Origin of the sequence: Falsiroseomonas sp. (assembly GCF_041690465.1) — a bacterium.
Lineage (GTDB): Bacteria > Pseudomonadota > Alphaproteobacteria > Acetobacterales > Acetobacteraceae > Falsiroseomonas.
This window is the reverse complement of record NZ_JAWLHG010000011.1, coordinates 1-56,070: the sequence shown is the minus strand read 5'-3', so window position 1 is coordinate 56,070 and position 56,070 is coordinate 1. Positions and strand designations below refer to the sequence as shown.

Genomic DNA, 56,070 nt, shown 5'->3' with positions numbered 1-56,070 from the left:
CTCGCGTGCAGTGTTCTTCAGCACGCTGCCGAGCTCCGGCTCGCCGAACATCGAGGAGATCAGCGCCTTCGCCTGGCTAAGCGTGATGTGCGGCGGCAAGGGCGGCACGTTCGGGTCAGTGTAGAACTCCACCACCGTCGGCCGGTCCGCCGCGAAGGCCTGGTCCCATGCGGCAGCGACATTCTCCGGCTTGTCCACGAAAATGCCGCGCAGGCCGACCATCTCGGCGAAGCGGTGATAGGGGAAGTCGGGCACCGCCTGGCTGCCGACGAACTTGGGGTCGCCCGCCATGGCGCGCTGCTCCCAGGTCACCTGGTTCAGGTCGCGGTTGTTCAGCACCAGCACCACCAGGCGCGGATCCGCCCAGCGCTGCCAGTACTTGGCCACGGTGATCAGCACGTTCAGGCCGTTCATCTGCATCGCGCCGTCGCCGCAGATCGCCAGCACCGGCCGGTCGGGATGCGCGAACTTCGCCGCCACGGCATAGGGCATGCCCGAACCCATGGTCGCCAGTCCGCCGGAGAGCGAGGCCATCATGCCGCGCCGCATCTTCACGTCCCGTGCATACCAGTTGGTGTGCGATCCGGAATCGCCCGCGATGATGCAGCGGTCGGGCAGCCGCGGCGACAGCTCCCAGAACACGCGCTGCGGGTTGAGCGGATCGGCGTCGTGCATGGCGCGGCCTTCCAGCACCTGCCACCATTCGGCGACATTCTTCTCGATCCGCTCGCGCCAACCGCGGTCGGCCTTGGGCTTGAGCAGGGGCAGCAGCGCCTCGAGCGTCGCACGGCTGTCGCCGACGAGGTTCACCTCCATCGGGTAGCGCAGGCTCAGCATGCCGGGCTCGATGTCGATCTGCACGCCGCGCGCCTGGCCTTCCTTCGGCAGGAACTCCGAATAGGGGAAGCCGCTGCCGACCATCAGCAGCGTGTCGCATTCCGTCATCATCTCCCAGCTCGGCCGCGTGCCGAGCAGGCCGATCGAGCCGGTGACGAAGGGCAGGCCATCCGGTACCGCCGCCTTGCCGAGCAGCGCCTTGGCGACGCCCGCGCCGAGCCGCTCGGCGACCGCGATCACCTCGTCGGTCGCCTGCAGCGCGCCGGCACCGACCAGCATCGCCACCTTCGACCCGGCGTTGAGTACCTCCGCCGCGCGCTCGATCTCCGACTGCACCGGGATAACCAGCGGGCGGCGGTAGCCGATGCCGGAATGGATCGTGCCATGCGAGCGCGGCGGCTGCTCGACCGCGTCCAGTTCCTGCAGGTCGTTCGGCATGATGATGCAGCCGACCTTGCGCTCCGCCATGCAGATGCGCATGCCGCGATCCACCAGATGGCGGATCTGCGCCGGCACGCTGGCCTGCTGCACGAAGGCGCCGGCCACGTCCTTGAACAAGGAGAGCAGGTCCACCTCCTGCTGGTAATGGCCGCCGAGGGCTGCGCGCGCCTGCTGACCGACGATCGCCAGCACCGGCATATGGTCCAGCCGCGCATCGTAGAGGCCGTTCAGCAGGTGGATCGCGCCAGGGCCGCTGGTGGCAAGGCATACGCCGACCTCGCCGGTATACTTGGCGTGCGCGGAGGCCATGAAGGCCGCCATCTCCTCGTGCCGGACCTGCACGAAGTCGATCCGCTCGCTGGCACGGTCCAGCGCGCCGATCAGGCCGTTGATGCCATCGCCGGGATAGCCGAAGACCCGCCGCACGCCCCAGTCATGCAGCCTCTCCCACATGAAGTCGCTGACCGTCTTTGCCATGCTGCTCGATTCCTTCGCTGCCACCGCACGCCGGCGCGGCGCATCGGGCCGATGACAGGCCAACGTGGCAGGCGCGGTCCCGTTGCGCGACGCGGAACCGCGCGGGGCGCGGCTTCGTTGCACAGCAGTCGGCATCGCCGGCGCGCAACCGCAGGGTGGGAGGTTCGGCATGCAGGCGAGAATGATACATGAGGCGCACGGCCAGCGGATTTTCGCCGTCGTGCTGGAGCGCGGCGACGAGATTCGAGACTGCCTCGGCCGCTTCGCCGAGGAGCAGCGGCTCTCGGCTGCCCAGGTCACCGCGATCGGCGCCTTCGAGCGCGCGACGGTGCGCTTCTTCGACTGGGAGACGAAGGACTACCAGCCGATCCCCGTCGAGGAGCAGGTGGAGGTAGTCTCGCTGAACGGCGACATCGCGCTGGACCCGGAGGGCAAGCCGAAGCTGCACCTGCATGCGGTGCTCGGCCGGCGCGACGGCAGCCTGGTCGGCGGCGACCTCGGCGAGGCGCGGGTGCGGCCGACGCTGGAGGTGATGATCGCGGAATCCCCGGCGCATCTGCGCCGCGTCCATGATCCGGTCTCCGGCCTGGCGCTGATCCGGCCTTAGCGATTCGGTCAGCCCTTGCCGGCGACCTCCGCCACGTAGCGCGCCACCGCCTCGATCTCCGCCTCGTTGAGCGAGTCATAGGCCGGCATGCTGCCGGGCCCGCTGGTCACCGCCCGGCGGACGCGGCCACTGTCGGGCTTCAGCTGGTCGAGGTTCGGGCCGATCTCGCCCTCGGTCCCGGCTGCCGCCAGGGTGTGGCAGACGCCGCAGGGCGGCGCCGCTCCGGCGGTGAAGATACGCCGGCCATCCGGCGCGTCATCGCCACGCGCGGCGGCAGCCACCATCACGACCAGCAGAAGCACGACGGCTCGCATCCGCGTCAGCCGACCGTCACCTCCACCGCATGGTCGCGCCAGCCATTATGCGCATAGCCGCGCTCGTTCGGCGGGAATGTCTCGGGCTGGGTGTTCCCCTCCGCATCGGTGGCGCGGCTGGCGACCAGGTGGCTGCCAGCCGGGAGTTCGGCCTGCAGCGCGAAGGGCCGCCAGGCGAAGCGGCCGAGATCGGGGCCCAGCAGCCGCGCCTCCCGCCAATTCGTCCCGCCATCGGTCGAGACCTCGACGCGCCGCAGCGCCTTGTCGCCCCCGAAGGCGACGCCGAGGATCTGCACCGGCCCGTTCTCCGTCTCGCGCAGCGGATGCGTCACCCAGGACTTCACCGCCATCTCCCACATCGAGGGCTGGTCCGGAGCGCCGCGCTGGCCGACCGGGCGGACCCGGTAGCCGGTGCGCTGGATCGCCGCCTCGCTCTCCTGCTCGGTGAAGGCCAGGCGCTTCACGTATTTCACGTTGTTGATGCCGTAGTAGCCGGGCAGCACCAGCCGCAGCGGCCCGCCATGGGCGAGCGGCACCGGGCTGCCGTTCATCTCCCAGGCCAGCAGCGCGCGGTCCAGCGCCGCCAGCGGCACGGAGCGTTCCACCATCACCGTGTTCGGATCGATGCCGTCGGGCAGCGCCTCGCCGCCGCGGGCGGTGATGAAGCGCCTTCCATCGGCCACGCCGCCGAGCGCCTCCGCCACCCTGCGCAGCGGAACGCCGCTCCAGAACAGGTTGCCGGCGGCGCCGACTGTCCACTGCGTGCCGCTCGCCTGATGGTCGAAGAAGGCGCGGCCATTGCCGGAGCATTGCAGCACCGCCGCCACGCTCTCCACGCCGAGTTGCCGCAACTCCCCGAGGGTCATGCTGCGCGGGTTGCGCACGCCTTCGAAGGAGACCTCCCAGGCATCCCGGTCCTGCACGATGCGCGCATCGGGCGCCGGCAGGTTGTTGCGGATATAGAGTTGGTCGGCGGGGGTGACGCCGCTGCTGCCGAAAGCGTCACGCTTCATCTCCAGCGTGCGCGGGCTGTGCACGATCAGCGTCTCCGGATCCTTCCAGGAGACGTAATCGGGCAGTCGGGTAGCGCCCTCCGCGGCGCCGGTCGCGCGGCCACCGAGGCCGGCAAGCGTGCCGGCGCCCGCCGCGCCCAGGATGAAGTGGCGTCGTGCGACGAAAGGTGTGCCGGACATGGTCGCCTCCCTTGTCCGCCGATCTGCGCAGCACCCGGACGGACCTGCTTTCTCTTGGAAGGCACTTGGCACGGCGCGCGGCAGCGCCCACTGCGTACGACTACCTATGCGGCGGCCGCCGGGCTAGGCGGCGCGGCAGGCGAGGATCGCCGCGGCCAGGTCCTCGCCCGCCCAGCCGACCGACTTGAAGACGGTCACCTCCCGCGCATCCTGCCTCCCGGGATGCTGCCCGCGACATAGCTGCGCGAGATCGGCAGCAACATGCGCCTCGGTGATCGCGCCCTCGGCGATCGCCTGCACCACGTCGCCGGCCTCCGCCAGCCCGCCCGCGCGGGTGTCCACGACCAGCGTGGCGCGTGCCAGCAAGGCCGAATCGCTCTCCCGCATGGTCGGGCGGAAGGTGCCGACTAGGTCCACATGGGTGCCCGGATCCACCTCCGCCCCCCGCACCAGCGGCACCTCCGAGAGGGTGGCGGTGGAGACGATGTCGAAGCCGCGCGGGTCCGGCGTGGCCGCGGCGCGCGCCGGCAGGCCGTGCGAGGCCAGCCGTGCCGCGAGGGCGGCCGCGGGCTCCGCCCGGCGAGACCATATGGCGACCTCGGCGATCGGGAAGCGGGCGCACCAGGCCTCGGCGAGGGCGGCACCGACCCGGCCGGCGCCGAGCACCAGCAGCCGCCGGCTGTCGGGCCGGGCCAGGAAGCGCCCGGCCAGCGTGCTGGCGGCGGCGGTGCGCCGGTCGGTCAACTCACCGCCATCCAGCAGCGCCAGCGCCTCCCCCGTGCCGGCATCCGAGAGCAGGTAGGAGGCCTGCACCGCCGGCAGGCCGCGTGCCCCGTTCCCGGGCAGGACATGCACGATCTTTACGCCGCTGTGCCGGCGGCCGGGCGTGCCGGGCAGTTCCCAGGCGGGCATCAGCAGCAGCATCCCCTCCGGCGCGTCGGGCTGCGGCAGCGGGTGGCGATGGCGCAGCGGCGCCTCGCAGCCTTCCCGGAACATCCGCTCCAGTCCCGCCTCAAGCGCGTCCCACGGCAGGCCGCGCCGCACTTCCTCGGCTTCGATGATCCGCATGGGTCCCCTCCGTCGGTCCGGCCCGATCCTCTCGCACCCCGGCAGCGGCGCCGTGAAGGGGGGGTGAGTTGACGTGAAGGGGGCGGCACCGCGAAAGAATAACGCGTTGATCCCGGTGGCGCGCTGGCGCAGCATCGGTGCGCAAACGGGAGAGCAGCCGGGCCGCAATGGCGGCACCGGTCACGAAAGGGAGCATTCTCGATGCAGGCATTGCGCCGAAGCATGGTGCGCGCCGTCGGGGGCATTGCCCTCGCGGCTGCAGTCGCCGTCCCCGCCCTGGCACAGCAGGCGCCGGCGGCCAACAACCCGGCGGCCAACAACAACGCCGCGACGCTCGAGGCGATCCGCAACCGCGGAACGCTGGTCTGCGGCGTGACCACCGGCCTCGCCGGCTTCGCCCAGCCCGACAGCCAGGGCGTCTGGCGCGGCTTCGACGTGGACTACTGCCGCGCCGTCGCCATTGCCTTGTTCGGCGATGCGAGCAAGGTACGCTACGTCCCGACCACGGCGCAGGCGCGCTTCACCGCGCTGCAGTCGGGCGAGGTGGACATGCTGGCGCGCAACACGACGCACACCCTGTCGCGTGACACCAGCCTGGGCTTCGACTTCCCTGCCATCAACTTCTATGACGGCCAGGGCTTCATGGTGCGGGCGAGCGCAGGCGTGCGGAGCGCGCGCGAACTCGACGGCGCCACGATCTGCGTGCAGCCCGGCACGACGACGGAGCAGAACCTGACCGACTGGTCCCGCGCCAGCAACATCCGCTTTTCACCGGTGGTGATCGAGCGGCTGGAGGAGGTGGTGCAGGCCTATGTCTCCGGCCGCTGCGACGTCTACACGACCGACGTCTCCGGCCTGGCCTCCACCCGCGCCGTGCAGCCGAACCCGCGCGAGCACGTCATCCTGCCCGAAGTGATCTCGAAGGAGCCGCTCGGGCCGCTGGTGCGCCATGGGGACCAGCGCTTCGCCGACCTCGTCCGCTGGGTCCACAACGGCCTGGTGAACGCCGAGGAACTCGGCATCACCTCCTCCAACGTGCAGCAGGCGGCGCAGAACGACCCGCGACCGGAGGTGCAGCGGATGCTCGGCCGCAGCGGCGACCTCGGCCAGATGCTCGGCGTGAACAACAACTTCATGGCGAACATCATCAAGGAGCTGGGCAACTACGGCGAGATGTTCGCCCGCCACCTGGAGCCGATCGGCGTCCAGCGCGGTCCGAACGCCCTGTGGACGCAGGGCGGCTTGCAGTACTCGCCGCCCTTCAGGTGAGGTATCCGGGGGCCATGGACATGGGCCGTGGCCCCCTTCTTGCTCCGCGCTCCGGGCTCCGGCCCGGAGCACCGCCCCGCCGGGCGTAGCCTGTGCCATGACGGGATAGACGCATGTCCTCCTCCGCCGCACATCCCCGTCTCGCCACGGCCGGGCCGCCCAGACGCAGGCTGCGCCTGTCCTGGGGCGACGAGCGCCTGCGCGGCATCGTCTGGCAGGTGCTGGTGGTCGGGGTCGTGGTCTCGGTGTTCTGGTGGCTGTGGCAGAACACGGTCCACAACCTGGAAGTGCGGCGGATCGCCACCGGGTTCGGCTTCCTTGAGCGCGAGGCGGGCCTGCCGATCGGCGAGAGCCTGATCCCCTACAACCCGACCAATTCCTATCTCCGCGCGCTGACGGTCGGCGTGCTGAACACGCTGAAGGTGGCGATCATCGGGGTCGTGCTGGCCACGCTGCTCGGCACGCTGGTCGGCATCGCGAGGCTGTCGAACAACTGGCTGCTGTCGAAGCTGGCCGGCTTCTACGTGGAGGTGATCCGCGACCTGCCGCTGCTGCTGCAGCTGCTGTTCTGGTACACCATCCTGCAGGGGCTTCCCGGGCCACGCCAGGCGCTGACCCCGGTCGAAGGGGTCTATCTGTCGAACCGCGGGATGCTGCTGCCTTTCATCGAATGGAACGCGGCGCATTGGTGGTCGCTGGCCGCGATGGTCCTCGGCATCGTGCTGACCCGGCTCTACGCGCGGGAGATGCGGCGGCGGCAATACGCGGATGGCCGGCCACGCAAGGTATGGCCGGCGGGCCTGGCGCTGATCCTCGGCCTGCCGCTGGCGGTCTGGGCGGCCTTCGGTGCGCCCTTCACGCCGGACATCCCGGCGCTGCGCGGCTTCAACTTCCGCGGCGGCATCACGGTGAGCCCGGAATTCTTCGCCCTGCTGATCGGCCTGGTCACCTACACCGCCGGCTTCATCGCCGAGATCGTTCGCGCCGGCATCCTGGCGGTGAACACCGGCCAGTGGGAGGCGGCGGAGGCGCTCGGCCTCCGCCGCGGCGAGATCCTGAAGCGCATCGTGCTGCCGCAGGCGCTGCGCGTGATCGTGCCGCCGATGACCTCGCAATACCTGAACCTGACGAAGAACAGCTCGCTGGCGGTGGCGATCGGCTACCAGGACATCGTCAGCATCGCCAACACCACGCTGAACCAGACCGGCCAGGCGATCGAGGGCATTGCCATCATCATGCTGGTCTATCTGACGATCAGCCTCTCCATCTCGCTGTTCATGAACTGGTACAATGCGCGCATCGCGCTGGTGGAGCGCTGAGGCGATGAGCGACATCACGCTGACCACCGCCGCCGCCCGCGTCCCCGGCGAGGCGTCCGCGCCGCGCCTGCCGCCGACCCATGTCGTCGGCCCGATCGCCTGGGCGAAGGCGAACCTCTTCAACAGCTGGATCTCCACCGCGGTCACGCTGGTGCTGGCGTATCTCATCGTGCGCTGGACCATCGGCTTCGTCGAATGGGCCTTCATCAATGCGATCTGGTCGGTGCCAGTGGTCAACGGCCAGGCGCAGACCCAGGCCTGCCGCGAGATCAAGGGCGTCGGCGCCTGCTGGGCGGTGATCCACGAGAAGCACCGCTTCATCCTGTTCGGCACCTACCCCTACGAGGAGCATTGGCGGCCGCTGCTGGTCTGCCTGCTGTTCGTCGGGCTCTACATCGTCTCGGCGATGCGGCGATTCTGGAACTGGACGCTGGTGCCGATCTGGGCGGTAACGCTGACGGCGATCGGCATCCTGATGTGGGGCGGCGTGTTCGGCCTGGAATACGTCCCGCAGGAGCGCTGGGGCGGGCTGCCGATCACGCTGATCCTCTCCACCTTCGGGCTGGCCTTCGCCTTCCCGCTGGCGATCCTGGTGGCGTTGGGGCGGCGGTCGAAGTTGCCGGCGATCAAGATGCTCTGCGTGCTCTACGTGGAACTCATCCGCGGCGTGCCGCTGATCTCGCTGCTGTTCATGGCCAGCGTGATGTTCCCGCTCTTCCTGCCGGAGGACATGAACATCGACAAGCTGCTGCGCGCGCAGGTGGCGATCACGCTGTTTGCCGGCGCCTATCTCGCGGAGGTGGTGCGCGCCGGCCTGCAGGCGCTGCCGCGCGGCCAGTACGAGGCGGCGGATGCACTTGGCCTGACCTACTGGCAGAAGACCGGGTTCATCATCCTGCCGCAGGCGCTGCGGCTGGTGATCCCGCCGCTGGTCAACACCTTCATCGGCTTCTTCAAGGACACCTCGCTGGTGCTGATCATCGGCATCTTCGACCTGCTGACCGCCGGCAAGACCGCGATCGTGGAGCCCGCCTGGCAGGGCTTCGGCATCGAGGTCTACATCACCGTCGGCGTGATCTACCTCGTCTTCTGCTTCGCGATGAGCAAATACAGCCAGGACCTGGAACGCGACCTGAACCGGCACCGGCGCCGTTGAACGCGGCCGGCCGGGTTGCAGCCCGGCCGCCCGCGGCGCATCTAGAACGATCGGCCGGAAGGCCGGAACGCAGGGGGTTTGGAATGGGCGAGACGATCACCGAGGCACAAATCGCCTCCGCCATGCGGGCCGATGCACCGCCCGCCATCGTGCTGGAGGGCGTGAACAAATGGTTCGGCGCGCTGCATGTGCTGCGCGACATCAACCTCACCGTCGCCACCGGCGAGCGCGTGGTGGTCTGCGGCCCTTCGGGCTCCGGCAAGTCCACCATGATCCGCTGCATCAACCGCCTGGAACAGCACCAGGAAGGCCGGATCGTGGTGGACAACATCGAGCTCACCGACGACCTGCGCAGCCTCGACGCCATCCGCCGCGAAGTCGGCATGGTGTTCCAGAGCTTCAACCTGTTCCCGCACCTGACCGTGCTGGAGAACTGCACCCTCGCCCCCATCTGGGTCCGCCGCATGCCGAAGCGGGAGGCGGAGGACCTGGCGATGGAGTACCTCGAGCGCGTGCGCATCCCAGAGCAGGCGAAGAAGTATCCGGGCCAGCTTTCCGGCGGCCAGCAGCAGCGCGTGGCGATCGCGCGCGCGCTCTGCATGAAGCCGAAGATCATGCTGTTCGACGAGCCGACCTCGGCGCTCGACCCGGAGATGATCAAGGAGGTGCTGGACACCATGGTGATGCTGGCCGGCACCGGCATGACCATGATCGTCGTGACGCACGAGATGGGCTTCGCCCGCCAGGTGGCCGACCGGGTGGTGTTCATGGACCAGGGCGAGATCGTCGAGAGCGGCGAGCCGGAGGCGATCTTCAGCAACCCGCAGACCGACCGCCTCCAGCTGTTCCTGTCGCAGATCCTGCGGGGGCACTAAGGCAGATCGCCGGAGGGCGGAACCGCCCGAAGGGGTGGATCCGCTCTGCGACCAAAAAGCCGGAGCGTTGCGCGTGATCCGAATCAGGCGCGCGGCGCTCCAGCTGCATGCTCCCGGCATCCACGAAGTGCAGCCGTGCTGGAGCGCCTCCCAGCCTGCGCTGCCGCTGGAGCAGCAGAGGTCGGCAGTCGAGGATCGGCATCCGGAGACATGCCGCGACCTTTCGGATCCGCGCCCGGGATGTCCGCCTGCACCGGGGGGGGGCGGCAGGGCCTTGTCAGCCCTTGGCAAGCAGGTCGATGGTCAGCGGGTCCGGCTCACCTCCAAAATACTGCCGCAGCACCTCGGCGAACACCGGGGTCTCCGGGCAGGCAGCTGCGAAGATCGTCATCGACGAGCGGAGCTTCAGATCGTCCGGACTGCCGAAGACCTCACGCGCGGATCGGCCCTGTATGGCGCGGACCAGTTCACTGCACTCGATGAGCCGCGAGCCCAGGAGGGGATGCGCCACGTAGGCCTGTGCTTCGGCAAGGGAGGCGAGAGCGTAATACTGTGCAGTCGGACTGCTCGACAATCCGCGGAGCTGCGGGAACACGAACCACATCCAGTGGGTGCGCTTCCGCCCCGCCCGCAATTCGCGGCGGACATCCTCGATCACCGCATCCTGCGCCTGGACAAAGCGCTCGAGGTGGAATGGGTCTGCCATCACGAAGCCGAGCATATCAGCAGCAAGGCTGCTCTGAAGAGATCGTGCCGCCGCGCGAACACCGCCCCGCCGATTGCCGGGCACGTCGATCTCGATGAGTGGGACGGATGCAGTGCTGCTGGTCGTGCGATGCCCGGCGGCGACACGCACGAGCCTCGCAGTCAAGGGCGACAGCCGACCAACTCTCTGGCGGGAACCTCGAACGAGCCCAGGCCGGTGCGTCATGGAGACCGCCCACCGGCGCGTTGCCGCCGAACCCGGGTCAGCCCCCTGCGATACCTTTGATAACCTTGCCGGAGCCGCCGCAGGTTGCGCAGTCCTGGTCCCGGATGCGGCCGGTGCCTCCGCACTCCGGGCAGATATCCTCGCCCGTGCCAGCCGTGCCCGGAGGTGCATCGTCGCCTGGATACGTGCCGGCCACGTCCGGAAGCTTCGGGTCGGTCGTGCCCTGGCGCTTCTGCTCTGCCATCCCCGTCTCCTCTGGGCCCTGTGCCCCACCAACGCATGCGCGAGGTGCCCCGTTGCCGCGAGCGGCAGAAACCTGCCCCCCGGCACCGACGACAGCGGCCGGGACGCGGGACGACGAGGTGTGGACCAGGTCTTGCAGACGCCGCCGGGAGGACCGGGCATGCTGTTCAGCAGCGCTGAACCCGACAGGCTGCTGGTGTCCCATCCCCTCCGTTCGGCGGCTCTACCGACGAACGGAAGGGCCAAGCAGGCCACTGGAAAAAGAGGCTATTGGCCTGGGAACGAAAGCCGAAGGACTTCGGAATCGGGACACTATGCCCGGCGGCAGAGTGCGAGGAATGCGGCGGCGCGCACCGCCCAGCTCGCCTCGCGCGCCGCTTCCAGCCCGCCAGCAGCGAGACGGGCGGCAAGCGCGGCGTCATCGAGCAGCCGCAGCGCAGCGGCGGCAATGGCCGGGACGTCCTCGCCCTCCACCAGAAGGCCGTTGCGGCCATCCTGCACCGCCTCCGCCGTGCCGCCGGCGCGGCCGCCGATGACCGGGCGGCCGCAGGCATTGGCCTCCAGGAAGACCAGCGGCGTGCCGTCGCTCTCGCCGGGCTCGGCGCGGTTCGGCAGGGCGACGAACTCGGCCAGCGCATAGAGCGCCGGCATTTCCGCTGCCGGGATGGCGCCGGCGAAGCGTACCGCCATGGCGCCGCCGGCCGCCTCGGCCAGGGCTTCGAGGTCCGCGCGCTGCGGCCCGTCGCCGGCGACCACCAGGATCGCCCGCGGATGGCGCGCGCGGATGGCTGGCATCGCCGTGATCAGCCGGTCCACCCCCTTGCGCGGCACCAGCCGCGTCGGTGCCAGGATCACGCGCCGGCCTTCCACACCCAGCGCGGCGCAACGCGCGGGATCGGGCAGCAGCGGACGGAAGCGGTCGAGATCCACACCGTTCGGCAGCACCGCGATACGCGCTTGCGGCACGCCATAGAGCGCAGCGAGTTGCGCCGCCGGGAAGCCGCCGGCGGCCACCACCAGATCGGCCTCGGCGAACCATCGGGCGCGGACGCGGCGCGCTGCGGGATCGGTCTGCACCAGATCGTCGCCATGGCAGTAGATCAGCGCCCGGCGCCGCAGCACACGGCGGACGAAGGGCACCAGCCAGCCCACCGTCTCGTCGTCGCAGACGCAGACGGCATCGGCGCGATGTCGCCGTGCCTCGGCCGCGACAGCGAGCGCCAGGCGCAGCGCGCGCAGACCCCATGCGGCGTGGCGGAGCAGCCTGTTGCGGAAGGCGCCGCCCGGCAGCGGCGGCCGCACCAGGCCGATGCGCCGAAGCGGGTGACCGACAGCCGCATCGGCCTCACGCCAGCCCGGTCGCTCACGCCCGGTCGCAGGATCGAGCCGAGAGGTCAGCACCGCGATCGCGCCCCTCGCCTCCCGGGCCAGCGCGGCATAGACGCCGGCCGAGCCGCCGATCAACGGCGGGAAGGTGTGGCAGACCATCAGGCAGCGCGGCACCGGCGCGTGCGATGCGTCGGCACGACGCTGGGGTGCACCCAACACCACCGCGGCCGCCGCCGGGCGATCCGTCATGCCGATGCGCCTTCCATCCGCCTTCGCCCTGGCGCCGCCACGCCGGTGATGCCCCCGCTCCGCCGCCCGACGCTGCAGCAGGTCAGGCAGCGCGGGCTGCCGAGGGACATACTCGCCGCGCCGTCGCCAGACGGCAATTGCGCGCTTGATGCCGAAAGGCATCGGCCTTCACGTCGCCGCCGATGACGCTGTCGCCCACCAGGCCATGGTCGGATGGCCGGTAGAAGGCCTCTGTGAAGGCTCCGCCCGGTGCGATGCTCGCCCGTGCGGTGCTGTTGATGGAAAGGTTCGTCACCTCCGACCGTCCCGTGCTGCCACTCTCGTTGCCCGAGATGCTGACAGCGAAGAAGCCGAAGCCGGCGTGGTTCGCCATCGCCGACGCAGCCAAGCGAATCCGGTGGCGCCCCCAGCGCAGCCGCGCGCCGATCTCGGCCGCGAAGCCGGTAGCGGCAACCGGCTGGACCGGCGCGGCGAATGCCGCCTCGGCAGTTCCCAGGGCCAGCACAGGGCTGGTCATCAGCCCCATTCGCAACACGGTGCAACTCGCGACCGCGCGCTGGCGCGTCCCGTTCGGTGCCCAGACCCACCCGGACGCGGCGTGGCGCCTCAGCGGCGGCGCGCGTATCCGGACGGCGGCAGACACGCCGTCATCGCGCCCGCCTCCAGCATCGCGACTGGCGGGCCTTCGCCAGCCAGCATCGCATCGAGCCCGCGCAGCGCCGCGTTCCAGTCATGCCCCGCCGCAACGGCCGCCCGTGCGGCGACGCCGAGGCCGGGGTGCCGGCCCTCCAGCACCTCCCGCACCCGCGCCGCCATCTCCGCCGCGCCGTCCGCCACCAGCAGGTCGCGGCCGGGCGTCGCGCGCACGCCCTCGAAGGCCTGCGGCGAGGCGACCACGGGGCGCGCCAGCGCCATCGCCTCCAGCACCTTGTTCTGGATGCCGCGCGCGATGCGCAGCGGCGCCACCGACACACCGGCATGGATCACGTAGGGCCGCACATCGGGCACGCCGCCCGTGACATGCACGCCCGGGCGCTGCGCCAGCGCCTGCACCGCGGCCGAGGGGTTGGCGCCGACGATGTGGAACTCGGGCAGCGCGCCGCCGGCCAGAGGCGTCGCGCGCAGCAGCGGCAGCACGTGGTCTGTGAACCAGACCACCGCATCCACATTCGGCCGGTAGCCCATGGTGCCGACGAAGACGATCGCCGGCGCACCGCCGGGATAGGGGTTCGGATAGTCCACTGCCGGGTCGAGCCGCGCCAGGTCCACGCCGTTGTCCACGAAGCCCAGCCGGTCGGCGCAATCCGGCGCCAGCGCGGCGAAGTGCCTGGCCTCCTCCGCCGAGACGAAGATCGTGCGCTCGAATTCCTTCGCCGCACGGCGCTCCAGGTCGAGCAGCGTGCGCGCCTCCCGCGCCCAGACCTGGCGCATCGGCGGCTTGGCGCTGGCGGCGTAGGCGCGCCATTTCTCGGAGTCGACATCCACCATGTCGAGCACCCGCACCGGCCGGTGGCGCTGCGCGGCGGGTCCCATCGCATAGGGCGCCATGGCGGAGGAATAGACGAAGACCGCATCGTAGCGTCCCTCCCCCAGCCCGCGCTGCGCCCAGCGGAACAGCGAGGGCTCGTGGAACCAGCCGAGGGTCAGCGGCCTGCCGGGCCGGGTGCGCAGCAGCGCGCGCGCCGCCTTGCCCCAGCGGGACAGCACCGGCCGCCACTCCACCGCCGCGCAGCTGCGTTCGAGCACAGGCAGATGCGCGAGATCGGCGCGGTCATCCACCAGGAAGCCGGCCTCCACCTGCCAGCTTCGCGCCAGGTGTTCCAGGATGTGCCAGGCGCGGATCTTCTCACCCTTGTCGGGCGGATAGGGGATGCGGTGCGCGAGGAAGAGAAGGCGGCGCGTCATCCGCCGTCCCGCGGCCCGGCGAATGCGCCGATCAGCGCCTCGGCAGCCCGGATGAACGCCGCGGTCGGCAGGCGGCGGCCGGCCGGCATCTCCAGCCGTCGTCGCCGGCGGGCGCCGAGGTAGTCGGCGCCCTCGGCGCGCCGGAATGCCGTCATGTTTGCTGCCGCCACTGCAACGGCGGCCGGCCGACGCGTCGCATCAGCCCAACCCCCTGACCAGCGGTGGCCCGAGCAGGTTCGCCACCGGCAGCGGCAGGCGCTTCCAGGCGGCGATGAACAGCCGGTACTTCGGGTTGTTCGGGTTGTTCTCCGGGATGCGCGCGCCCGCGGCCAGGCGGTAGCAGTAGTGCAGTTCCTCCGCCTCGAAGCCCCAGTTCCGCTTGTAGTCGAAGGCGCCGGTGCCGGCCTTGCTGCGGCCGAAATCGAACAGCGTGGCACCACGCTCGCGATGCGCGCGGCGCATCACCTCCCAGTACATCACGTCATTCGCCGAAAGCCCGCGCGCCTCCCGCGTGCCGCCGCCGTAATAGGGCAGCACCTCCTCGCGGAAGTGGAAGTTCAGCACCGCGGCGACCGGCCGGTCCTCCTGCAGCACCGTGGTCACGTCGTGCTCGCGCGGGAAGGCCTCGGCCAGCGCGCGGAAGTAGCGGCGCGGGAAGACCGGGCTGCCAAGGTTGCGCACGCTCTCGGCATAGAGCGCGTGCAGCCCGTCGGTGTTGCTGTCGGAGACCGAGCGCAGTCCGAAGCGGTTCAGCCCCTTGCGCACCTCCGCGCGCTGCTTGCGCGGGATGTTCTTCTCCATCCCCTTGGTGTCGTCACTGAAGGCCACGATCGGCTTGCGGAAGGTGAAGTAGAGCGGTGGGCGCCCGGTCCAACCGGCATCCGCGGCCTCGCGGCGGCGGAACTCCAGCGCCGGGCTGCCGAGCTTCTCGCGCAGCGCCATCGCATGCGCTTCCAGCGCGGCGCGTGCCTCCTCCTCCACCGCGACCGTGCCGCCATAGACGCAGAAGGGCGTGGAGGCGAGCAGGTCGCCGAACAGCAGGGTCTTCATCCGCGCCAGCGGCAGTACGCCGAGGATGGCGCCGTCGCGCTCGGCGAAGACGTAGTGCGTTGGGTGGCCGAAGGAGCGCCGGATCACCTCGGCCCAGGCCGAGAGGTGGAAGAAGGTTGCCGCCGGCGTTGCGCGGACGAAGGCGTCCCAGGCGGGGGCCGAGGCAGCGTCGAACTCGCGGATCCTCACCGGCATGACCGCGCTCCAGGCCTCAGGCCGCCTGGCGGCGGGGCGCCGGCTCCGCCTTCCCGCCGATCGCCGCAGCGAAGACCTCGTCCATGCAGCCCCAGCGGAAGTCGCGCAGCAGATGCCCAAGCCGCTGCGCCATGCTGCCGAGCCCGGTGCGGTGCCGGAAGCGCGACAGCCGCCCGGCTTCCGGCACATGCGGCTGCGCCGGATCCACCTCCCAGGGGTGGAAGTAGAAGATGCCGGGCTGCCGCTCGACCTCGTTCACGCGGCGCAGGCCGGTGCGGAACACCGGATAAGGCACCAGGCGGAACCAGCCGCCGCCCGAGCAGGGCAGGTTGCGCCCCAGCGCGCGCACCGTGGTCATCGGCAGTTCCGCCACGCCGTCCGGATGCGGGCGGTAGGGGCCGCGCGGCGCCTCGGCGTCGCCGTAGAGATCGTGGCGGATCGGGAACAGCGACGAGCTGTACGCGTGCCCTTCCTCCGCCAGGACGGTGTGCGCCCAGGGCGTCAGCCGCGGCCCGATCGAGAAGGTGGGCGCGCGGTAGCCGCGCACCGCGACGCCGCCGGCATCCTCCAGCACGCGCTTGGCGCGGCGGATATCGGCGCGGAAGCCGGCCTCGCCGATCTGGTGCACCAGCTCATGGCCATGGCCATGGCTGGCCAGCTCGTGGCCGGCGGCCACGATACGGCGGACCAGCCCCGGATGCCGCTCCGCCACCCAGCCGAGGGTGAAGAAGGTGGCGCGCACGCCGGCCTCCGCGAACAGCGCCAGCACGCGCTCGGTATTCGCCTCGACGCGGCGGTCGAGACCCTCCCAGGCGTCGCGGCGGATCGCCCCGGCATAGGCCTGGACCTGGAACCAGTCCTCGACATCCACGCTCATCGCGTTGACGGTCGGCCCAGTGATGATTGACCCCGTGATCGTTGGTGACTTGCTCATCGGCGCGCCCCGCTGAGCTCGGAGAGGAACTCCATCAGCCGGTTGAACACCCGCTCACGGCGCGCGATCGTGCGTTCCAGCGTCTCGATGCGATGGGTCAGGGCATCGAGCTGCGCCTCGATCTCCGGCGTGATCCGCGGCTGGGCGAAGATCGCGTCGCGCACCGAGATGCCGCCGAGATCCTCCTCCAGCTCCAGCGCCGTCGACTCCACCAGGTCGGCGGTCAGGTGCGGCGACTTCTCCAGCGCGCCCGCCAGAAGCACGCGGGAGCAGAGCCGGTTGATCCGGCGCGGGATGCCGCCGGTATGGCGGAAGATCACCTCGAAGGCGTCATCGTCCCAGCTCGGGTTGCCGGTCCATCCCACCGCACGCAGCCGGTGTTCGACGTAGGAGCGCGTCTCCTCGCGCGACAGCCCGCCGAGATGGAAGGAGGCGAGGATGCGCTGGCGAAGCTGGTCGAGATCTGGACTGGCGATCACGCGGCGCAGCTCCGGCTGGCCGAGCAGGATCGTCTGCAGCAGTGCCCGCCCGCCATCGGTGATGTTGGAGAGCATGCGCAGCTCCTCGAGCCCCGCGGGGGTGAGGGCCTGCGCTTCGTCCACGATCAGCACGTGGCGCCGCTCCGCCTTGCGCAGCGCGGCGATGATGCCGCGCAGCACGGTGGCCTTGTCGCCCTCGGCCTGCACGCCGAAGGCATCCGCCACCAGGCGCAGCAGATCGTCGCCGGCGACCTGTGTTGTCATGATGCGCGCGACGACGAAGGTCTCGGGGTCGAGCTCCGAGCAGAAGCGCTCCACCAGCGTGGTCTTGCCGGCGCCAACCTCGCCGGTCACCACCACGAAGCCCTCGCCCTGTGCCAGGCCGTACATCAGATGCGCATGGGCGCGGCTGTGCACCGAGCTCGGGAAGAACAGCCGGGCATCCGGCGTCATCAGGAACGGATGATCGCGGAAGCCGTAGGCGTCGATGTGCATCCGCGCGGGACCTGTTCAGAAGAGCTGGCGCAGCGTGACGATGATGGTGTTCTGCACCGCGCTGCCACCCTGGAAGTAGTTCTCGCGCTGCGAGAACTGATACTGCACGGAGCCCGACAGGCGCGGCGAGATCACCTTGGAGAGACCGGCCTGGAAGACGTAGCTCATATTCTCGTCCTGCCCCTCGCGTTCGGTGATGCCGACGCGGCCCGAAGTGGTGAGCGCCAGGCCGGGCTCAAGCTCACGCGTCCAGACCAGGGTGACGGAGCTGGTGTCTTCGGCGAAGGCGGTGGTGCCCTGCGCGACCGCGACCGGATCGCGCTCCTCGTGCGACAGCGCCGCGGTGAAGGTGTCCCGCGGCCAGGCCTGGCTGAGGCCGATAGTAGCGCGGCGGGTGCGGAAGACATTGCTCTGCGTGCTGCGCAGCCGGTCGTCGAGCAGCGAGACGGGGACGCCGGTGGCAGCGTCCACAATGTTGCCGAAGGCGTCCACCCGCAGGCCCGGGGCGAGGCCGAAGCCGCTGCTCTCGCCGGGCCGCCGAAACGGCGCACCCAGCTGCTCATTGTAGCTCACGAACAGGCGGGTCCGCACGCCGACATTCAGGCTGCCATCCACCGCTGCGGATTCGAAGCCGTCGCGCTGGCCGTAGCGCACGCTGAGGAAGCCGTCGTCGTTCGGCGTGTAGCGCACGCCGACGCTCCAGACCGGTTCCTGGATCTCGAACGGGCGCACACCGGCGTAGCGCTCGTCCTGCCAGCCGCCCTCGGCGGTCAGCGCGAAGCGCCGATCCAGCTGATAGCGCAGAGCGAGGATGTGCAGGTGGCGATGCGCGCCGTCATAGACGCCGGAGCCCTCGAAGGTGGTCCAGGAGGTCTGCGCATCCCAGCCAAGGCGTCCCCAATCCTCGCCCGAGGCCAGCTGTGCAAAGCCCTCGTGAGAGATGAAGTCCTGGCTGGTGAAGAAGGGTGTGTTCGAGCCGGGAAGGAAGGCGTCGCGCCCGCTCTGGAAGGATTGGCGGAAGGCGTAGCCCACCCGTGCCGTCGCCAGGCCGCCGAAGCGCTGCATGACGTAGGGCGAGATGCGGTAGGTCGTGGTCTGGACACGATCCTGCCGGTCGAAATTGTCGTCGCCGAGCTCGCCGGTCTCACCGAAGCCGCCGAACGCCGACCGCGCATCGCCGCTGCCGCTCACGTCGAGGAACAGCAGGTCCTCGACCAGCGTCGCCGTCCCCTGCCCGGCCAGAAGATGGTCCAGGCGGTTCTGGTCACTGTTGTTCATGTAGAGGCGCAGGCTCGGCCGATAGGTGAAGGCGCCGACCAGCTGGCGGGAATCCGCCGCGAGGGTGATCTGCGGCCTGATGATGCCGTAGAGGTCCGCCTCGCGATCGCGCACCGACCCGCGCAGGTTGTCTGTGGCGGCAACGCTGACTTCGATGCTCGGCCGGATGCTCCAGACCTGCGGCGGCGCACCGGCCGGCGGTGCCCCGCCGACGGGCAGGTCGGGGTAGAGCTGCGGCAGCCAAAAGCGCGTGGAATCGACACCGCCCGGCGCGGCCGGCGTGCCGAACGGGCCCGGCGGCGGCGCCGAGGGCCCGAACAGCCCGAGAGGGCTGCTGCCCGGCGCGGCCTGTTGGGCCTGGGCAGGCAGGCCGGCGACCAGCGCCGGTGCGCCGATGAGCACGCACAGGGCGGCGCTCAGCCGGCGGCGGCACCGCGGCGTGCGGCGTTCAGCCACGGTAGTAGCCGTACCCGTAGTAGCCATAGGCGCCGAAGGTGTTGCTTGTTGCCATGCGGGTCTGGTTAAGGACCAGCTGCAGGGTCGGACAACTCTCGACCATGTCGAGGGCGGCTTCCACCTCCTCGCGTTGCGTGCTTTCCGCCCGCACCACGATCAGCACCTGCCCGGCGACGGAGGCGAGGGCGCTGGGCTCGCTGGTGTAGAGGCAGGGCGGCGCGTCGAAGATGAAGATCCGGTTCGGCAGCGCCGCCGCCATCCGCGCGACGGCCGCGGCCAGCATGGCGCCCGATGGCAGTTCGGAGACCCCCGGCAGGCCGGGCCCGTAAGGCAGAAAGCTGAGCCGCTCGATCGCCGTGCTGAGCAACAGCGGCTCCGGTCGCAGTGCCGCGTCGGTGGCCAGCATCCGCAGCCCGGGCTTGGTTTCCTGGCCGAGCAGGTTGGTCAGCGACCCCTGCTGCTTGCCGTCGCCATCCACCAGCACGACGAGTTCGGGCGCGCTCAGCGCCAGACGCGCCGCGACGTTCATGGAGCAGAAGGTCTTGCCCTCGCCAGGCTTGGCGCTGGTGACGAGCACCAACTGGGCGATCCGGCCCTCGGCGCTGCTGGTCGCCTGCACGGTGCGCCGCACCTGGTGCTGCACCACGCTGAATTCCTCGGTCACCCGGCTGCGCGCTGCGCCGGCGCCGGTGACCACGAAGCCGGCGTTGCGCAGCGTATCGAGGTCGATGGCCGGCGCGGTGGCATCCGCGGGCGCCGCGTCGGCCGTCGCCGTCGCGGGCGCGGCGGTCTCCGCCGGGCCGGCGGGCGGCGCCGGGCGGACCGCATCAAGGCTGGCGGCCCCGCCCTCGGCGCGGCCACTGCGCGGGCGAAGGTCGCTGGCCATGCTGCCCTGCATGGCCTCCATCGCGCGTTCGACGAGGTGGCGGGATGGTGTCGGGACTGTCACGCCAGGAACCTCGCGACGAGGGAGGGTAGGCGGGCGATCAGCGCCGGACCCGCGGCGGTGACGGCACCGAAGGCCAGCAGCAGCACCGCCAGGCCGAAGGAGAAGGCAGCCGCCGGCAGCACCTGGCTGCGCCGCGGCGCCGTCGAGGAGATGCTGCCGATCACCGGCAGGCCGAGCTTGCGAAGGTCGTGCAGCGTGTAGAAGCTGCGATCCAGCTGCACCAGCAGGAAGGCCAGCAGCACGCCGGCGCCGAGCCCGCCGAGCAGCACGCCGGAGGCAAGCAGCACGCGGTTCGGCCCGACCGGTTCGTTGGGGACGATCGGCGGGTCCACGATCTCGAGCCGCACACGGTCCGCACCGGAGCGCGCGGCACCCGCGATCTGCACCGATTCCCGTCGCTGCAGCAATTCCTCATAGGCGCGGCGCAACACGTCGTAGTCGCGGTCGAGCGCGGCGAATTGCGCCTGGAGTTGCGGCACGGTGCGCGCCAGCGCCTCCAGCCGGGCGACCTGCGCTTCCGCCTCGCGGCCGCGCCGCTCGAGCGAGGCGATCGTCGATTCCGTATCGAGCAGGCGGACACGCAGCTGCTCATAGACCGGGTTGGCCACCGGCGGGCCGACCGCGGCACCGCCACCGCTCGGTGCGACGCGGCCCGAGCGCAGGTCCGCCAGCGCGCTGCGCGCCGCGACCACCGCGGGGTGCTGTTCGGTGTACTGCAACAGAAGCTCGCGCAGCTGGCGCTCGCCTTCGAGAATCCGAGGGTCGCCGGCGCCGCCGAGCTGGGCGCGCAGCGTCTGTGGCGTCGCCTCGAGCTGCTGGCGCAGCACATCGCGGCGCTGGGCGGCATCCTGCAACTCGCCACGCAGGGCGGTCAGCCGGCCCCGCGCCTGTTCCAGGCCGGACCCGCCGCCCTCCCCGGGCAGCAGATCCGTGTAGCGGGCGCGGAACTCGGCGCGGCGCTGCTCGGCCTCGCGCAGCTGCGCCTCATAGGCGGCGAGCTGCTGGCCGATGAAGGCTCGCGCATTCTCCATCTGCAGCCGATCGTTGGCGGTCGCCTGCTCCATGAACAGGGTCAGAAGGGCCTGCACCACCGCATGCGTCATGCGCGGGTCGTTGTCGGTGAAGGTAATGGTGAACAGGTTGCGGGTCTGCGCCTGGATGCGAACGTTGCCCTCCATGCCGGTCAGAAGCCGCTCGCGCGCCGAGGCGCTGTCGGCACGCAGGTCCAGACCGGTGCGGCTGGCCACGCGCTCCAGGTTGGGGCGGCTGAGCAGGGTGCGCTGCAGCAGCTCCACCTGGCTCTGCGGCCGACTATCCACCGCGATGCCGCTGAGCAGTTGGCTGAGGATGACGTCGGCATCGGCATAGATGCGCGTCGAGGCGCGGTACTCGTTGGGCAGCGTATAGACGTACATCCAGCCGCCCAGGCAAACCACCCAGGCCAGCCCCAACGCCTTCCAGCGATGGCGCCAGCCGGATGCGGCATACTGCCGGATCTGGACGAGGAGCTGGTTCATCGCGTCAGAACCAGCCCTGCGGGATCACCATCGTGTCGCCAGCGCGAAGCGGCATGTCCTGCGAGATATCGCCGTCGCGCAGCAGGTCGTTCAGGCGCAGCGACAGCACCTGCTGCGCCTCGCCCTCGCGGCGGATCAGCCGCGCCCGGTTGCCGGCTGCGTAGCGGGTCAGGCCGCCGCTTTCGATCAGCGCGTCGAGCACCGTCATGCCCTCGCGGAAGGGAATGCTGCGCGGCTGCGCCGCCTCGCCCACGATGCGGATCTGCCGGCTGGTCGGCCCGACGAAGGAGCGCACGATGACGGTCACGTTCGGCTCGCGCACGAACTCGCGCAGCCGCCCTTCGAGCTGGCGCGAGAGTTCCACCGGGGTGAGTCCCGCGGCGGCGATATCCGCCACCAGCGGCAGCGAGATGCGGCCATCCGGCCGCACCGGCACTTCCATGCTCAACTCGGGCGAGCGATAGACGAAGACCGACAGCGAATCGCCCGGACCGATCACATAGTCCGGGGCCGAACCCGGGGCAGTCGCGGCCACAACGGGCCCGGTGCTCCCGGCCCCGTCCGCGCAGCCGACTGCGGCCAAGGGCAGCACGAGGACGATGGCACGGAGTAAGCGGAACGGACACAACCTCATGCCCTGCCTCCTGTATTCAGATACCGGCAACCCTGAAGGCGATGCGGACACGCCCAGGGGTTGCTCACGGTACGACCTTTAGCGCATCTGCCGACCTATTGGTAGTTGTCCGAAACGCAACGGATCCGGCCAGCAGGGCCTGCCGCACACCACCGCAGACCATGCCCGGAACCATGTCGCGCCCCGCCAATGCGGCCGCGAAACCAAGCCCCGGCAAGCGCTGCCGCGGCCCGCGGGCCATGCAGGCCTCTACCGCGGGGCGGGTTAACGGCAGGTGCACCACGCTCCGAGCGCGAGAAATCATGACAAAAAATGGACAGCGTGACGCAGGGTAGGCCGCCTGCGCCAAGCTTCCAGCCCGACGCTGCCGCGCGAAGTCTGCCTGGTCAGCGCGGCCGGCGCAGGTTGCAGCGCTGCATTGTCCGCCGCGGCAAGCTCAGGCGGGAGATGATGCGTCGGTGTCGGCCATGGACCTAGCAAGCGCGATCAGCGCGCTGCGCCGTTCCGGCTGGCCGATCCTGTTGAAGGCCCGCAGGAGCAGGTCCACCTCCGTCCCGCCGCCGACCTTGCGCTGGGGCGAGGCGTCGCCACGGCTGGTCAGAGCCTCCACCGAGACGCCGAGCGCCTCCGATATCGCGATCAGGCGACTGGCTGCCACTCGGGTGAGGCCGGACTCGTAGCGATAGAGCTGTGGCTGCGAGACGCCGACCCGGCTGCTCAGCTCGGCGAGGGCCATGCCGACCGCCACCCGGTAATCGCGGATGCGACGTCCGACTGCGGCATCCGCATGGGTTGGCGCCCGCTTGTTGACGGCGCGCGGGCCCACCGCGGGTCGTGCCAGCGTCGTAGCCCCGCTGACCTCGCCCATGTCGATGTCAACCTGGAACGCCGAGGAGACGTCGTCCGGCATGCTCATCCTCCCAGCTCCGACGCTCTCGTCAGACGGCCGCGCTGCGTCGATTGGCGCAGCCATCTCGGCAGCCGAGCCTTGGCGCGCCGCCACAGAGGCGGCGCAGCGGGGCAGGCTGCCGGGACGAGTCACGGATTGGCAAAATTGGTGCCACCAGCACGCCTCGCGCAAAATCAAGCAGTTGTGACCGAGACCCGCCGCCGCTGTTCAAAATTGTAAGGTTCAGCGACACACTCCCGACGCAATTGACACGCTTCGTTACATTTCTCCGACCGCCGCGTTGCTTGGCCGTGCGAGCGGCGCTGCCGTTGGCTGTATGATTTCAACGACCAGGGGTATAGCCTTCGCCCGCCCTTCGAAGCGCGAACCGGCGCCGCGTCGGCGGCCGGAAAGCCGCGCCGCGTCGTGGCGCGGCCTGGGGAGTCAGAAAACCTTACACCGCTTGGCTCCAGCGGCGGCGCAGCCGGCCGGCAAGCCCCCGCAGCCGACCCAGCACGGCCGCCGCGGAGCCGGCAGGCGCCAGTTCCACCCAGAAGAGCCGTTCCTCGCGGTCGGCCAGGCTCAGCTTGTAGCGCTGGTCGCCGGCCAGAAAGTCATAGACTTGGTCGCCCCGCGCGAGCGCCATCTCGACCGCGAGGCTATGGCAGGTCAGGCCGGGCCGCGCGTGCGGCTCGCCCGCGGCGTCGGCAAGCCCGGTCTGGTAGGCATAGACCCGCCCGCGGAACCGCACATTGTAAAGCAGGCCGACACGTCGCGGCCCGGCGGTGATCCGCAGCAGGTCGAGTTCGCCGCGTTCCATCGCCCGCGCCGTCAGGCTGCGATGGAACCGGAGCAAGAAAGCCGTGGCGAAGGCGCCGGGCTGGCCACGGCGCCGCCAGCTGGCGTCGTGCAGCGCGATGAGCTCCTCCAGCCAGGCCTCGCGCACGGCCGGCGTTTCGGCACGCGCCAGGGTGAGCGGCCCCGATGCCTCATAGAGTCGGTTCGAGCGGCGGATCTGGTAGCGCGCATTGGCACTGCGCCCGGCCAGGTAGTCGCCGCCGGCGGCCCTGAGAGCATCGAGATCGAGGAATGGCGCTGGCCGCGGTTGCGACCGCAGCGTCACGCCGCCGGCCGCGGTGGCGAGCGCCGCCGTCACGCCGCCGAGGACTAGGCGGCGGGCGCCCGGAACCTCCCAGGCGGCCCGGAGCAGCGCGGCGGCAGCTTCGGCGTCGGTGGCGAGTGGGCCGTTATGCTCGGTGAAGGGCCAATCGAGCTCTGGATCGCCACTTTCGGCGAGGTGCAGGCGACCGCCGCGGCGGTTGAAGAGGGCAAGCCCGACCAGCCTGCCGCCGCGCTCGGCCCGGAGCAGGACGGGGTTCGGGTAGCGTTCCTCGAACAGGCAGCCGATCCAGGTCCAAGATTGGAAAAAGCTGCACGGTGCCACGTGTTCGAGCGATCGCCAGGTTTCACCAAGGGCGGTCACGCTCGAGAGGGTCGTCTGCGTCACGTCGAGAGGCATCGGCCGCCATGTCCTGGCCGGGCCGGACACTGGCGGACCGGACGCTGAGAGTTGCCGAACTTTAGCCCGGCTTCGCGCTGCGCACGAGCCATCGCGCCTTTTGGCAGGTTGCATGCGTCGGTTAACTTTACAGTGCGTGACCAAAACGTACCCGCCCGGCGACGATCGCGAGCAAAATCATACGTCTATTACAATGGCATGCGGCTTGCTTCCATTTGCGCACACAGGGTGACGAGCCCTCATGAGACGCCCGACGGGCGCGGAAACAGGAGTGGTGACTATGCACATCCGTAAGCTTGTTGCCGGGGCGGCCGTGGCGTTGGGGATGGCGTGCGGCAGCGCTATAGCTGCGCCGATCACCGGCTCGGTTTCCATCGACTTCGGGGAGGTGAATGATGGTGGCGGACCGCTTGCCGGCGGGTCAACGCTGAACATCTCGGAGATCAGCTACTTCGCATCCCCCGGTGCGGGAAACCTGGCGCTCCTCGCGGGCTCCACGGTCGAAGACTTCTCGATCACGCTCACCCTGGGCTCCGCTGTCGTTTTCACGGGCCCAGGCGGCACCTACGAGGGCGCGGTGAGCGAGCTGTTCATCCCGCCTTCGGGCTCCTTCGCCGGCGTGGTTTCCGTGGACGGCCTGTTCACGCCCGACTCGACCTTCGAGAAGCCCTCTGGCTTCTACCCCTTCGATGACCTGGACCCGAACCCGGCAACCGAGGTGAGCCTTACCTTCACCTTTACCGTTGGTGCGGACGGTGCGCCCGGCAGCTACGCTGGCGGTGCCGTGATGTTCGCTGCGGAGCCGACCACACCGGACAACATCCCCGAGCCGATGACACTCAGCCTGTTCGGCCTCGGTCTCGCCGGTCTTGGCATGGCAATGCGGCGCCGCCCAGCAGCCTAACCTGCCGCCGCGCCGACATCACCTTATTCGCCCTGCGGAGCCGGCGGCCTCGAAAGAGGCCGCCGGGTCTGCGTTTTTGGGCCTCGCGCGGGCCGACGAGTCCACGCAGACACGCTATGCCCTTACACGGAAAGCGTGGGGTCAGCATCGGGTGGCAGCCTGCCGGGCGACCTTACTTTCCGCCTCCGGAGTGGCCCGCAACGAAGCCGGGATCCGTCGTCTTTCTTTACACACGGCTCGGCCGACCTATCCGGCCCACCGCAAAAACCCCTGAAGTCAAGACCTTGGTGATCTGGCACGGCTTTTGCTAACTCAAATGTGAGGCGTAACGGCCTGCCAACCATCCAGAGGGGCACGAACATGAAGATCTCCAAGTTGCTTGCCAGCACGGCGCTGGCGCTCACGCTGGCCTCAGGCGCAGCGATCGCTGCACCGATCGTGGGCTCCTCCGCCCTCGACTTCGGCACGGTGTCCGGCACGCAGGGCGCCGGCAACATCCTCAGCATGACCGGCATTGAGTACAGCACTCCCCTCTCCGGCGCCTTCGTCGGCACCCAGGGCACGGCGGTCAGCGACTTCTCTGTGACGCAGACCATCCTGACGCCTGTCGCCTTCACCAGCGCGATCGGCAACTTCTCCGGCACCGTCCTTTCGGTTGACATTGGTGGTCCCTTCACGAACATCACCGCGGAGGGCACCTTCACCCCGCTGGGCGCACTGGCGCTTGCGGGTAATGAGCCGAACGCCATGCAGTTCAACCTGACCTTCACCTTCAATCCTGATTCGGTATCTGGCGGTGGAGTAATTAACTCCTCGTTCACCCCAGTCCGCGTCCCCGAGCCGATGAGCCTGGCGCTGTTCGGCCTCGGCCTGGCCGGCCTCGGCGTGGCGATGCGCCGCAAGGCCTGAGCGTCAGAAAAGCTTACACCCCGCCCCACCGATCGGGAGCGGGTTAGGACTTGTCAGAGCCCGGTGGCCGAATGGCCGCCGGGCTCATTTTCATGTGAGAATGACCCCGAAGCCCTGCACAAAAGTAAACAACTCTCTCAGCAGGCGACCGCAAGCGGCTGCAAACCCTCGAAATTGCACTTTGCGCAAGGCGCAGACTTGATCTCGTTTTGATACTTTGTTAAACCAAAACAGGAGGCTAACGTCTCAGTGGCGGTGCGCAGAAGGCGCGAGATTTCTCAGCCTGCGGTTGTGGGGAGGCCGAGTGATGACCAGCCTGTTCGGCCATAGCGTCCGCTCGGACGTGCTCGCATTGTACGTCGCCGATGCCCTGCTCTGCTTCTTGGCCATCTATGCCCTGCTCAGCTGGCAGGTCGGCCTGCCGTTCGGACAGGGCTTCATGGTCGCCGTCACCGTCGCCGCCGCCTGCGGCATCATCTCCGGCGCCAGCGGCCTCTACCAGCCCGAAGCCTTCAGCCGCGCACGCAAGCTGATCGCCGCGGTCAGCGTGGCCGGCCTGCTTCTCCTTGTCCTGTTGCCCGTGCTGAGCATGATGAGCCCTGCCGCGCGCGCCAGCCTGGACGACCATCTGTTCGGGGTGACGCTCGCCTTCGTCAGCGCGGTCGTCACCACCCGGCTCGGCTTCGCCCTGGCGCTGCGCAGCGGCCGACTGGCGCAGGAGGTGGCGCTGCTCCGCTGCCCCGAGCGCACCGCCGATGAGGCTGGAAAGCTCTACGCCGCCGCGGGGCACAGCGGACGCTTCCGCATCGCGCTCGAGGTGCCGCCGGGCACGCCGCTCGAGGTGGTGCTGGCGCCCGAGCGGCTGCGCGCCCGGCGCATCCGCGCCGTCATCGCCACCGACCCGGCGGCCGTGCCGCAACCGCTTCGCCGCGACCTGGCCGCGGCCGGCATCGAGGTCCTGCGCGAGACGGAGTTCCTCGAACACCAGCTCGCCCGCGTGGACATCGAACGCCTGCCGGATGGCTGGCTCGCCCGCACCAACGGCATGCGGGAGGGCCGGATGGAAGCGGCCATGCGCCGCGCCTTCGATATCCTCCTCAGCTCGATGCTGCTGCTCGGAACCCTGCCGCTGCTGGTGGGGACGGCCATCGCCATCAAGCTCGACACCCCCGGCCCCATCTTCTACCGGCAGGAGCGTGTCGGCCGCGGCGGGCGCATCTTCACCCTGTTCAAGTTCCGCAGCATGGTGGTGGACGCGGAGGCGAGCGGGGCGCCGGTCTGGGCCAGCCGGCAGGATGACCGCATCACCCGCGTCGGCCGCTTCATCCGGCTGACCCGGATCGACGAGATCCCGCAGGTGTTCAACGTGCTGCTCGGCGACATGGCCTTCGTCGGCCCGCGCCCGGAACGCCCGGCCTTCGTGGAGAAGCTCGGCCAGGTCATCCCGCACTACCATGAGCGTGCGGTGGTGAAGCCGGGGATCACCGGCTGGGCCCAGGTCAACTTTCCCTACGGCGCCTCCGTGGAGGATGCCCGCATGAAGCTGGCCTACGACCTTTATTACGTACGGCGCCGCAGCCTGTTCCTCGACCTGCTGATCCTGGTCGCCACCGTGCGGGTGGTGCTGTTCCAGGAGGGGTCGCGATGAACCCTCGCCTTTCGGCCGGATCCCGGCTCACGCCGTGACCTCCGCCTCGATCGTCCTGCACGCAGGCGCCGGCGCGGTCTGCCTCGTCTGGACCGCGCTTGTGCTCACGGCCGGACAGGGTGCGGCGGCGCGGCTGCTGGCGGGCGCCTGCGGCATCGCCGCGCTCTGGGCGGGCGCGGTGGCGCTGGCGATCGGCTCCGACGCCGCCTGGACATCGGAACTCGCCGCCATCGCCGAGATCGCCCGCTGGCTGGTCTGGCTCGGCGTGCTGCTGTTCTTCTTCCGCCGCATCGCCACCGGCACCCGCGCCAGGGCGCTGGCGCGCGGCTTTGCGCTCACCGCGGCGCTCGCCGCCCTCGTGGCCGTGGTCGTCCTGTTCGCCCCGGCCAGCCTCGCCCGGGCGGTCGAGAGCGTCGGGCCCGTGTCAATGCTGGCCCGCATGCTGCTCGCGATGCTGGTCGTACTGATGGCGGAGAACCTGTTCCGCGCCGCGGACGAGCGGCAGCGCTGGCATGTCGGACTGCCCGCCATCGCCCTCGGCGGGCTCGCCGCCTTCGACTTGCTGCTCTATGCCGATGCTGCGCTGTCGCGCGGGCTCTCGGTGGCACTGGCGGATGCCCGCGCCGCACTGACTGCCATCGCCACCCCGCTCCTGGCCATCGCCGCGGTGCGTGACGGGCGCTGGCGGCGGGATCCGCCGATGTCGCGCCAGGTGGTGTTCCACGGCGCTACCCTGGTCGTGGGCGGCGCCTTCCTCCTGGCGATCGGCGCGATCGGCGAGATCCTGCGGCAATTCGACGTGCAATGGGGCGCGACGGCCCAGGCCAGCATGCTGGCGGCGGCACTCATCGCGCTGGCCGTCGCGGCCAGTTCGCGCACTGCCCGCTCCAGACTTCGCGGCATGGTTGTGGACCATTTCTTTACCGCGCGCTATGATTATCGCCGCGAATGGCTGCGCTGCGTGGAGGTGCTCTCCGCCGCCGATGACGGGGCGGTGGCCGAGCATCGCGCGATCCGCGCCGTGGCCGATGCGGTGGACAGTCCGGCCGGCGTGCTGTTGCGCCGCGACCCCGGGGAGCCAGGCCTGCGCTGGGCGGGCTCCTGGAACCTGCCGGCGGAGCACCAGGCGCTGGCGCCGGAGGATCCGTTCCTCGCGGCGCTCGAGACGAGCGAGGAGGCCTTGGTGCTGGATACGGCGGACCCGGCTGCGCAGGGGCTCAGGCAGGCCTATGGTCAGCTGTGGCTTGCCGTGCCCTTGCCGCATGGCAGCGCCGGCCTCTCGGGCGTGGTGCTGCTGGCCCCGCCGCGGGCCCCCTTCCCGCTCGACCGGGAGGTGATGGAACTGCTGCGCACCCTCGGCCGCGAAGTGGCGATGTTCCTCGCCGAGCGCCGCGCCGCCGAACGGCTGGCCGACGAGCGGAGGCTGGCCGAATACGCCAAGCGCTTCGCCTTCGTGGCGCATGACGTGAAGACGGTATCGAGCCAGCTCTCGCTGCTGCTGGCGAATGCGGAGGAGAACCTGTCGGACCCCGAGTTCCAGCGCGACATGCTGCTGACGGTGCGGGCCTCCGCGGCACGGATCAACGCGCTGATCGTCCGCCTCGGCCAGCCCGGCGACGTGCCGGCGGCGTCTCGCGACGAGGCGGTCTGCCCGCTTGAGCGGCTGCGCGCCCTGGCCGCGGCCCGGCCCTACCCGGTGCGCATCGAGGGCGAGGAGCCGGCCCCGCTGGCAGCCATCGCTGCGGCGCGCTTCGACACCGCGCTTGGCCATCTCATCAACAATGCCGCCGAGGCCTCCCCGCCCGGTGAGCCGGTCCGCGTCAGCATCCGGCGCGAAGGGAAACAGGTGGTGGTGGAGGTGACCGATCGCGGCCCCGGCATGACGCCCGAATTCGTCCGCGACGAACTGTTCCGCCCGCTCAGCACCTCGAAGCACCAGGGCAGCGGGATCGGCGCCTGGCAGGCGCGCGAATTGCTGCGCGAGGCGGGTGGGGACCTCGCCGTCTCCAGCCGGCCCGGCGCGGGCACCACCATGCGGGTGTTGCTGCGCGCCGGCGGCGCCGAGGCGCCACCACGGGCTTCGATCACCGCCGAGCCGGTGCGGGGTGCGGCATGAGCAAGGCCAAGCTCCTGGTGGTCGAGGACGATCCCGGCCTCTGCGCGCAGTATCGCTGGGCGTTCCCGAATTGCCGCGTGATCGTCGCCAATGACCGCCGCCAGGCGGAGGCGCTGGCCAAGCGGGAGCAGCCCGATGCCGCCCTGCTCGACCTCGGCCTGCCGCCCGACGCGGAAGGCGTGAGCGAGGGCTTCGCCACGCTCGAGACGCTGCGTGGCCTGATCCCGACGCTGCCGGTGGTGGTGGCCAGCGGCCAGGGCCAGCGGGAGAACGCGCTGCGCGCCATCGCGCTCGGCGCCTACGATTTCTGCGAGAAGCCGGTGGATGTCGCGGTGCTGCGCACGGTGATCGAGCGCGCGCTCCGCCTGCGCGAGCTGGAGGAGGAGAACCAGCGCCTCGCCGCCGCACCGAAATCCTCGCCGATCCAGGGCATCGTCACGGCGGACGAGGGCATGCTGAAGGTCTGCCGCACGGTGGAGCGGCTGGCCGGCGTCTCGGTCCCGGTCCTGCTGCTGGGCGAGAGCGGCACTGGCAAGGAGGCGCTGGCCCGCGCGCTGCACGAGATGGGCCCGCGCGCCGGCAAGACCTTCGTCGCGCTGAACTGCGCCGCGATTCCGGAGAACCTGCTTGAAAGCGAGCTGTTCGGCCATGAGAAGGGCGCCTTCACCGGCGCCGTGCGCTCCGTCGCCGGCCGGATCGAGACCGCCAATGGCGGCACCCTCTTCCTCGATGAGATCGGCGAGATGCCGGTGGCGCTGCAGGCCAAGCTGCTGCGCTTCCTGCAGGACCAGCTGATCGAGCGGGTCGGCGGCCGCACGCCGATCAAGGTGGATGTGCGCGTCGTCTCCGCCACCAACCAGCCGCTCGAGCAGCAGGCCGAGGAAGGGCGCTTCCGCGGCGACCTGCTGTATCGCCTCAACGCCGTCACGGTGCGCATCCCGCCGCTGCGCGAGCGGATGGGCGATGCGCTGCTGCTGGGGCGCTTCTTCCTCGCCCGCTTCACGCGCGAGCATGGCCGCCGGCTGCGCGGCTTCGATGCCGCGGCGGCGGAGGCGATCGCCGCGCATCGCTGGCCCGGCAATGTGCGCGAGCTCGAGAACCGCGTGCGCCGCGCCGCCCTGATGGCGGACGGACCGCTGATCGGCATCGAGGACCTCGAGATCGCCCCCGCCCCGGCGGAGCAGGGCGTCGTGGCCGACCTCGACTTGCGCGCCGCGCGGATGCGGGCCGAACGCGAGACGATCGAGCGCGCGCTGACGCGCAGCGCCGGCAGCCTCTCGGCCGCCGCCCGCATGCTGGGGATCAGCCGCCCCACCCTCTACAGCCTGCTCGACAGCCACGGCCTTGGCGCGGCGCGCCCACGCCCTGAGGGCGCGCTCGCGCAGGCCGACAGCGACACCGATTGACAGCCACACCGATCAGCGGAGCCGAGCCCATGGCCACGCCACCCAACGCCCGCCGGACCCATCTGCTGCTGGCAGCGCTCGTCGCCGCCGGTATCGGCATCGGCGAGGCCGCCGCACAGCCGCTGCAGCGCGCCCGCGCCGCGCAGGATCGCGGCGACCTGCGCACCGCGCAGATCGAGCTGCGCAACGCGGTACGCGCCGAGCCGGAGAACGGCGCCGTGCGCGCCGCCCTTGCCGCGGTGAGCCTGGACCTCGGCGATGCGGAAACCGCCGATCGCGAGGCGCGCGCCGCGCTCGAACGCGGCCACGACCCGGCCGGGACGACCGCGCTGCTGCTGCGCAGCTACATCGCCCGCGTGCGCTTCGAGGAACTGCTGCGCGACTTCCCGCTGCCCGACGGCACGGCCCAGCCGGGCGTGGCCGCCCAGGTCGCGGCGGGCCGGGCGATCGCACAGCTGGCGCGCAACGAGCGTGACGCGGCGCGCGAATCGGTCGCTGCCGCGTTGCAGCTCGGGCCGAATTCGGTGGAGCCACAGCTCGCCGCCGCCAGCCTGGCGCTGGCCGATGGCGACCGCGCCGCGGCGGAGGCGGCGGTGGACCGCGCGCTGGCCGCCAATCCCGACGCGCCGGACGCGCTGATCCGCAAGGCTTCCTTCCAGGCCGAGCGCGGGACGCTGCCGGCGGCGATCGAGACGCTGGGCCGCCTGCTGGCCAAGGCGCCGGGCCATGTGCCGGCGCGCGTGCTGCGCGGCGAGTTGCTGATCCGCAGCGGCGAGGATGAGCGCGCGCGCGAGGACATCGCGGCGGCGATGCGCGTCTCCCCCGGCAACGTGCCGGCGACCTACCTGACCGCGATGCTCCAGGCGCGCGCGCGGGATTGGCGCGCGGCGGATGAGACGCTGCAGCGGCTGAGCCCGGTGCTGCCCAACCTCGGCGACGGCCTGCTGCTGCTGGCCACCGTCAAGCGCGCGCTCGGCCAGAACGGCCAGGCGGAGGATGCGGCGCAGCGCTACTTCGCACGGCGCCCGGAGGATCCCCGCGCCGCCAAGCTGCTGGCAACGATGCAGATGGAAACCAACCGCCACGACGCCGCAGCGGGCACGCTGCAGCGTCTGGTGGATCGCGGCGGCGCCGATGCCGAGGCCTACGACCTGCTCGGCCGCGCCCATGCCGGCGCCGGCCGCCCGCGCGAGGCGGTGCGCGCCTTCGAGGAAGCGGTCGGCCTCTCGCCGGAGAACAGCGGCATCCGCGCCAGGCTGGCGGCGGCACGGCTCGCCATGGGCGATTCGGCCGGCACCACGCGGGCGGCGGAGGAATCGCTGCGCATCTCGCCCGGCCAGGCCGGTGCGCGGGAGATGCTGGCGGTTGCCGCCCTGGCGCGCGGCGACCTCCCCGGCGCGCAGACGGAACTCGATCGGCTCGACGCCACCCAGCGCCGCTCCGAGGCGGCGGGGACGATCGACGGTCTGCTGAAGCTCGCCCGCTTCGAGGTGGCCGCGGCGCGGACCGCCTTCGAGACGGTGATGCGCGATCATCCGGAAACCATCGGCGCTCGCCTCGGTCTGGCGCGCGTGGCGACCGCACAGGGCAACGCCGCGGAAGCCGAGCGGCTGCTCGGCGAGGTGCTGCGCCGCGCGCCGAGCAACCCCGAGGCGCTCGGCCGACTGATGGCTACCGCCACGTCCCGTGGGCCGCGCGCCGGGGCGGCGCGGCTGGTGCTGGAGACCGCGCAGGCCGCCGCACCCAACGAGGTGCCGCTGGCACTGGCGCTGACAGCTGCGCTCGGCGCGGCCGGCGAGGCGACGCGAGCGCTGGCGGTGCTGAACACCGAGGAGTTCCGCCGCGCCGGCCACGGTCCCGCCTTGCCGATGGCACGCTCGATGACGCATGCCTCGCTCGGCCAATGGGTGGAGGCCGAGCAGGCGGCCCGTGCCGCGCTGGCGGAGGATGCCAGTGCGGTGCAGCCCCGGCGACAGCTGGTGGCGCTGCTGCTGCGCGCCGGCAACACGCGCAACGCGCTGAGCGTGGCGGAGGAGGGCCTGCGCCTGCAGCCCGGAAATGGCGCGATGCAGCAGCTGCTGGCCGGCGTGGTGCGCCAGGTCCAGGGGGAGGATGCGGCGCTGGCACTGGCAGACCGGCTGGCGCAGGCGGAGGCGTCGCGGCCGGCCTCGCTCATGCTGCGCGGCGACCTGCTGCTGGCGGCGCAGCGCCCGGCCGATGCCGCACAGGCCTTCGCCGATGCGCATGCGCGCTACCCGTCGAGCGAGCTTGCCCAGCGGGCCGCGGCCGCCTTCCGCGCCGCCGGCCAGGTGGACCGGGCGATGGAGATCGTCACCGCCTGGCTGGCGCGCCAGCCCGAGGACATCGGCGCGCTGAACCTGGCGGCGCAGATCGACATCCAGGCCGGCCGCAACAGCGCCGCCGAGGAGAAGCTGATGCAACTGGTGCAGCGCGCACCGGACAATGCGGTGGCGCTGAACAACCTCGCCTGGCTGCTGGCCGAGCGTGGCGGCCCGCCTGAGCTGGAGCGCGCCCGGCCGATGGCGCAGCGCGCCTATCTCATGCTGCCGAATGCCGAGACGGCCGATACCCTAGGCTGGATCCTGGCCCGCCAGGGTGAGACGGAGCGGGCAGTGGCGCTGCTGCGCCTGGCGGTCAACGCGCCACGGCCGCAGGGCCAGCCGCTGGATCCAGGCAAGGCGTTCCGCCTGGCCCATACGCTGCGCACGGCCGGCCATCGGGAGGAGGCGCTCCGGGTGATCGAGCCGGTGCTGGCAACCGGCGGCGCATTCGGCGAGCGCGCCGAGGCGGAGCGCCTGCTTGCCGATCTTCGCGCCGGCCGCTGAGCCGCGCCGGCATGCGCAGCCTCGTCTTCCTCGCCTTCTACTCGGCGTTGCTGCCGCTTGCCTTCGTGCAGCCTTTCGTGGGCGCGCTTGTGTGGTGCTGGATCGCCTTCATGAATCCGCACCGCGAGGTGTGGGGCTTCGCGACCAGCCTGCCCTACGCCACCGTGGTCTTTGCCGTGACCGTGGTCGCCTGCGTGCTGGCGCGTGAGCCGAAGAAGCTTGCCGCCAACGGCGTAACGATCGGCCTGATCGTATTCGGGGCGCTGATCACCCTGACATCGTTGACCACCAGCGGCGACCCCAGCGAGACCTGGCGTCTCTGGGAGCGTACGATGAAGACGATCCTTGGCGCGCTGCTCGTCGCCTCGCTGCTGACCACGCGCGAGCGGATCCACGCGCTGGTCTGGCTGATGGCGATCTCGGTCGGCTTCTACGGTGTGAAGGGTGGCATCTTCACGCTGGTTACAGGGGGCGGCTTCATGGTGCTCGGCCCCCCCGACAGCATGATCGCCGACCGCAACCATGTCGCGGTGGGCATGCTCGTGGCGCTGCCGCTGATGAACTATCTCCGCCTGCAGTCGGCGCACCGGATGGTGCAGATCGGCATGCTGGCGGCGATGGGGCTCACCGTCCTGGCGGCGATCGGCACCCAGTCGCGCGGCGCGCTGATCGCGCTGGCGGCAACCGCCGCGGTGCTGTGGTGGCGCAGCCGCGGCAAGGTGGTCAGCGGCCTGGCAATCGTCGGCTGCGTCGTCGGCGTGCTCAGCTTCATGCCGGCGAGTTGGGAAGAGCGCATGCGGACCATCACCAACTATGAGCAGGATGGCTCCGCCATGGGTCGGGTGCAGATCTGGCGCGCCGCCCTCCTGCTCGGGCTGGAGCGGCCGCTGGTCGGTGCCGGCTTCCGGGCACCCTACCAGCCGGTCGTCGTCGCCCGGGTGGCGCCGGAGGTGACCGCGCGCGCCGTCCACAGCATCTATTTCGAGGTGATCGGCGAGCACGGCTTCCCCGCCTTTGCGGTCTGGTCCTTCCTGACCGCGGCGGGCGTCTACTACTCCTTCCGGCTGGTGGCGCTCAGCCGCGATCGCCCCGACCTGTCCTGGGCGGGCGATCTCGGGCGGATGGTGCCGGTCTCGATCACCGCCTATCTGTCGGGCGGCGCGTTCCTGTCGCTGTCCTACTGGGACTACTACTGGACCATCCTGATCGTTGTCGCCGCGGCCCATGCGCTGGTGCTGCGCACCCTGCGGGAAGGCGCGCCGAAGCGGGTGGGCGCGGTCGCCTCCTCCTGGCGGCATGCTGCGACCCAGGGTGCGACCAGCGCTGCGACCCGGCGAGCAGTGACATGAACAACGGCAGCCTGGCGGGGGAACGCGCGTGCAAGGCATCTTCTACCTGGTCATGCTCATCGGCGTCGCCTGGCTCTGCGCCTGGATCGCCTTACCTGGAACCGTCCGCCGCTATCCCTCCCCCTTCGACATGCGCGAACCCGGCCAGCGCGCCGAGTCCAAGCCGACCACCTGGCGCGGCGCGCGGGCCGTCGCAGCCAGGCCGGCTGCTGCGGCTGCTGACCTTCAGCACCCTCTACCCGAACGCCGCCCAGCCGAATCATGGCGTGTTCGTCGAGAACAGGCTGCGCCACCTGGTCGCCAGCGGCGCGGCTGAGAGTACCGTCCTCGCGCCGGTTCCCTGGTTTCCCGGCCGCACCCCGCCGCGCGCCGTGGTGCCGGCGGAGGAGCGGCGGCACGGTCTCACGGTGCACCATCCGCGTTTCCTCGCCCCGCCGGGGATCGGCATGTACAGCAACCCGCTGGCGCTGCATGGCGCCGCACGGCGGGCGCTGCGCCGGCTGGTCGCCGCCGGTGCCGGTTTCGACGCGATAGACGCACACTACCTCTATCCCGATGGCGTCGCCGCGGTATGGCTCGGGCGGGAGTTCGGCCTGCCGGTGGCGATCACCGCCCGTGGCTCCGACACCAGCCAGCTGCCACATCACGCCGTGCCAGGGCGGCTGATCCGGGGCGCCATCGCCGGCGCCGATGCGCTGATCGCGGTCAGCGCCGCGCTGGCCGAGGGGCTGGTTGCGCTCGGCGCGCCGGCGGGCAAGGTGACGGTGCTGCGCAACGGCGTGGACCTCTCGCTGTTCCGCCCGGTCGCCGACCGCGACGCGATCCGCGCCGAGCTGGGTCTGGCTGGACCGGTGCTGCTCTCGGTCGGGCTGCTGATCGAGCGCAAGCGCCACCACCTGACCATAGAGGCGCTGCGCGAGCTGCCCGGCCACACGCTGCTGATCGCCGGCGAAGGGCCGGAGCGCGCTGCGCTTCTGGCGCTGGCCGAGCGGCTCGGGGTCGCGGGGCAGCTGCGCCTGCTCGGCGCGCAGCCACATGCCCGCCTGCCCGAGCTCTACGGCGCCGCGGATGCGATGGTGCTGGCCTCCAGCCGCGAAGGCTGGGCGAATGTTCTGTTGGAATCCATGGCCTGCGGCACGCCAGTGGTGGCCAGCCCCGCCTGGGGCTCGCGCGAGGCGGTGACCGCGCCGGAAGCAGGCCTGGTGCTGGACGAGGCGACCCCCGCCGCGATCGCCGCGGGCATCCGCCGCCTGCTGGCCGCGCCGCCCGCGCGTGCCGCGACGCGCGCCTATGCCGAACGTTTCGGTTGGGACGAGACCACCGAGGGCCAGCTCGCGCTGTTCCGCCGCCTGCTCGGCTGGGCGCCGTGATGCGCCGCACCGAATCTCCGGCGGGCGCCGGGAGGGCAGCGGCGTCAAGCGGACGGCAATGCATCCCCCCGATAGCCGGATCGCCGCAACGGCCGCGAAGCCGGATCAGCACCGGGCGGCCGGCGTCCACAGCGCGTGGAGAGGCGAGATGAGCACCTACCTGGTCACCGGCGGCTGCGGCTTCATCGGCTCGCATCTCTGCGCCGCGCTGGCGGCACGCGGCGACCGCGTGCGGGTGCTCGACGACCTCTCGACCGGCTCGCCGGACAATCTGGTGCCGGGTGCCGAGCTGATGCGCGGCGATGTCGCCGATGCGGCGCTGGTGCGCCGCGCGATGCAGGGTGTCTCGGGCTGCTTCCACCTGGCCGCCATCGCCTCGGTGGAGCGCGGCGTGCAGGACTGGCTCGGCACCCACCGCGCCAACCTCACCGGCACCATCGCCGTGCTGGATGCAGCGCGTCCGGGGCGGCTGCCGGTGGTCTATGCCTCCTCGGCCGCCGTATATGGCGACCAGGCGACGCTGCCGATCGCCGAGACGGCGCCGCGCCGCCCGCTCTCCGCTTACGGCGCCGACAAGCTGGGTTGCGAGCAGCACGCGCTGGTCGCCGGCGTGGTGCACGCCATCCCGACCCTCGGCCTGCGCTTCTTCAACGTGTTCGGGCCCCGGCAGGACCCACGCTCGCCCTATTCCGGGGTGATCTCGATCTTCTGCGACCGGCTGAGCCGCGGGGAGCCGGTGACCGTGTTCGGCGACGGCGAGCAGACGCGGGATTTCGTGTTCGTCGCGGATGTGGTGGCCGCGCTGCTGGCGGGCATGCAGGCCGCCTCGACCGAGGCGCCGGTGCTGAACGTCTGCTCCGGCCGGCCGACCTCGGTGAAGCTGCTGGCCCGCACCATCGCCGAGGTCTGCGGCGTCGCCCCGGTGGTGAACCACCAGCCTGCCCGGTCCGGGGAAATCCGGCATTCGCTCGGCGACCCCTCCCGGTCGCGCGCCCTGCTCGGCCTCGGCGAGCCTGCCGGGCTCGGCGAGGGGCTGCAGGCGGTGGTCGCCTGGCTGCGCGCCGGCCGGCCCGGCGTGACCGCCGAGGCCCGCCCGGCGGCACCCGTCAGGTGAAGAGCCGGACCGCCATCAGGCCGACCATGGCCCAGAGCGTGCCGGCCAGCCCCACAATGGTGAGGACCGCCGCCGGCCATGGCAGCCGCTGGATGGCCTCGCCTTGCGGCAGGAAGAGTTCGGCATTGCAGCGGTCAGCCGTGGACTGTTCCATGACGTCGGCTTCTCCTCCGGTCCGCAGCCACCACGCGGTGGCCACTCCTTATATTCGAGATTACGCGAGCAGAGCCGCTGATTACAACCAATGGCTGTATTTCCTGACAAAACCCAACATTGTTGCCCGTGCGCCCCATGGCAAAGCCGTTTCGCCCGCCCCCATGCTCCCGCGGACGGACCGGCCGGAGCCTGGCGTGACGAGAGGAGCCTGACCGCATGTGCGGCATCGTCGGCCTGTTCCATCCGCAGCTTCCGTCCGTGCCGGAGCTTGGCATGCTGCGCCGGATGGGCGATGCGGTGCGCCATCGCGGCCCGGACGGCGAGGGCTTCCACGCCGAGCCGCATCTCGGCCTCGGGCATCGGCGGCTCTCGATCGTGGACCTTGCCGGCGGCGCGCAGCCGATGGCCACCGAGGACGGCGCCGTCCTGGTCTGCTTCAACGGCGAGATCTACAACCATGCCGCGTTGAAGCGCGAGCTGGAGGCCGCCGGCCACCGCTTCCGTACCCGCTCCGATACCGAATCCATCCTGCATGGATGGCGGGAATGGGGCCTAGGCGTGCTCGACCGGCTGAAGGGCATGTTCGCCTTCGCACTGTGGGATCGCGAGCGCGGCGAACTGCTGCTGGCGCGCGACCGGCTGGGCGAGAAGCCGATGCTCTACGGGCTGCTGCCGGACGGCACGCTGGCCTTCGCCTCGGAAATGGCGGGCCTGCTCGCCCTGCCCGCCATGCCGCGCCGGCTCGACCCGGCGGCGCTCGATGACTATCTGGCGCTCGGCTATGTGCCGGACCCGCGGACCATCCATGCCGGCATCAGCCGGCTGCCGGCGGCGCATTTTCTGCTGCTCCGGCGGGGCGAGGCCGGGCTGCCGGCGCCGCGGCGCTATTGGCAGCCGCCCCGGGCCGGCATGCCGGCGCCCGCCGATGCGGCGCGCGAACTCGCCGCGCGACTTGATGCGGCGGTGAGCGCCCAGCTGATGTCCGACGTGCCGCTCGGCGCCTTCCTCTCGGGCGGCGTCGATTCCAGCGCCGTCGTCGCCTGCGCCGCGCGCGCCGTGGCCGAGGCGGGGACCGGCCCGCTCGCCACCTTCACCATCGGCTTCGACGGTCCGGAGGATGAGCGCCCCGCCGCCGCTGCGCTGGCTGCCCGGCTGGGCCTGGCGAGCCATGCCGAGGCCGGGCGGGTGGATTACGTCGCCGCGGCGCGCGATCAGGCCGCGATCTTCGGCGAGCCCTTCGGCGACCACTCCGCGGTGCCGACGCTCGCCGTCTGCCGGCTGGCGCGGCAGCACGTGACCGTTGCGCTCTCCGGCGATGGCGGCGACGAGGTGTTCGCCGGCTACCGTCGCTACCGCTTCCACAGCTTGGCCGAGGCGGTGCGCCGCGCCTTCCCCGCGCCGGTGCGCAAGCGCCTGATCGGTGGCCTCGCCGCCGCCTATCCGAAGCTCGACCGCGCGCCGCGCTGGCTGCGGGCGAAATCGACGCTGACCGAGATCAGCCTCGATGCTGCGCTCGGCTACTACCGCACGGTCTGCAAGCTGCACGAGGAACGCCGCCGCGGCGTCTACGCCGCGCCGCTGAGGGCCGCGCTGGATGGCCACGCGCCCTCAGCACGCATCGCCGCGCTGATGGCCGAATGCGACCCCGACGATGCGCTGCTGCAGGCGCAATACGCCGACCTCCACACCTATCTGCCGGGCGACATCCTGGTGAAGACGGACCGCACAGCGATGGCCGTCTCGCTGGAGTTGCGGCCGCCGATCCTCGACCATGAGCTGGTCGCCTGGGGCATGGCGCTGCCAGCGAAGCTCAAGCTGCGCGGCGGCTTCGGCAAGCGGATCCTGCGCGAGGCCTTGGCGCCGCAGCTGCCGGCGGAGCTGCTGTGGGGCCGCAAGCGCGGCTTCGCGGATTCAATCGGCGGCCAGTTCCGCGCCCAGGCCGCGACGGTGCGCACGCGCCTGACCGGCGGCGTCATGGCCGAGAGCGGGTTGTTCGATGTTGGCGCCCTCGGCCGCCTGGCTGACGAGCACACCAGCGGCCGCTTCGACCACGCGCAGGCGATCTGGCAGCTGCTGGTGCTGGAAGGCTTCCTGGCGCGCCAGGACCTCGCCGGCGTCGCCGCCTCGCGCGCGTCTGCCCCCGTCGGGGCATAGGAGGCCGGCATGTCGGCGGAGGCGCAGCGCGGCAGCATTCTGAGCCGCACCGCCATGGGCGCGGGGTGGATGTTCGCCTGGCGGATGACGACACGCTTTCTCGGGCTGTTCAGCACGCTGGTGCTGGTGCGGCTGCTGACGCCGGCGGATTTCGGCCTGTTCAGCCTGGCCTTCGCCGTGATCGCCACGCTGGAGACGGTGCTGGCCACGGGTGTCGAGGCGCAGCTGATCCGTGCCCGGCAGACCTCGCGCGCGCTTTACGACACCGTCTTCACCATGAACGTCATCCGCGGCGTGCTGCTGGCCCTGCTGATGGTGGCCTTCGCCGCGCCGGCGGCGGCGTTCTTCCGCGAGCCGCGGCTGGAGTCGGTGGTGCAGGTGCTGGCGCTGATTCCCCTGCTCGGTGGCGTCGCCAATGTCGGCGTGGCGGAATTCTCGCGCGAGCTGGAGTTCGGCAAGGTTTTCAAGCTGCTGATCGTGCCGCGGCTGCTGCAGATTGTGGTAACCCTGGTGGCCGCGGTGGTGCTGCAGAGCCATTGGGCGCTGGTGTACGGCGCGGTGTTCGGCCGCGTGCTGGCGACGCTGTTCAGCTATGTCTTCCACCCCTTTCGCCCGCGCCTTTCCCTGGCGCTGTGGCGCGAGTTGATCCGGCTATCGTTCTGGACGTGGGCGATCAGCATCGCGATGGCGGTGCGCGACAGGACGCCGACTTTCGTGGTGGGACGCATGCTCGGCCTGCGTGAGTTGGGCTTGCTAACGGTCAGCCACGAAATTGCCACCCTGCCGACTTCCGAGATCGCAGGTCCAATCAGCCAGGCGGCGATGCCTGGACTGGCAGCCTCGCTGCGGAGCCCGGACGGCATCCAGGTTTCCGAAGCGTTCCTGCGAATGCTCGGTCTGACGTTGACCGTGTGCTTGCCGGCGTGCTTCGGGCTCTCGCTCGTGGCAGCACCAACGGTGGCCTTGGTGCTCGGTCCGCAATGGCTGGAGACAGCGCCGATCATCGCGGTTCTGGCCGCCGGCTACGCGGCTGTCGCGGTCACGATGCTGGGAATGGCGCTGCTCGACGCCCGGGCGCGCCTTGGTGAGGTTTTCGCCTTTGTCACGCTCGGCGCGGTGCTGCGGCTGGCAGCTCTCGCCAGCCTGCTGTTTGGCTCCGGGTTGCTCGGCTTCGTGGCCGGCATCGCCTCTGGCCTATTGGTCGAAGCGGTCGCGCTGACCGCTTGGTGCGTGCGTCGCGAACGCATTTCGGCCAGACGGCTGCTCCACGCCGCCTGGAGGCCCGTCGTGGCGACGGCGGCAATGGTGGTGATCCTTTGGGCCAGCGGATTGGGTTGGATTGCTCCCGCCCCGGCGGGACCCATCGCTGCTGCTTCAGCGGCCATCCATGCCGTGACGGCTGGCGCCCTGATGTTCACGGTGACGCTCGGCTGTCTCTGGTGGCTCAGCGGAACGCCGCCCGGCGCAGAACGCGATCTGCTCTCCGCGATTAAGGTCGCGCAAACTCCCATTTTACGAACGCTGAGAATCGGTAATACAAAATCAGCCCAATGAAGAACTCAACGTTTCACGCACCATAACGCAGTCGAATTCAACCATTCGTAGCTTCGCGTCCACAGTAACAGGGCTCAAGTAGGAAATCAGAAACCCCATGTTATTGGTGTAACTCAATACATCCTGGTAGCTCGGCATATCTACGTAGATCGGCAGCACAGACATCTCGCTTTGAAGAGCGGCGACATGCTGGATGGCGTCCCCGCATCCCTTGAGAACCTCAAGGTCGTATCCTTGAGTGTCCATTTTCAGATAGACGTTTCGAAGGGAATGCTTCAACCGGAGGTCGGAAAGCAGATCGGCGAAGGTTTCCACCTCCACCATCTCAGTGGAGATCGTCGCGTTGGCCTGCGCGAGCTGCGGCACCGCTGCGTCATTCGGACAAAGAAACGACGAAAACTCGCTGCTGCCAGCTATGTTGATCGGCATTCTGCCGGGGGCGGCTCCGAGCGCAGACCTCCGCACGAGCCAGTTCGGATCCTTGGCAGCTCGCCCGCACAACGTGCGCCACGGACCTTCGGTCGGCTCGACAGAGACAATCAACCCGTCATACTTGACGTCTCGCCGCAGAAATGTTGCATAACCACCAGTGTTGGCTCCCACATCAACCACACAGTCGATCTCGAGCCGGTTGAACAGAGTACCGAGATGCCGAGCCAGCGCGTAGGTTCCGACCCGCCAATTCGGCAGAAGGACATACCCAAGCTTCTGAAGCCGCTCCTCGACAAAGACCTTAAGTCGTCGATTCATGGTTTCGACCTTCATAATTGCCCCGCGTGCGGAAAATATCGCGAACGAGGCAGACAAACGAACGAAGCCTGAGTCCGAATTGGTTTACGGCAACCAATCGTCTGTTTGCTCGCCAGTTTTCCAAGGCTTGCGCACTGCGAAAATATCGCACCATAAAAAACAATCAAGGGTTTGGATCAGCAGCGTGCCGTTTTCCACCGCAGCTCGCCAGCAGGCGCGACGAGGGCAGCCATTGAAGCCAGGACCAATCCCATGAGCGGCGTGCCTGTCTTCGTGATCAGCCTCTCGCGCGCAACCAAGCGCCGCGCCAGCATCGCAGCACACTTGAGCAATCTGGGAATCGATGCCGAGTTCGCGGATGCGGTAGATGGCGAACTCCTGTCGCCGGATGAGCGAAGGGCCATACAGGCGGCGGGCACCGACTTTCATCCAGGCGTTGTCGGCTGTTACCTGTCACACATGGCGGTGTACCGCCGCATCGTTGCCAAAGGCCTGCCGGTGGCGCTCGTGCTGGAAGACGATGCGCGACTCAACCCACGCTTCGCACGTCTGCTCCGCAGCGCCCCGCACAAGCTGGACTTCGACTATTGCTTCCTGGACTGCGACAACCGTAATCCGGACGGCGCTGTCTACTACAACCATGCAGACGGCATCGAGGTCCTCCCAGGCTACACCGCCTATGCCACGCATGGAGGTCCGGCCACACTCCACGCGTATCTCATCACAGCGAAGGCAGCCGCAACCAGGCTGGAACATGAGTTCCCGATCACCCAACCCGTCGACGTCTATTCCACGCTTCCCTACCGCCCATTGTTCCGAGCCATCGTCTCGCCGCGCGCGGCGGGCGTGGGCGAGGAGAGCATGCGGTCCTTCACTTCCGTGCGCGACCACTACGGGCAGCTCCAGCTGCGCTGGCTGCGGCGCATGCCGGGGTTCTACGAGCTGCGGAGCGCGTTGAGCGGTGAGCTCCGCGCGCTGCGCGATCAGGTTCCGGAGCTGGTTCGGCAAGGGCGCCTGCCCGCTGGCGGCGACTGGCGGCCGCTGCCGGCCGGACGGCGCATCTTCATCTGAGCAGGCGCGCCGGTTTGACAGCCTCGCTCGCCCTCGGCGAAGCTATATGCATGACCGCGTGGCGCGGCCCGAGTCTTCCCGCGATGCGCGGGCGCGGCAGCCCGCCCCATCCACACATGCGGCCAACGACACCTCAGGGAGAACATGGCAATGCCAAGCAATTCCGGCCGTCGGGCCATTCTGGGCGGCGGCGCCGCGGCGCTGGCCGCGACGCCGATCGCAACCCCCGCCCTCGCCCAGGGCGCGCCCGCCAGCACGCTGCAGGCGATCCGCGACAGGGGCGAGTTGCGCATCGGCGTCGCGCCCGGCGAGCCCTGGTTCTTCCGCGACCAGCGCACTAACCAGTGGCACGGCATCGGTTGGGGCGTCGGCGAGGCAATCGCCAAGGAGCTCAACGTGCGCGCGGCGCCGGTGGAGACCACCTGGGGCAATGCCGTGGCCGGGCTGCAGGCCAACCAGTTCGACGTGATGTTCGTGCTGGACGCCACGCCGCAGCGTGCGCTCGCCATCGATTTCCCGGTGCAGCCGATGTTCTACTACGCGCAAGGCCTGCTGGTGCGCCCGGGCCTGACGGTGCGCAACTGGGAAGACGCCAACAAGCCGGATGTGCGCATCGGCGTCATCCTCGGCACCTCGCCCGACCGCGACGTCACCGCCCGCCTGCCCAATGCGCAGATCGAGCGCTTCCCCTCCGGCGACGAGACCGCCGCCGCCTTCGCCGCCGGCCGGGTGGATGCCATCTCGCTGTTCCATCCGGCGCTGGTCATGCTGCGCGCCCGCGTGCGGCGTGGCAGCGTGGTACTACCCCAGCCCTTCCGCGCCGCAGCCACCTCCGCCGGCGTGCGGCGGGAGCCGGACAAGTCCTGGCGCGACTGGCTCGGCCTGACGCTGGCGCATTTCTACGTCACCGGGCAGACGCAGAAGATCTACGAGGACTACCTCACCTTCCGCGGCCAGAACCCGGCCGAGGCGCCGCCGGTGATGCGGGAGATGTGGCAGAGCCAGGGCTGAGGCGCAGCGCACCCCGCTGATGGGCTACGAGTGGGATTTCTCGCCGGTCTGGCGCAATGCCGGGCCCCTGCTGGAGGGGCTCGGCAACACCTTGTGGCTGTCGGCCTGGTCCATCCTGCTCGGCTTGGCGCTCGGCCTGGCGCTGGCGCTGCTGCGGCTGTCGCGCTCGCGCATCGCTTCGGTGGCGGCGCTGGTGGTGATCGAGTTCTATCGCAACACCCCGCCGCTGGTGCATTTCTTCTGGTACTTCTTCGGCCTGCCGATCCTGATCGGGGTCAGCCTCAGCCCCTTCGCCGCGGCGCTGCTGGCGCTCTCCGTGCAGTCCGGCGCCTTCTTCGCGGAGATCTTCCGCGGCGGCATCGTCTCGATCGAGCGCGGGCAATGGGAAGCCGGCCGCGCGCTGGGCATGAGCGAGGCGCGGCTGATGCGCCGCATCATCCTGCCGCAGGCGGTGCGCCGCATGATCCCGCCGCTGATGGAGCGCAGCTTCGAGCTGGTGAAGACCACCGCACTCGCCGCGACGCTGGCCTATGGCGAGCTGCTCTACCGCGCCATGGTGATCGCCTCGCAGAGCTTCCGTCCGCTCGAGATCTACACCGCCGTAGCGGTGATCTTCTTCACCGTGCTGTTCCTCGCCAGCCTCGGCATGCGGCACGTCGAGGTACGGCTGCGGCGCGGGCATCGCTGACATGGACTACGAGTTCGCCTTCGGCGAGGTCTTCGCCAATGCCGACCTGCTGTTGCGCGGCATCTGGCTGACCGCGGCGCTGTGGCTGATCGCCTTCGCCACCGCGCTGGTCGCCGGCCTGTTCCTCGGAATCGCGCGCGGCTCCACGCGCAAGGCGCTGAACTGGGTGGCGACCGCCTATATCGAGGTGTTCCGCAACACGCCGGTGCTGGTGCAGCTCGTCTGGTTCTACTACGCCTTCCCCGTGCTGACCGGCATCCAGATGAGCGCCTTCACCGCGGCCAGCCTCGGCCTCTGCCTCAACACCTCGGCCTATTGCGCGGAGATCTACCGCGGCGGGCTGCAATCCATCACCGCCGGCCAGTGGGAAGCCGGGCGTGCGCTCGGCATGCCGTATTGGACGCTGATGCGCCGCATCATCCTGCCGCAGGCGGTCCGCCGCATGGTGCCGGCCTTCACCAACCGCGCGGTGGAGCTGGCGAAAATGACCTCCATCGCCTCCGTCATCACCGTGCACGAGCTGATGAACGAGGCGCGCACCCTGGCGACGCAGAGCTTCCTGCCGCTCGAGACCTTCACCGTCGTCGCAATCATCTACTTCGTGCTGATCTGGCCGGGCACCGTCGCCGCCAGCCTGCTCGAGCGGCACCTCGCCGCCAAGGGAGCCTGAGCATGGCGGAGGTGCTGCGCATCGAGGGCCTGCGCAAGAGCTTCGGCGCGCTGGAGGTGCTCTCCGGCATCGATCTCTCCGTCGCGCGCGGCGAGCGCATCGCCATCCTCGGCTCCTCCGGCTCCGGCAAGAGTACGTTGCTGCGCTGCGTGAACTTCATGGAGATGCCGAGCGCCGGCCGCATTGTGCTGGACGGTCAGGCGGTCGGGCAGGAGACGAAGGGCAGCATCCGCTACGCCGAGAAGGAGCTGATCCGGCTGCGCACCCGCATCGGCATGATCTTCCAGCAGTTCAACCTGTTCCCGCACATGACCGCGCTGCAGAACGTGGCGGAGGGCCCGCTTTCCGTGCTCGGGCTGCGCAAGACGGAGGCCGAGGCGCGCGCCGCGCAATACCTCGCCAAGGTCGGACTGACCGAGAAGGCGGACGAATATCCCTCGCGCCTCTCGGGCGGCCAGCAGCAGCGCGTGGCGATTGCCCGTGCGCTCGCGATGGAGCCGGAGATGCTGCTGTTCGACGAGCCCACCTCCTCCCTCGATCCCGAGCTGGTGGGCGAGGTGCTGGAGGTCATCCTCGACCTCTCGCGCGAAGGGCGGACGATGCTGCTGGTGACGCATGAGCTCGGTTTCGCCTATCACTTCGCCACCCGCGTGCTGTTCCTCCACGATGGACGCATCCTGGAACAGGGCACGCCCGAGGAGGTGCTGCGCCACCCGCGCGAGGAGCGCACGCGTGCCTTCATCGGCCGCCATTCCTCCTTCGCCTTCTGAAGGATTGCAGACATGGAAACCAAAGGCGCCCAGACTCCCGCCGAGGATCCGCGCAACGAGAAGGTGCTGATCTACCTCAACGGCCGCATGGTGCCGCGCGCCGAAGCGGTGGTTTCGATCTTCGATGCCGGCTTCGGGCTCGGCGATGGCGTGTGGGAAGGCATCCGCCTAAGCCACGGCCGCCTGGTCGCGGTGGAGGAGCATCTGAAGCGCCTCTACGAGGGCGCGCGCGCCATCGCCCTCGACATCGGCGTGACGCCGGACGGCATGCGCAAGATCCTGGAAGACACCTGCGCCGCCAACGGCATGGAACACGGCGCGCATCTGCGCCTGATGGTGACGCGCGGCGAGAAGAAGACCGTGCACCAGGACCCGCGCAATGCGCTCGGCAGGCCCACCATTGTCGTCACGGCGGAATACAAGCTGCCCGATCCGGAGGTGAAGCGCGCGGGCCTCAAGCTGTTCACCTCCACCTTCCGTTGCAGCGGGCCGGATGTGTTCGACCTGCGCCTCAACTCGCACAGCCGGCTCAACCTGATCCAGCCGCTGCTGCAGGCGATCCAGGCCGGCGCGCATGAGGCGTTGATGCTCGACCCGCTCGGCTTCGTCGCCAGCTGCAACTCCACCAACTTCTTCATCGTGCGTGACGGTGCCGTCATCACCTCCACCGGCCGCTTCTGCTTCAGGGGCATCACGCGCGCGAAGGTGATCGAGCTCTGCGCCGCCCACGGCATCGCCTGCCGGCAGGAGGACTTCACGCTCGCCGAGGTCTATTCGGCCGAGGAAGCCTTCGTCACCGGCACCTTCGGCGGCCTCACGCCGGTGGCCTCCGTGGATGGCCGCGCCCTGCCCGCCGCACGGCCGACGACCGCGCGGCTCTCCGACCTCTACGACCGGACCTTCCTCGGCCCCTGGGGCTGACGCGCCTCGCGCGTCGCCAGCGCCACGCCGAGGCCCGCCGCGACCAGCCCGGCCGCCACGATCGGCTCCGGCATCTCGCCGAGCAGCACCAGGCCGAACAGCGCCGCCGTGGCGGGGCTCAGCGCGCCGAAGGCAGCCGCCCGCGCGGCGCCGAGCTTCGCCACCGCCACCGCGAAGGCCATCGGCGCCAGCAGCCCCGAAAGCCCGCCCTGCCAGACGGTGTGCAGCGCGATCTCCGCCCAGGCGGCGCCGCCAATTCCGGGCTCCATCGCCAGCAGGTAGAGCGGCGCGAAGCCGAGCACGGAGCCGAGGCTGACCAGCGCCGTCGCCTCCAGCGCCGTCAACCCGGCGCGGCGCAACGCCAGCGTGTAGAGCGCCGCAAGCCAGGAAGCGGCGATCAGCAAGGCCGGCCCCCGCCAGCCCGTCCCTTCGAGCAGCGCGGGCCCCGCCACCAGCGCCACGGCCAGCGCCATCAGGGCGAAGCCCAGACGCTGGCAGGCGGAGAAGGCCGCCAGCCCGCGCTGCCCCGCCAGCAGCGAAACCGCCGCCACCCAGAGCGGCATGGATCCCGGCAGCAGCGCGCCGGCATCCGCCGCCGAGGCCTCCTGCATGCCGGCGCCGGCCAGCAGCACGAAGGGCGCGCCGCCGCCGGCGAACAGCACCAGCAGGTGCGGCAGGTCGGCACGGCAGAGGCGCGGCAGCACGCGCAGCACCACCGGCAGCAGCAGCGCCGCCGGGCCGATGAAGCGCAGCAGCACGAGGTCGTGTGGCCCGAGCGATGTGGCGGCATCGGCCACGCCCAGTCGTGTCATCGCGAGCGTGGCGCCCCAGATGGTGGCGGCGGCAAGGCCGGCGACGAGGCCGATGGCCTCCGCCGGCACGTGCAGGGTCAGCGCGGCCCGCGGCAGCGGGAGCGTCAGGGTCTGGCTCATGGTTCGGATCTCCGCCCGCCCGGGCCGCCTGGCGCCGGGCAGGCGCCCGGGCAGCGTGCAGCTGGGCAGGCCCTGGTCAGGCGGCCCAGAAGGGCTTGTTGGCCTCGGCGAGGGCCTCGCCGGGGCTGAGGCCGATGTCGCGCAGCTCGCGATGGCCCATGGCGGCGAGCGCATGCCGCTCGCTGGCGCGGGCGTGCCACGTCGCGATGGTGCGGAAGACACGCAGGCCCTTGGCGGGCTGCGCGGAAGCGGTTCTCTGGTGCCGGGTCATGGCGTCGCGTCCTTCGGTTCGGGTTGCAGCCGCATCGCTGCGGCCGCATCCTTCTGCCCGGACGGCGGCGCCATCGCTTGGCGAAGCCCTGATCCGCGCCTTGAGATCTCCTGAATTCGACGCATGTGGATTCAGGGAAACCGACGCATTACCCTCGCGTCAGCGTGATGGCGGCGGCCGGAAGGCCTGCTTTAAGCCGTTGACGGGAGGAAGGCGGCCGCGAGGATGAAACACGCGATGCGGCTTTGTTTCGGCGCGTATGAACTCGATCTGCGGCGGCAGGAGCTGCGCCGCGGCGATGATGTCGTGCATGTCGAGCCGCAGGTCTTCGACATCATCGTGCACCTGCTGCGCAACCGCGACCGCGTCGTCGGCAAGGACGAGCTGTTCGACACCATCTGGCAGGGCCGCATCGTCTCCGAGGCTGCGCTCAGCAGTCGCATCAACGCCGCGCGCAAGGCGGTGGGCGACGATGGCGACCGGCAGGACGTGATCCGCACCATGCACAAGCGCGGCTTCCGCTTCGTCGCCGAGGTGCGCGAGATCGAGGACGCGGAACCCCTCGCCGCAGCGGAGGAACGCCCGCCGGAAAGCGCGCCCGCGCCGCCGCCGCCGCCATCACCGGCAACCTCGGAGTCGCGGCCCTCGATCGTCGTGCTGCCCTTCGCCAATCTCAGCACCGAGCCCGACACCGAGTATTTCGCCTATGGCCTGACGGATGACATCATCCGCCTGCTCGCGCGGCATCGCTGGCTCGACGTGCTGAGCCGCCATTCCGGCGCGCCCTATCGCGACGGGCAGGCGGATGCGCGCGAGATCGGCGCGGCGCTCGGCGTGCGCTACATCGTGCAGGGCAGCGTGCGGCGGCAGGGCGAACGGGTGCGCATCACCGCCGACCTGATCTCCGCCGAGACCGGGCGCCAGCTCTGGTCGGACGCGCACGAATTCACGCTGGAGCATCTGCTCGACATCCAGCGCAGCATGGCCGAGCAGATCGCCGCCACCATCGAGCCCGAGCTCGCCCGGCTGGAACGCGAGGCCGCGGTGCGCCGCCCGCCGCGGCATTTCGACGCCTGGGACTGCTACCAGCGCGGCCTCTGGCATCTCTGGGGCTTCACCGTGCCGGGGATGGAGGAGGCGGAGGCGATGTTCCGCCGCGCGCTGGAGATCGACCCCGGCTTCGCCCGCGCACATGGCGCGCTCGCCTATGTCTATCTGCAGAGCGCGGTGCTGCGCCCGCCGTCGGATCGCCCTGCGCTGATCGAGCGGGCGATGGAGGAGGCGCGCATCGCGGTGGCGCTGGATGACCAGGACTCCATGAACCTCTGCGTGCTCGGCCGTGCCCATGCCTTCCAGCAGGACTACGAGGAAGCGATCGCCCGGCTGGAGCAGGCCGTGGACCTCAACCCGAGCTTCGCCCAGGCCTGGTATGCGCTCGGATTCACGCTGATCTTCTGCGGACGTGAGGAGGAGGCGATCGCCTGCATCGAGCGCGCCACCGACCTCAGCCCGCGCGACCCGCATCTCGCGAGCTTCCACTCGACGCGGGCGCTGGCGCATTTCTTCCTGAACGATCTGGATGCGGCGGTGGCGCTGACGCGCCAGGCGGCGCGCGTGCCGAATGCGAAGCACTGGCCCTTCGCGGTGCAGGCGGCGGCGCTCGGCCTGCTGGGGCGGGAGGCGGAGGCGCGGCGCGCCGTGGAGGAACTGCGTCGCCGCTATCCCGAGTACACCATTGCCGCGGCACGGGCCGACTTCTTCTTCTGCCGCGACGCGGCGCGGATCGAGCGATTCCTCGAAGGCTTGCGGCGGGCGGGCGTGCCGGAGACCACGCCCGCCGCCGCGTAGAAGATCATCCTCAGCCGCAGGGAATGAAGGCCTGCACAAGCTGCCAGGCCGCTTCGTCCGCCGCGCGCGCCTCGGCGGCGCGATGAGTGGTGCGCGCCTCGGCGGCGCGACGGTCGGCCAGCGCGCGGCCGGCGGTGTGCTTCATCCACTCCGCACCGCTCCGGTGACGGATCGCGATCGGGGGCTGGGTCATCTGCATGGTCTCGTCTCCTGTGCGTGGCGCGGCCGGGATCGGCCGGCGAGAGGGAAGCTAGTCCTCGGCGCGCGGCGGCGCTTGGACGCCACCTTGCGATGTGCTGGAGATGTCCTTGGGATTCGCCGCGTCCCGCAGCGGCGCTGTCCAGGTCACCGCGGTGCCGGTCAGGCAAGGCTCGCCGGCGCCGTTGCGCACCGTGGTGCGCAGCGTGCAGATCGGCTTGTCGTCGCGCACCGCGATCACCTCCACCTCCGCCTCGATCGCCTCGCCGACGCGCACCGCCTTCACGAAGCGCCACTCGGTGCCGAGAAAGACGCTGCCCGGGCCGGGCAGCGACTCCGCCACCACCGCGTTCAGCAGCCCGGAGGTCACGCCGCCCTGCACGATCAGCCCGCCGAAGGGCGCGCGCGCGGCGAGCGCGGCGTCGAAATGCAGCGGGTTGCGGTCGCCGGTCATCTCCGCGAACAGCTCCACGTCGCGCATGCCGGTGGTGCGCCGCCGCGTCGCACGCTGGCCGACCGTGGGGCGCCCGGCGAGTGTCAGGCGCCAGGGATCAGTCACCATCATGCGGCCTCCCAGAGCACCGGATTCGCGCGTGCCACCATCTCGGCGACCTCCCGCTTCATCGCCTGGTTGAGCGCCTTGTGCAGTGCCTGGAGCCGCGGCAGGTCCCAGTCGAAGCCGGCGATCGCCTCGGTCGCTTCGAACAGCGGCATCGAGAGCGCGTCACGCGTCGCCGCATACTCCGCGAAGGCGCGCGGCGTGCCCGCCGCGGCGGCATCGGCCAGCAGTTCCGCATCGCGCAACGCATCGGTGATGCCATGCGCCGTCACCGGATCCTTGAAGTAGCCGGCATCGCCGACCAGCGCCCAGCCAGCCCCCCAGGACTGGCGCAGGAAGCCCCGCCTTCCCGCGAAGGTCGAAAGTGCGCCGGCGCGGCTGCCCTGCGCCACGCGCTCCGCCAGCCCTGGCGCCACCGCGCGCAGAACCGCCTGGAAACCCTCCATCGGCGAGCCGCGGAGCGCTGCACGGTAGGTCTCCTGAGGCACCCCGATGAAGACGCAGTGCAGCCCGGCATTGGTCGGGATCGCGCCGGCACTCGCGCCCGGCACGTAGTGCCACTGGTAGCCCTCGGTGCCGATGCCGGACCAGTAGCCGAAGATCGTCGCGGTGGCGTGCCGCCCCTCCTGCAGCGTCGCCGCGCCGACACTGCGCGCGACGGCGGAGCCGATGCCGTCGGCGCCGATCACTAGCTCGGCCGCGACCTCGCGCCGGTTCCCCTCGGCATCGAGCACCACCGCGCCGCGCACGCGGCCGTCATCGTCGCGCAGCAGGCCGACCACGGTCTCGCCGTGGCGGATCTCGGCACCGGCGTCGAAAGCGGCGTCCACCAGCACGGAGTCCAGCACCGACCGGCGCGGCGCATAGAGCGCGTCCACGCCATCGGCGGCACGCAGCTCGAGCGCCACCTCCTCCTCGCCGTAATGGAAGCTGGTGGTGCGCACCGGCGGCGTGCCCGCCTCGATCAGCTGCGGCAGCAGGCCCCAGCGCGTCAGCTGCAGCACGCCACCGCGCATCAGCGCATGGGTGGAGAGCGTTTCCGTCCCATAGGCGCCGCGATCCGCCACCAGCACGCGCATCCCCTTGCGCGCCAGCAGCATCGCGGTGGCGGCGCCGGCGCAGCGCGCGCCGACGACCAGGGCATCGTAGGGCCGGGCAGGTCCGGGCATGGCGGTATCTCCCTCGGGTCAGGCCGCAAGGCGGCGGCTGGTGTCGGACAGGGCGGCGAGATGGCCGGCCGCCTCGATGGCGAGCGCCGCGGCATCCGCGCCGACGCCGCCGATCAGGTTCGAGCCGCGCCGGCGCAGGAAATGCAGGCCGAGCAGGTAGAGGCCGGGCGCCGGCGTCACGCCGCCGCGGTGCCGCACCTCGCCCGCCGCATCCAGCAGCCCGGGCACGCGCAGCCAGGCATTGTCGCGCCGGTAGCCGGTCGCCCAGACGATGCTGCGGATGCCCTCGGCCTTCAGGTCGAGCCGCGCCGGGCCGGGGCCGAAGCCATCCAGGGGCGCGGGCCAATCCTCGCGCGGTGCGCCGAGCGCATCGGCGATCGGATCGATGCGCGCGAGCATGCTTTCCAGCGGCCTTTGCGCGCCGGCGACGTTCTGCTCCAGGTCCTCGGCGAACTGCGCCAGGCGGCCGGCGGCGCCGCGCATGCGGCCGACCACCCGCACGCCCATGGCGCGCAGCGTGCCAAGGTCGAGGTCGCGCGCCGGCGTGCCGCCGACGAGCTGGAAGGAGGGCTGGGCGCGCGCACGGGCGATATCTGGCTCCCGCTCGGCGCTGTCCTCCAGCATGCCGGCGCGGTCGAGCCACCACCAGATGTCGCGGCCGCGATAGCGGCGCGGCGCGCGGGTATGGCGGCCGGCGGCGAGCACCACCTCGCGGCCCGCAGCGCGCAGTTCCTCGGCGATCTGCAACGCCGAGGCGGCCGCGCCCACCACCAGCACGCCGCCCTCTGGCAGCGAGGCCGGGTTGCGGTAGGCCGAAGGGGTCGTCTGGTGGATCGCGGGCGCCACCGCCGAGGCGAAGCGCGGAATGGCGGGCGCGCCGCAATGGCCGGTGGCGACCACCACCACCCGCGCGCGCCAGGTGCCGCGGCTGGTCTCCAGCAGCCAGCCGCCGATGAAGGGGCGCAGCGCGCGCACCTCCGTCCCCTCCTCGACGGGCGCAGCGAAGGATTGCGCGTAGCCGTCGAGGAAGCCGATCACCTCGGGCATGGTCATGAAGCCATCCGGATCGGAGCCGGCATAGGCGTGGCCGGGCAGGCGGTTCATCCAGTTGGGTGTGAGCAGCGTCAGGCTGTCCCACCGCTCGCTCCGCCAGCGCTCGCCGATGCGTCCGCGCTCGAACACGACGTGCTCGATGCCGAAGCGGGCGAGCTCGTGGCTCATGGCGAGGCCGGCCTGGCCGGCGCCGATGACGATGGCGTCGGTGCTGCGCATGACGGTGATCCTTGGAAGAAGGGAGCCCGCCGGCGGCACGCGGCCGCCGGCGGAAGTCTGGTCGGCCGACCGGTCCACGGCTCCGGCGCTCGGCCGCGATGCGGCCTGCGCCCTTCGCCGATCGGGCGGCTCAGCCCTTGACGCTGACTGCGATGGGCACGCCGTTGGTCAGCACGTCGAACACCGCGGAGCGGGCGACGGACTGGCGGACGATCTCCTCGAGCTTCGCCTGCGGCGCACTGCCGGCGACATCGAAGCTGATGCGGATCGCCTGGTAGCCGTTGCGCACCTCGTCGGAGAGGCCGAGGATCCCACGCAGGTCCATGTCGCCCTCGACGGTCGCGTCGCACTTCGTCAGCGTCACGCCACGCGCCGCGGCGATGTTGGCGACGCCGGCGGTGAGGCAGCCCGCCAAGCCGTGCAGCAGCCACTCCACCGGCGTCGGGCCTTCATCCGAGCCGCAGAGCACGGCTGGGTGGTCGCTGTCGGCGGTGAAGGCAGCCTTGTGCATGTGCTCGCCGCCGGCGGCGAAGAAGCCGGACATGGTACCCTGCATGTGGGTGCCGGAGACCCACTGGCTCTTCGCGCGGAACTGCGCCCTGGCGAGTTCCGGCTGGCCCTTCACCACATTGATCGTGGCGAAGAGGGTGGGCGTGTCCACACCGTGGCTGGGCGCGGGGGCGGCCTTGGCCTGGGCGGGGGCGGTCATCTCGGCGGTGGCGGACATGGTCGTCTCCTGGTCGTGGGCCGGCCGGGATGTCCGGCGGGCGGGTTGGGGTCTCTCTGCCCGCCCCGCACAGGCCGGCCTCTGCGCCGGCCCCCTGCGGGGCGTGGCGGGATACTGGCCATCCGCGCGCTCCCCCGCTTGGAGGCGACCTTGAGGAGTTCTGGAGAAAGCCTGGATTCCGCGCCGCTGCCGGCGCGGCGTGCCTACAGGCGCAGCCCGATGTGCGCCGCGGTCTCCGCCATCGGTGCCCGCAGCATCCAGGGATCGGCAGGCTCCGACACGCCGAAGCTCGCACTCAGCGCCGCGCGCGGCACCCCCGCGCGGTCGCGGATCGGCACGCCGAGCGAGCGAAGGCCGAGCCGCAGCTCCTGGTCCACCAGGCTGGCGTCCACGCGCCGCACCTGCTCCAGCCCGGCCAGCAGCCGCACCGGATCGGTCTCGGTGCAGGGAGTGAGGCGCGGCAGCGATGCGCTACCGAGGATGGTGGCCGCCTCGGATTCCGGCAGGCCGGCGAGCAGCACGCGCCTGATCGCGGTGGCATGCGCCGGCAGCCGCGTGCCGACCGACCGTTCCAGCCCCGGCACCGGCGCCGGCTGGGCATAGGCGACGTAGCGCACCCACGCCCCTTCGAGCACGCCGACCGCGCAGGGATGGCCGATCTGCAGCGCCAGCGGCCCGACCAGGCGCTGCGCCTTGCGCCACCAGGGCAGCGAGGAGAGATAGGTGAAGCCGAGGTCGAGCACCGCAGGCCGCAGCGCGAAGCGCCTTCCATCCTCGCTGCCGACATAGCCGAGACGCTCCAGCGTCAGCAGCAGCCGGCGCGCCGCGGCACGGCTGATGCCGGTGGCGCTGGCGGCCTCGGAGAGGGTCAGGCTCGGCCGCTTCGCCCCGAAGGCACGGAGCACGGCGAGGCCGCGGTCGAGCGTGCGCACGAAGTCACCCTCGGCATCGGCGGCAACCTGACGGTCCGGCACCTGAACCCCTAGGTCCTGTGGACTCTCAGGATTCCCCATTTGATTGAGGCATGATTCAAGGCTGTTCTGTGCGATGGGGGCGGCCTTGGCGGTGCTGGATCGGCT

General features: G+C 70.7%; 52 protein-coding genes (1 of these 52 only partly in view). 23 read left to right on the top strand and 29 right to left on the bottom strand.

Annotation, left to right across the window (positions count from 1 at the left end; genetic code table 11):
* Positions 1-1,755, bottom strand: partial view of a thiamine pyrophosphate-requiring protein gene (locus ACESM1_RS13100; RefSeq protein ID WP_372620710.1) — the 5' portion only. The gene continues 66 nt to the left of window position 1, outside the view; the window shows 1,755 of its 1,821 coding nt (coding positions 1-1,755); it begins with the start codon at positions 1,753-1,755; the stop codon falls past the left edge of the window.
* A 169-nt stretch (positions 1,756-1,924) separates the two neighbouring features.
* On the opposite strand from ACESM1_RS13100, the gene ACESM1_RS13095 reads away from it, so the two are divergent.
* Positions 1,925-2,362, top strand: a complete 438-nt coding sequence (locus tag ACESM1_RS13095; protein WP_372620708.1) for a PPC domain-containing DNA-binding protein — start codon at positions 1,925-1,927, stop codon at positions 2,360-2,362.
* An 8-nt stretch (positions 2,363-2,370) separates the two neighbouring features.
* Here the strand turns inward: ACESM1_RS13095 and ACESM1_RS13090 are convergent, their stop codons facing one another.
* From ACESM1_RS13090 to ACESM1_RS13080, 3 genes are all read right to left on the bottom strand, one after another.
* On the bottom strand, positions 2,371-2,664 hold the full coding sequence (locus tag ACESM1_RS13090; RefSeq protein WP_372620707.1) for a c-type cytochrome: 294 nt from the start codon (positions 2,662-2,664) through the stop codon (positions 2,371-2,373).
* Between the two features lie 17 nt (positions 2,665-2,681).
* Positions 2,682-3,869 carry a sulfite oxidase gene (locus ACESM1_RS13085; protein ID WP_372620706.1) on the bottom strand — a complete coding sequence of 396 codons (1,188 nt, stop codon included), beginning with the start codon at positions 3,867-3,869 and terminating at the stop codon, positions 2,682-2,684.
* Positions 3,870-3,992: 123 nt separating this feature from the next.
* Positions 3,993-4,937, bottom strand: coding sequence for an ornithine cyclodeaminase family protein (locus ACESM1_RS13080; protein WP_372620705.1), 945 nt, complete (start codon positions 4,935-4,937; stop codon positions 3,993-3,995).
* Between the two features lie 201 nt (positions 4,938-5,138).
* Between ACESM1_RS13080 and ACESM1_RS13075 the strand changes: the two genes are divergently transcribed.
* The 4 genes from ACESM1_RS13075 (at position 5,139) to ACESM1_RS13060 (ending at position 9,556) form a co-directional block, all read left to right on the top strand.
* Positions 5,139-6,206: an amino acid ABC transporter substrate-binding protein gene (locus ACESM1_RS13075; protein ID WP_372620704.1), complete on the top strand. Its 1,068-nt coding sequence runs from the start codon at positions 5,139-5,141 to the stop codon at positions 6,204-6,206.
* 113 nt (positions 6,207-6,319) lie between these two features.
* On the top strand, positions 6,320-7,525 hold the full coding sequence (locus tag ACESM1_RS13070; protein WP_372620702.1) for an amino acid ABC transporter permease: 1,206 nt from the start codon (positions 6,320-6,322) through the stop codon (positions 7,523-7,525).
* Between the two features lie 4 nt (positions 7,526-7,529).
* Positions 7,530-8,681: an amino acid ABC transporter permease gene (locus ACESM1_RS13065; protein ID WP_372620700.1), complete on the top strand. Its 1,152-nt coding sequence runs from the start codon at positions 7,530-7,532 to the stop codon at positions 8,679-8,681.
* A gap of 122 nt (positions 8,682-8,803) precedes the next feature.
* Complete coding sequence (locus tag ACESM1_RS13060) at positions 8,804-9,556, top strand: amino acid ABC transporter ATP-binding protein (protein WP_372620856.1); 753 nt, start codon at positions 8,804-8,806, stop codon at positions 9,554-9,556.
* 277 nt (positions 9,557-9,833) lie between these two features.
* Here the strand turns inward: ACESM1_RS13060 and ACESM1_RS13055 are convergent, their stop codons facing one another.
* From ACESM1_RS13055 to ACESM1_RS12985, 15 genes are all read right to left on the bottom strand, one after another.
* Complete coding sequence (locus ACESM1_RS13055) at positions 9,834-10,412, bottom strand: DUF1810 domain-containing protein (RefSeq protein WP_372620699.1); 579 nt, start codon at positions 10,410-10,412, stop codon at positions 9,834-9,836.
* A 112-nt stretch (positions 10,413-10,524) separates the two neighbouring features.
* Positions 10,525-10,731, bottom strand: a complete 207-nt coding sequence (locus ACESM1_RS13050; protein WP_372620698.1) for a hypothetical protein — start codon at positions 10,729-10,731, stop codon at positions 10,525-10,527.
* Between the two features lie 311 nt (positions 10,732-11,042).
* The gene (locus ACESM1_RS13045) at positions 11,043-12,308 is read right to left on the bottom strand and encodes a glycosyltransferase family 4 protein (RefSeq protein ID WP_372620697.1); all 1,266 of its coding nucleotides are present in this window, start codon (positions 12,306-12,308) and stop codon (positions 11,043-11,045) included.
* An 82-nt stretch (positions 12,309-12,390) separates the two neighbouring features.
* Positions 12,391-12,825, bottom strand: a complete 435-nt coding sequence (locus tag ACESM1_RS13040; RefSeq protein WP_372620695.1) for a hypothetical protein — start codon at positions 12,823-12,825, stop codon at positions 12,391-12,393.
* Positions 12,826-12,914: 89 nt separating this feature from the next.
* Positions 12,915-14,213, bottom strand: coding sequence for a TIGR03087 family PEP-CTERM/XrtA system glycosyltransferase (locus ACESM1_RS13035; protein ID WP_372620693.1), 1,299 nt, complete (start codon positions 14,211-14,213; stop codon positions 12,915-12,917).
* Positions 14,210-14,368: a hypothetical protein gene (locus ACESM1_RS13030; protein ID WP_372620691.1), complete on the bottom strand. Its 159-nt coding sequence runs from the start codon at positions 14,366-14,368 to the stop codon at positions 14,210-14,212. Before ACESM1_RS13030 ends, ACESM1_RS13035 begins: the two co-directional genes overlap by 4 nt.
* 43 nt (positions 14,369-14,411) lie before the next feature.
* Positions 14,412-15,458 carry a FemAB family XrtA/PEP-CTERM system-associated protein gene (locus ACESM1_RS13025; RefSeq protein WP_372620689.1) on the bottom strand — a complete coding sequence of 349 codons (1,047 nt, stop codon included), beginning with the start codon at positions 15,456-15,458 and terminating at the stop codon, positions 14,412-14,414.
* Positions 15,459-15,474: 16 nt separating this feature from the next.
* Positions 15,475-16,392, bottom strand: coding sequence for an XrtA system polysaccharide deacetylase (locus ACESM1_RS13020; RefSeq protein ID WP_372620688.1), 918 nt, complete (start codon positions 16,390-16,392; stop codon positions 15,475-15,477).
* The gene (locus tag ACESM1_RS13015) at positions 16,389-17,366 is read right to left on the bottom strand and encodes an AAA family ATPase (protein ID WP_372620687.1); all 978 of its coding nucleotides are present in this window, start codon (positions 17,364-17,366) and stop codon (positions 16,389-16,391) included. The genes ACESM1_RS13020 and ACESM1_RS13015 overlap by 4 nt, the downstream gene beginning before the upstream one ends.
* Before the next feature lie 15 nt (positions 17,367-17,381).
* Entirely contained in the window at positions 17,382-19,100 is a 1,719-nt protein-coding gene (locus tag ACESM1_RS13010) for a TIGR03016 family PEP-CTERM system-associated outer membrane protein (RefSeq protein WP_372620685.1), read from the bottom strand.
* Positions 19,093-20,049, bottom strand: coding sequence for a hypothetical protein (locus ACESM1_RS13005; RefSeq protein ID WP_372620683.1), 957 nt, complete (start codon positions 20,047-20,049; stop codon positions 19,093-19,095). The genes ACESM1_RS13010 and ACESM1_RS13005 overlap by 8 nt, the downstream gene beginning before the upstream one ends.
* Entirely contained in the window at positions 20,046-21,566 is a 1,521-nt protein-coding gene (locus ACESM1_RS13000; RefSeq protein ID WP_372620681.1) for an XrtA system polysaccharide chain length determinant, read from the bottom strand. Before ACESM1_RS13000 ends, ACESM1_RS13005 begins: the two co-directional genes overlap by 4 nt.
* Before the next feature lie 4 nt (positions 21,567-21,570).
* The gene (locus ACESM1_RS12995) at positions 21,571-22,101 is read right to left on the bottom strand and encodes an XrtA/PEP-CTERM system exopolysaccharide export protein (protein WP_372620679.1); all 531 of its coding nucleotides are present in this window, start codon (positions 22,099-22,101) and stop codon (positions 21,571-21,573) included.
* Positions 22,102-22,636: 535 nt separating this feature from the next.
* Positions 22,637-23,110, bottom strand: coding sequence for a helix-turn-helix domain-containing protein (locus ACESM1_RS12990; protein WP_372620677.1), 474 nt, complete (start codon positions 23,108-23,110; stop codon positions 22,637-22,639).
* Positions 23,111-23,543: 433 nt separating this feature from the next.
* A complete protein-coding gene (locus tag ACESM1_RS12985; RefSeq protein WP_372620676.1) occupies positions 23,544-24,608 on the bottom strand; it encodes a GNAT family N-acetyltransferase in 1,065 nt (354 codons plus the stop codon).
* Between the two features lie 280 nt (positions 24,609-24,888).
* Here ACESM1_RS12985 and ACESM1_RS12980 point away from each other — a divergent pair, with 280 nt between their 5' ends.
* The 9 genes from ACESM1_RS12980 (at position 24,889) to ACESM1_RS12940 (ending at position 38,270) form a co-directional block, all read left to right on the top strand.
* Positions 24,889-25,512, top strand: coding sequence for a PEP-CTERM sorting domain-containing protein (locus ACESM1_RS12980; RefSeq protein ID WP_372620674.1), 624 nt, complete (start codon positions 24,889-24,891; stop codon positions 25,510-25,512).
* 318 nt (positions 25,513-25,830) lie between these two features.
* The gene (locus ACESM1_RS12975) at positions 25,831-26,421 is read left to right on the top strand and encodes a PEP-CTERM sorting domain-containing protein (protein ID WP_372620672.1); all 591 of its coding nucleotides are present in this window, start codon (positions 25,831-25,833) and stop codon (positions 26,419-26,421) included.
* A 307-nt stretch (positions 26,422-26,728) separates the two neighbouring features.
* On the top strand, positions 26,729-28,069 hold the full coding sequence (locus tag ACESM1_RS12970) for an exopolysaccharide biosynthesis polyprenyl glycosylphosphotransferase (protein ID WP_372620670.1): 1,341 nt from the start codon (positions 26,729-26,731) through the stop codon (positions 28,067-28,069).
* A 34-nt stretch (positions 28,070-28,103) separates the two neighbouring features.
* Positions 28,104-30,185, top strand: a complete 2,082-nt coding sequence (prsK, locus tag ACESM1_RS12965; RefSeq protein ID WP_372620668.1) for an XrtA/PEP-CTERM system histidine kinase PrsK — start codon at positions 28,104-28,106, stop codon at positions 30,183-30,185.
* Complete coding sequence (prsR, locus tag ACESM1_RS12960; RefSeq protein ID WP_372620666.1) at positions 30,182-31,591, top strand: PEP-CTERM-box response regulator transcription factor; 1,410 nt, start codon at positions 30,182-30,184, stop codon at positions 31,589-31,591. The genes prsK and prsR overlap by 4 nt, the downstream gene beginning before the upstream one ends.
* A gap of 29 nt (positions 31,592-31,620) precedes the next feature.
* Positions 31,621-34,437: an XrtA/PEP-CTERM system TPR-repeat protein PrsT gene (prsT, locus tag ACESM1_RS12955; RefSeq protein ID WP_372620664.1), complete on the top strand. Its 2,817-nt coding sequence runs from the start codon at positions 31,621-31,623 to the stop codon at positions 34,435-34,437.
* A gap of 11 nt (positions 34,438-34,448) precedes the next feature.
* A complete protein-coding gene (locus ACESM1_RS12950) occupies positions 34,449-35,786 on the top strand; it encodes a putative O-glycosylation ligase, exosortase A system-associated (protein ID WP_372620662.1) in 1,338 nt (445 codons plus the stop codon).
* Positions 35,787-36,052: 266 nt separating this feature from the next.
* The gene (locus ACESM1_RS12945) at positions 36,053-37,156 is read left to right on the top strand and encodes a glycosyltransferase (protein ID WP_372620661.1); all 1,104 of its coding nucleotides are present in this window, start codon (positions 36,053-36,055) and stop codon (positions 37,154-37,156) included.
* A gap of 148 nt (positions 37,157-37,304) precedes the next feature.
* Positions 37,305-38,270, top strand: a complete 966-nt coding sequence (locus tag ACESM1_RS12940; protein ID WP_372620659.1) for an NAD-dependent epimerase/dehydratase family protein — start codon at positions 37,305-37,307, stop codon at positions 38,268-38,270.
* Here the strand turns inward: ACESM1_RS12940 and ACESM1_RS12935 are convergent.
* Positions 38,263-38,424 carry a hypothetical protein gene (locus ACESM1_RS12935; RefSeq protein WP_372620657.1) on the bottom strand — a complete coding sequence of 54 codons (162 nt, stop codon included), beginning with the start codon at positions 38,422-38,424 and terminating at the stop codon, positions 38,263-38,265. The genes ACESM1_RS12940 and ACESM1_RS12935 overlap by 8 nt on opposite strands.
* 218 nt (positions 38,425-38,642) lie before the next feature.
* On the opposite strand from ACESM1_RS12935, the gene asnB reads away from it, so the two are divergent.
* Complete coding sequence (gene asnB / locus ACESM1_RS12930) at positions 38,643-40,580, top strand: asparagine synthase (glutamine-hydrolyzing) (RefSeq protein ID WP_372620656.1); 1,938 nt, start codon at positions 38,643-38,645, stop codon at positions 40,578-40,580.
* A gap of 9 nt (positions 40,581-40,589) precedes the next feature.
* Positions 40,590-42,134: an oligosaccharide flippase family protein gene (locus tag ACESM1_RS12925; RefSeq protein ID WP_372620654.1), complete on the top strand. Its 1,545-nt coding sequence runs from the start codon at positions 40,590-40,592 to the stop codon at positions 42,132-42,134.
* Here the strand turns inward: ACESM1_RS12925 and ACESM1_RS12920 are convergent.
* On the bottom strand, positions 42,123-42,899 hold the full coding sequence (locus tag ACESM1_RS12920) for an FkbM family methyltransferase (protein ID WP_372620653.1): 777 nt from the start codon (positions 42,897-42,899) through the stop codon (positions 42,123-42,125). The genes ACESM1_RS12925 and ACESM1_RS12920 overlap by 12 nt on opposite strands.
* A 237-nt stretch (positions 42,900-43,136) precedes the next feature.
* Here ACESM1_RS12920 and ACESM1_RS12915 point away from each other — a divergent pair, with 237 nt between their 5' ends.
* The 6 genes from ACESM1_RS12915 (at position 43,137) to ACESM1_RS12890 (ending at position 48,015) form a co-directional block, all read left to right on the top strand.
* Positions 43,137-43,955 carry a glycosyltransferase family 25 protein gene (locus ACESM1_RS12915; protein WP_372620652.1) on the top strand — a complete coding sequence of 273 codons (819 nt, stop codon included), beginning with the start codon at positions 43,137-43,139 and terminating at the stop codon, positions 43,953-43,955.
* Between the two features lie 150 nt (positions 43,956-44,105).
* On the top strand, positions 44,106-44,966 hold the full coding sequence (locus tag ACESM1_RS12910) for a transporter substrate-binding domain-containing protein (protein ID WP_372620650.1): 861 nt from the start codon (positions 44,106-44,108) through the stop codon (positions 44,964-44,966).
* Between the two features lie 19 nt (positions 44,967-44,985).
* Positions 44,986-45,654: an amino acid ABC transporter permease gene (locus ACESM1_RS12905; protein ID WP_372620649.1), complete on the top strand. Its 669-nt coding sequence runs from the start codon at positions 44,986-44,988 to the stop codon at positions 45,652-45,654.
* 1 nt (position 45,655) lies between these two features.
* Positions 45,656-46,324, top strand: a complete 669-nt coding sequence (locus ACESM1_RS12900; protein ID WP_372620648.1) for an amino acid ABC transporter permease — start codon at positions 45,656-45,658, stop codon at positions 46,322-46,324.
* A gap of 2 nt (positions 46,325-46,326) precedes the next feature.
* The gene (locus tag ACESM1_RS12895; RefSeq protein ID WP_372620647.1) at positions 46,327-47,094 is read left to right on the top strand and encodes an amino acid ABC transporter ATP-binding protein; all 768 of its coding nucleotides are present in this window, start codon (positions 46,327-46,329) and stop codon (positions 47,092-47,094) included.
* Between the two features lie 12 nt (positions 47,095-47,106).
* The gene (locus tag ACESM1_RS12890; protein WP_372620645.1) at positions 47,107-48,015 is read left to right on the top strand and encodes an aminotransferase class IV; all 909 of its coding nucleotides are present in this window, start codon (positions 47,107-47,109) and stop codon (positions 48,013-48,015) included.
* Here the strand turns inward: ACESM1_RS12890 and ACESM1_RS12885 are convergent.
* Together ACESM1_RS12885 and ACESM1_RS12880 are read right to left on the bottom strand one after the other, a co-directional pair.
* On the bottom strand, positions 47,982-48,947 hold the full coding sequence (locus ACESM1_RS12885; RefSeq protein WP_372620643.1) for an EamA family transporter: 966 nt from the start codon (positions 48,945-48,947) through the stop codon (positions 47,982-47,984). The genes ACESM1_RS12890 and ACESM1_RS12885 overlap by 34 nt on opposite strands.
* A 76-nt stretch (positions 48,948-49,023) precedes the next feature.
* Positions 49,024-49,218 carry a DUF1127 domain-containing protein gene (locus ACESM1_RS12880; protein WP_372620642.1) on the bottom strand — a complete coding sequence of 65 codons (195 nt, stop codon included), beginning with the start codon at positions 49,216-49,218 and terminating at the stop codon, positions 49,024-49,026.
* A gap of 237 nt (positions 49,219-49,455) precedes the next feature.
* Here ACESM1_RS12880 and ACESM1_RS12875 point away from each other — a divergent pair, with 237 nt between their 5' ends.
* On the top strand, positions 49,456-51,066 hold the full coding sequence (locus ACESM1_RS12875) for a winged helix-turn-helix domain-containing tetratricopeptide repeat protein (RefSeq protein WP_372620641.1): 1,611 nt from the start codon (positions 49,456-49,458) through the stop codon (positions 51,064-51,066).
* A gap of 10 nt (positions 51,067-51,076) precedes the next feature.
* Here the strand turns inward: ACESM1_RS12875 and ACESM1_RS12870 are convergent, their stop codons facing one another.
* The 6 genes from ACESM1_RS12870 to ACESM1_RS12845 form a co-directional block, all read right to left on the bottom strand.
* Positions 51,077-51,265 carry a hypothetical protein gene (locus tag ACESM1_RS12870; RefSeq protein ID WP_372620639.1) on the bottom strand — a complete coding sequence of 63 codons (189 nt, stop codon included), beginning with the start codon at positions 51,263-51,265 and terminating at the stop codon, positions 51,077-51,079.
* 51 nt (positions 51,266-51,316) lie between these two features.
* The gene (locus ACESM1_RS12865) at positions 51,317-51,829 is read right to left on the bottom strand and encodes a MaoC family dehydratase (RefSeq protein ID WP_372620637.1); all 513 of its coding nucleotides are present in this window, start codon (positions 51,827-51,829) and stop codon (positions 51,317-51,319) included.
* Positions 51,826-52,992, bottom strand: coding sequence for an NAD(P)/FAD-dependent oxidoreductase (locus tag ACESM1_RS12860; RefSeq protein ID WP_372620635.1), 1,167 nt, complete (start codon positions 52,990-52,992; stop codon positions 51,826-51,828). The genes ACESM1_RS12865 and ACESM1_RS12860 overlap by 4 nt, the downstream gene beginning before the upstream one ends.
* An 18-nt stretch (positions 52,993-53,010) precedes the next feature.
* Complete coding sequence (locus tag ACESM1_RS12855) at positions 53,011-54,264, bottom strand: NAD(P)-binding domain-containing protein (protein ID WP_372620634.1); 1,254 nt, start codon at positions 54,262-54,264, stop codon at positions 53,011-53,013.
* A 130-nt stretch (positions 54,265-54,394) separates the two neighbouring features.
* Complete coding sequence (locus tag ACESM1_RS12850) at positions 54,395-54,991, bottom strand: OsmC family protein (RefSeq protein ID WP_372620633.1); 597 nt, start codon at positions 54,989-54,991, stop codon at positions 54,395-54,397.
* 203 nt (positions 54,992-55,194) lie between these two features.
* Positions 55,195-55,965: an IclR family transcriptional regulator C-terminal domain-containing protein gene (locus ACESM1_RS12845; RefSeq protein WP_372620632.1), complete on the bottom strand. Its 771-nt coding sequence runs from the start codon at positions 55,963-55,965 to the stop codon at positions 55,195-55,197.
* Between the last annotated feature and the right edge of the window lie 105 nt (positions 55,966-56,070).

Coding starts and splice junctions, on each gene's coding strand:
- ACESM1_RS13095 (WP_372620708.1), top strand. CDS start 1,925: ATGCAGGCGAGAATGATACATGAGGCGCACGGCCAGCGGATTTTCGCC.
- ACESM1_RS13085 (WP_372620706.1), bottom strand. CDS start 3,869: ATGTCCGGCACACCTTTCGTCGCACGACGCCACTTCATCCTGGGCGCG.
- ACESM1_RS13080 (WP_372620705.1), bottom strand. CDS start 4,937: ATGCGGATCATCGAAGCCGAGGAAGTGCGGCGCGGCCTGCCGTGGGAC.
- ACESM1_RS13075 (WP_372620704.1), top strand. CDS start 5,139: ATGCAGGCATTGCGCCGAAGCATGGTGCGCGCCGTCGGGGGCATTGCC.
- ACESM1_RS13070 (WP_372620702.1), top strand. CDS start 6,320: ATGTCCTCCTCCGCCGCACATCCCCGTCTCGCCACGGCCGGGCCGCCC.
- ACESM1_RS13065 (WP_372620700.1), top strand. CDS start 7,530: ATGAGCGACATCACGCTGACCACCGCCGCCGCCCGCGTCCCCGGCGAG.
- ACESM1_RS13060 (WP_372620856.1), top strand. CDS start 8,804: ATGCGGGCCGATGCACCGCCCGCCATCGTGCTGGAGGGCGTGAACAAA.
- ACESM1_RS13050 (WP_372620698.1), bottom strand. CDS start 10,731: ATGGCAGAGCAGAAGCGCCAGGGCACGACCGACCCGAAGCTTCCGGAC.
- ACESM1_RS13045 (WP_372620697.1), bottom strand. CDS start 12,308: ATGACGGATCGCCCGGCGGCGGCCGCGGTGGTGTTGGGTGCACCCCAG.
- ACESM1_RS13040 (WP_372620695.1), bottom strand. CDS start 12,825: ATGACCAGCCCTGTGCTGGCCCTGGGAACTGCCGAGGCGGCATTCGCC.
- ACESM1_RS13035 (WP_372620693.1), bottom strand. CDS start 14,213: ATGACGCGCCGCCTTCTCTTCCTCGCGCACCGCATCCCCTATCCGCCC.
- ACESM1_RS13030 (WP_372620691.1), bottom strand. CDS start 14,368: ATGACGGCATTCCGGCGCGCCGAGGGCGCCGACTACCTCGGCGCCCGC.
- ACESM1_RS13025 (WP_372620689.1), bottom strand. CDS start 15,458: ATGCCGGTGAGGATCCGCGAGTTCGACGCTGCCTCGGCCCCCGCCTGG.
- ACESM1_RS13020 (WP_372620688.1), bottom strand. CDS start 16,392: ATGAGCAAGTCACCAACGATCACGGGGTCAATCATCACTGGGCCGACC.
- ACESM1_RS13015 (WP_372620687.1), bottom strand. CDS start 17,366: ATGCACATCGACGCCTACGGCTTCCGCGATCATCCGTTCCTGATGACG.
- ACESM1_RS13000 (WP_372620681.1), bottom strand. CDS start 21,566: ATGAACCAGCTCCTCGTCCAGATCCGGCAGTATGCCGCATCCGGCTGG.
- ACESM1_RS12990 (WP_372620677.1), bottom strand. CDS start 23,110: ATGCCGGACGACGTCTCCTCGGCGTTCCAGGTTGACATCGACATGGGC.
- ACESM1_RS12985 (WP_372620676.1), bottom strand. CDS start 24,608: ATGCCTCTCGACGTGACGCAGACGACCCTCTCGAGCGTGACCGCCCTT.
- ACESM1_RS12980 (WP_372620674.1), top strand. CDS start 24,889: ATGCACATCCGTAAGCTTGTTGCCGGGGCGGCCGTGGCGTTGGGGATG.
- ACESM1_RS12970 (WP_372620670.1), top strand. CDS start 26,729: ATGACCAGCCTGTTCGGCCATAGCGTCCGCTCGGACGTGCTCGCATTG.
- prsR (WP_372620666.1), top strand. CDS start 30,182: ATGAGCAAGGCCAAGCTCCTGGTGGTCGAGGACGATCCCGGCCTCTGC.
- prsT (WP_372620664.1), top strand. CDS start 31,621: ATGGCCACGCCACCCAACGCCCGCCGGACCCATCTGCTGCTGGCAGCG.
- ACESM1_RS12950 (WP_372620662.1), top strand. CDS start 34,449: ATGCGCAGCCTCGTCTTCCTCGCCTTCTACTCGGCGTTGCTGCCGCTT.
- ACESM1_RS12940 (WP_372620659.1), top strand. CDS start 37,305: ATGAGCACCTACCTGGTCACCGGCGGCTGCGGCTTCATCGGCTCGCAT.
- ACESM1_RS12935 (WP_372620657.1), bottom strand. CDS start 38,424: ATGGAACAGTCCACGGCTGACCGCTGCAATGCCGAACTCTTCCTGCCG.
- asnB (WP_372620656.1), top strand. CDS start 38,643: ATGTGCGGCATCGTCGGCCTGTTCCATCCGCAGCTTCCGTCCGTGCCG.
- ACESM1_RS12925 (WP_372620654.1), top strand. CDS start 40,590: ATGTCGGCGGAGGCGCAGCGCGGCAGCATTCTGAGCCGCACCGCCATG.
- ACESM1_RS12920 (WP_372620653.1), bottom strand. CDS start 42,899: ATGAAGGTCGAAACCATGAATCGACGACTTAAGGTCTTTGTCGAGGAG.
- ACESM1_RS12915 (WP_372620652.1), top strand. CDS start 43,137: ATGAGCGGCGTGCCTGTCTTCGTGATCAGCCTCTCGCGCGCAACCAAG.
- ACESM1_RS12910 (WP_372620650.1), top strand. CDS start 44,106: ATGCCAAGCAATTCCGGCCGTCGGGCCATTCTGGGCGGCGGCGCCGCG.
- ACESM1_RS12905 (WP_372620649.1), top strand. CDS start 44,986: ATGGGCTACGAGTGGGATTTCTCGCCGGTCTGGCGCAATGCCGGGCCC.
- ACESM1_RS12900 (WP_372620648.1), top strand. CDS start 45,656: ATGGACTACGAGTTCGCCTTCGGCGAGGTCTTCGCCAATGCCGACCTG.
- ACESM1_RS12895 (WP_372620647.1), top strand. CDS start 46,327: ATGGCGGAGGTGCTGCGCATCGAGGGCCTGCGCAAGAGCTTCGGCGCG.
- ACESM1_RS12890 (WP_372620645.1), top strand. CDS start 47,107: ATGGAAACCAAAGGCGCCCAGACTCCCGCCGAGGATCCGCGCAACGAG.
- ACESM1_RS12885 (WP_372620643.1), bottom strand. CDS start 48,947: ATGAGCCAGACCCTGACGCTCCCGCTGCCGCGGGCCGCGCTGACCCTG.
- ACESM1_RS12880 (WP_372620642.1), bottom strand. CDS start 49,218: ATGACCCGGCACCAGAGAACCGCTTCCGCGCAGCCCGCCAAGGGCCTG.
- ACESM1_RS12875 (WP_372620641.1), top strand. CDS start 49,456: ATGCGGCTTTGTTTCGGCGCGTATGAACTCGATCTGCGGCGGCAGGAG.
- ACESM1_RS12870 (WP_372620639.1), bottom strand. CDS start 51,265: ATGCAGATGACCCAGCCCCCGATCGCGATCCGTCACCGGAGCGGTGCG.
- ACESM1_RS12865 (WP_372620637.1), bottom strand. CDS start 51,829: ATGATGGTGACTGATCCCTGGCGCCTGACACTCGCCGGGCGCCCCACG.
- ACESM1_RS12860 (WP_372620635.1), bottom strand. CDS start 52,992: ATGCCCGGACCTGCCCGGCCCTACGATGCCCTGGTCGTCGGCGCGCGC.
- ACESM1_RS12855 (WP_372620634.1), bottom strand. CDS start 54,264: ATGCGCAGCACCGACGCCATCGTCATCGGCGCCGGCCAGGCCGGCCTC.
- ACESM1_RS12850 (WP_372620633.1), bottom strand. CDS start 54,991: ATGTCCGCCACCGCCGAGATGACCGCCCCCGCCCAGGCCAAGGCCGCC.